We start from the raw sequence: 54,105 nt of genomic DNA, 5'->3' as shown, positions 1-54,105 counted from the left end.
TACAACCTCAAGGTTGATGGCCACGAAGACGTGCGCGTGATCTGCCGCAACGTCCAGCGCGACGTCGTGAAAGACCTTCCGACGCATCTGGACCTGATGCGCCTGCGCCGGACCACCAAAATCAACCTTTTCATTCACGTTGAGTTTGAGGGCGAAGAAGAGAGCCCCGGCCTGAAAAAAGGTGGCGTTCTGACCGTTGTCCGCCCCGAGGTCGAACTGATCGTGACCGCTGGCGATATCCCCGAAAAGCTGACCGTCGATGTGTCCGCGCTTGAAGTTGGCGATACCATCACGATTTCGGATATCGAACTTCCGAAAGGCGCCAAGCCGACGATCGACCGTGAATTCGTTATTGCGAATATCTCTGCCCCGTCCAGCCTGCGTTCCGCAGACGACGAGGAGGAGGAAGAAGAAGTCGCAGCAGACGAAGTTCCGACGACCGAGCAAAGCGAAGAAGAAGCACAAGAGGACGCAGCAGAGGAGTAATCCACTGCCCGTTCGAAAGATTGAACGCGGGGCCAACGCCCCGCGTTTTTTGTTTGCACGGCCCGTTTCGCGTTAGCATTGAACCAAATCGCGAAGGCCCATAGATTGCGGCAACCGAAACCGGACGATAACCCATGCTATTATTCGTTGGACTTGGAAACCCCGGCGCGAAATACGCGCAGAACCGACATAACGTCGGATTCATGGCGGTTGACCGGATCGCAGACGATCACGGCTTCGCCCCGTGGCGTGCGAAATTTCAGGGCCAGCTAAGCGAAGGACGCTTGGGCAGCGAGAAGATCGTTCTGCTAAAGCCTGAAACCTACATGAACCTGTCCGGCCAATCGGTTGGCGAAGCGATGCGCTTCTTCAAGCTTGAGCCGGAGCATGTCATTGTTTTCCAAGACGAACTTGACCTCGCGCCCGGCAAGGTGCGGGTGAAGCAAGGCGGCGGCCACGCGGGGCATAACGGCCTTCGGTCGCTCCATCAGCATATCGGGCCGGAATATCGCCGCGTGCGGATCGGGATAGGGCATCCGGGGCACAAAGACCTCGTGTCGCGTTACGTATTACATGATTTCGCGAAGGCGGATGAGGCGTGGCTCGACGACGTGCTGCGCGGAATCTCCGACGGCGCGGCGCATCTTGCGGAGGGTGACAGCGGCAAGTTTCTGAACGCAGTCGCGCTGCGAACACAGCCGCCGCGATCATCGACGACAGCAAAACCAACGCCTGAGAAAAAGCTCGAGCAGCCCCAGGAAGAACCCGATACCCGGTCGGCCCTTCAGCGGTTGATGGACAAATTCGGCTGAACCGCCCGCCATTGTCTGCTTGCGCCTTCAGGCCAAACTCCTAAACTGATCGTATGGAAAAAGACCCACCCATCAATGTGTTGGGAGAACCCTTGGTGCCCTGTTCAAACGATCCGATCACCGGGTTCTTTCGCGACGGCCACTGCAATACCTGCGCCGAGGATCAGGGAAGCCACACGGTCTGCGCGATCATGACGGACGAGTTTCTGGCGTTCTCGAAATACGTCGGTAACGATCTTTCAACGCCGCGGCCTGAATTTGGCTTTACTGGGCTGAAGGCTGGCGACCGCTGGTGCCTTTGCGCGAGCCGTTTTATGCAAGCCCATGACGAAGGCTGCGCACCCAAGGTCGACCTGTCCGCCAGTCATCGCAGGGCGCTGGTGATCGCCCCGCTTGAAGTTCTTGAACAATATAAGTTGGTCGAATAGCGCAGCGTCAGTCGGCGTCTTCCATGTCGAAACCAAGCGCCTTGGCGACGGTGAAGATGTCTTTGTCACCACGTCCACACATATTCATGACAAGGATGTGGTCCTTCGGAAGCTCCGGTGCGATTTTGATGACGTGGGCCAGCGCGTGCGACGGCTCAAGCGCTGGAATGATGCCTTCCTGCTCACACGCGAACTGAAACGCCTCAAGCGCTTCCTTATCGGTGATAGCGACATACTCCGCCCGTCCAATTTCATGCAGCCAAGCGTGTTCGGGGCCAATGCCGGGGTAATCAAGACCGGCCGAGATCGAAAACCCTTCGAGGATTTGCCCATCATCATCTTGCAGCAGATAGGTTCGGTTGCCGTGCAAGACACCGGGCCGCCCGCCGGTCAGGGATGCGCAATGCTCCATCTTGGCGTTGACGCCCTTGCCTCCGGCCTCAACACCGATAATCCGGACCTCCTTATCGTCGAGGAACGGAAAGAACAGCCCCATCGCGTTCGACCCGCCGCCAATGGCCGCGATCACGGTGTCGGGCAAACGCCCCTCGCCTTCCTGCTCCGCCAGTTGCCAGCGCACTTCCTTGCCTATGATCGCCTGAAAGTCCCGCACCATCGCCGGATAGGGATGTGGCCCTGCGACGGTGCCGATGCAGTAGAATGTATCGCGCACGTTCGTGACCCAGTCGCGCAGTGCGTCATTCATCGCATCCTTCAGCGTGCCGCGTCCTGATGTGACGGGCACAACTTCTGCCCCAAGCAAACGCATACGGAACACGTTGGGCGCTTGGCGTTCCACGTCATGCGCACCCATATAAACAATGCATTTCAGGCCGAATTTCGCGCAGACCGTCGCGGTCGCAACGCCATGCTGCCCCGCCCCGGTTTCCGCGATGATCCGCGTCTTGCCCATGCGGCGGGCAAGGATGATCTGACCCAGCACGTTATTGATCTTGTGCGCGCCGGTATGGTTCAGCTCATCCCGCTTCAGATAGATCTTCGCGCCACCCAGCGCATTCGTCATACGTTCCGCAAAATAAAGCGGGCTGGGGCGGCCGACATAGTGTTTCCACAGATCGTCCATCTCTGCCCAGAAACTATCGTCGGTTTTCGCGCGTTCGTATTCTTCCTCAAGGCTCAGGATCAGCGGCATCAGCGTTTCGCTGACGAACCGCCCGCCAAAGTCGCCAAAGCGCCCGTTTTCATCCGGCCCCGTCATGAAACTGTTGAAAAGGTCGTTCATCTGCTGTCTCCCCGCGCGGCGGAAATGAAATCCGATATCTTAGCTGCATCCTTTACCCCCGGCGCCGTTTCGACGCCAGTGGATACGTCGACCTGCGTCGCCCCGGTCAGCGCCACCGCCTCTGCCACGTTGCCGGCGGTCAGCCCACCAGCGAGCATCCACGGCACCGACCAGTCACGGTTGGCGATCAACCTCCAGTCAAAGGAAAGCCCGTTGCCGCCGGGCAGTTCCGCCGTTTTTGGCGGCTTCGCGTCGACCAGTATTTGATCCGCGACCTCGGCGTAGTCATCAAGCGCCGGTAGGTCAGACGCGTCCGCGACCCCGACAGCCTTCATCACCGGAAGCCCATACCGCGCCTTAATCTGCTCCACCCGCTTCGGTGTCTCGGAACCGTGAAGTTGCAGCATATCAAGCGGAACTTGGTTGGTGATCTCGTCAAGCAACGCATCATCCGCATTGACGACAAGCGCGACCTTGGCCACGCCGACCGGAACGTCGATCGCCAAGGACGCGGCCTGCGCGATCGACACGTTTCGCGGTGATTTGCCGAAGAAAACAAACCCGACGTAGCGCGCGCCGCATGACGCAGCCACGGCCACGTGCGCCGGATCGCTCAACCCGCAGATTTTCACTCTGATATCAGCCATCGCGCACGGCCCTGCCCTCAAGAAATCGATGGAGATGCCGACAAACCGCCAGCAATCCAGAAGGCGGTTCTAGCGTGTCGCGCCGCCGTCCTCAAGCAACCGCAGCACGTCATCCTCCGGCGCGCTCTTGTCTTCGCGCAGGCGAGAGACTTCGCGGCTTAGCTTCGCAGCCTCACGCTTGGCGCGGCTCGCCTCATTGCGGTGCTTCATCTCGCGGAACCATTCCCAGACGAATCCGATCAGCAGCCCGGCGACGATGCCGCCGAAGATCACGATAAACAGCGGCAGTTGGATGCCCGCATTCATCCCCAAAAGCTCTGACACTTCCTCGGGCAGCAATCGCAGTTCGACAATGCTGCGATTGGCAAGGGCCACAGTGATCAAACAAATGGCCAAAGCCGCAAGGAAGGCGTAGCGAAGGTAGCGCATGGTATTCTATTTCCCGTTCAGGCGATCGCGAAGAAGCTTCCCTGTCTTAAAGAACGGAACGTGTTTTTCTTCAACCGCAACCGACTCGCCCGTGCGAGGGTTTCGGCCAATTCGCGCATCGCGCTTTTTCACAGAGAACGCACCAAATCCGCGGAGTTCAACCCGGTGGCCGCGGGCCATGGCTTCGATGATCTCTTCAAATATCGTGTTCACAATTCGCTCCACATCGCGTTGATACAGATGTGGATTTTCGTCAGCAATTTTCTGGACAAGTTCCGAACGGATCATCCCAATTGTCCCCCTGGTTTGGACAGCGCGCAGTCGATCAGCAGCGTCGATTATTGGAACGACTATATGCAAACTCTCGGAAATAAGAAACAATTTGCCATCGCCCGTTGGCAGAAAAACGCGCGTTTTTGAGGGCCTTGCGCGATTTTTGGACTGTTGGCGGGGGTGCGTTCACCTTGAGGGCGCACCAAATCGGCCTGTCACGCGGCCCGGCGGAAAACGATTCGTAAAAAAAACGGCCCCGTCAGAAACGGGGCCGTTCTTGGCACAAATGGCCCGTGTTTTGTTATTCGTCGCCCTTAAGCGCGGCACCAAGAATATCGCCAAGAGACGCGCCAGAGTCGGACGAACCGTACTGCTGAACCGCTTCTTTCTCTTCCGCGATTTCGCGTGCTTTGATCGACAGACCCAAGCGGCGGGTCTTCGCGTCGACGTTGGTGACGCGAACGTCAACCTTGTCGCCAACACCGAAACGCTCCGGACGCTGTTCTGCGCGATCACGGCTAAGGTCAGAGCGGCGGATGAAGGATTTCATGCCTTCATATTCCACTTCGATCCCGCCATCTTCGATCTTGGTCACTTCGACAGTGATGATCGAGCCGCGCTTGACGCCATCAACGGCCTCGGCGAACGGATCGCCATCCAGCGCCTTGACGGAGAGCGAGATGCGCTCTTTCTCAACGTCCACTTCGGTCACGGCCGCTTTCACGACGTCGCCCTTGTGGTAATCGCCGATCACGTCTTCGCCACGGCCTTCCCATGTCAGGTCGGACAGGTGAACCATGCCGTCGATTTCGCCTTCAAGACCGATGAACAGACCGAATTCGGTGATGTTCTTGACTTCACCTTCAACTTCGGTGCCAACCGGGTGGGTTTCCGCAAAGACTTCCCACGGGTTGCGCATGGTCTGTTTCAGGCCAAGCGACACGCGGCGCTTGGCTTCGTCGATTTCCAGCACCATGACCTCAACCTCTTGCGAGGTGGACACGATCTTGCCCGGATGGACGTTTTTCTTGGTCCAGGACATTTCGGAGACGTGGACGAGGCCTTCAACACCCGGCTCAAGCTCAACAAACGCGCCGTAGTCGGTGATGTTGGTCACGCGGCCCGTGTGAACAGAGTCGAGCGCGTATTTCGCGGCGACTGCATCCCAAGGATCTTCCTGCAGCTGCTTCATGCCGAGGCTGATGCGGTGCGTTTCCTTGTTGATCTTGATGACCTGAACCTTGACGGTTTCGCCGATCGACAGGATTTCGGACGGGTGGTTCACACGGCGCCAAGCCATGTCGGTGACGTGTAGCAGGCCGTCAACACCGCCCAGATCGACGAACGCGCCGTATTCCGTGATGTTCTTGACGACACCGTCAACTGCGTCGCCTTCGGACAGCTTGCCGATGACTTCTGCACGCTGTTCAGCACGCGATTCTTCGAGGATTGCGCGGCGCGACACAACGATGTTGCCCCGGCGGCGATCCATTTTCAGAATTTGGAACGGCTGCTTCAGACCCATCAGCGGGCCAGCGTCACGAACCGGGCGGACATCAACTTGCGAGCCGGGAAGGAACGCAACCGCGCCACCCAGATCGACGGTGAAGCCACCTTTTACGCGGCCAAAGATTGCGCCTTCGACGCGTTCTTCGTCTGCATATGCTTTTTCGAGGCGATCCCAAGCTTCTTCGCGGCGGGCCATTTCGCGGGAAATGACTGCTTCGCCCCGCGCGTTTTCTACTTGGCGGAGGTAAACTTCGACCTCATCACCAACAGAAATTTCGGGCGCTTCGCCGGGATTTGCGAATTCTTTTAGGTCAACGCGGCCTTCCATCTTGTAGCCGACGTCGATGATGGCTTGGCCAGCTTCGACTGCGATGACTTTACCTTTGACAACGGAACCCTCGTCGGGCGTGTCAATTTCGAAGCTTTCGTTCAGAAGGGCTTCGAATTCCTCCATAGATGCGTTTTGAGCCATGTGGTCTCGGTTTCCTAATCTATCGTTTTATTCTGGCCGCGCGGTTGTCTCCGCCGGTCTTTGGGTTTCAGTTGGTCGGCGTGTTGGTCCACAAACAAGAGAGGGCCGGTAACTTACCCCGACCCTGCCTGCGTATATGTTGTCAGGCGTGGACCGCCTTTTCGACAGGAGGTCTATAGCGACGGAAGACCAATACTGCAAGGACATATCTGTGCCCGCGCCGCGCAGTCGCCGGACTTCGCCTAGGCGCTATTCGGCCTTTAGCCGCTGTTCGATAATTTCGATCGCCTGCGCAATCGCGGCATCAACGCTCAGCTCGGACGTATCAAGGATCACCGCGTCCTCTGCCGCCTTCAGCGGAGCCGAACTGCGGGCACTGTCGCGGGCATCCCGCGCCAGCAAATCCTCAAGCACTCCGGCCAGCGAGACTTCGTGCCCCTTGACGGCGAGTTCGTGGAACCGCCGCTCCGCCCGCACATCATCTGACGCGGTCACAAACAGCTTCACCTCGGCCTCGGGGCAGATCACCGTGCCGATATCTCGGCCATCGAGAACTGCGCCCCCCGCGCGCCGGGCAAACGCGCGCTGAAAATCAATCAGCGCTGAGCGGACTTCGGGCATCGCCGCGACCTTTGACGCCGCCTGCGCGATTTCCGGTGTGCGAAGGTCATCCCCATCCAGATCGTCGGCCTTTAATGCCTGTGCCGCCTCAATCGGATCATCACCCGCGAGAATGCACTTGCCAACCGCGCGATACAGCAATCCGGTATCAAGATGCGGAAAGCCAAAATGCTGCGCGACCGCCTTTGATATTGTCCCCTTGCCCGCCGCAGCCGGGCCATCTATTGCAACTGTAAGAGTCATCCGTTTCCTCTATCTGGCCTTCCGCCATAGGCCCGCAGGCGATTTCTGTCAAATCAATCGACCCATGCTTCACTTTGGCGCAGTTGACATCTTTACTGTCAGAACGACATATCGCTTGTCATGAGCCAGAAATCAGATCTTCTTTACGAAATTGCATTGCTGTCCCGCCCACTGCACCAACAGGTCGACGGTGCGGTTGCGGCGATGTTGTCCGAAACCCGCGTGACCGTGCGTATGCGCGCCGTTCTCGAAGCGCTTGATCATCTCGGCCCGGCAACCGTTCCCGGTGTCGCGCGGCATCTTGGGATACAGCGCCAATACGTTCAGGTGATGATGAACGAAGTCGAAGACGCCGGCCTCGTCTCGCGTCAGAAGAACCCGGCGCACAAACGCTCCACGCTATTTGAACTCAGCAAAGGCGGTCGTGACATCATCGCTGGCATCAAGAACGCGGAGATGAGCGTGATTTCGGCGCTCGCACGGGATTTCACGCTTGATGAGGTCGAAAAAGCCCATCACGTGACGGAACACCTGCTGCGTGGCTTTCGCAGACTTAACGAAGACCTGCGCGACGGCTGATCAGCGATTGTCGCGCCGGATTTGCGCGCCGAGTTCGGCCATCAGCGGTTCAAAAACCGGGAAAGAGGTCGCAATCGGCGCGCCGTCATCGACGGAAACAGGCTTCTGTGACGCCATGCCCAGCACCATGAACGCCATCGCAATCCGGTGGTCGAGGTGGCTCTCGCACGTCGCGCCACCCGGCACGCCACCGCGCCCCAGGCCATGAACGATCAGTGAATCTTCGTCCTCTTCGATCCGAACGCCGCACGCCTCAAGCCCCCGGGCCATTGCGTCGATGCGGTCGCATTCCTTCACCCGCAGCTCTTTGATGCCGCGCATCGTCGTCGTGCCTTCCGACAAGGCCGCGACCACCGCCAAAATCGGATATTCATCAATCATCGACGGGGCGCGGTCTGTCGGCACCTCAATCCCATTGGTCAATGATGCGCGCACCCGCAGGTCGGCGACTGGCTCGCCGCCTTCCTCCCTCGGATTCTCAAAGGTGATGTCAGCGCCCATTTCAACCAAAGTGGTATAAAGTCCGTTTCGCGTCGGGTTCTGGCTGACCCCTGGCACGGTAATTTCAGAACCTTCAACGATCAGGGCGGCGCATACCGGGAAAGCCGCCGATGACGGATCGCGCGGCACGGCGATGGCCTGCGGGGAAAGCTCCGGTTGTCCGGTCAGGGTAATCTCTCGCCCTTCGTCCGTTTCGGCAACAGATAGCTCCGCACCGAAACCCTGCAACATCCGCTCCGTATGGTCGCGGGTCGCTTCTTTCTCAATCACCACGGTTTTTCCCGGCGCGTTCAATCCTGCCAAAAGAACCGCAGATTTTACCTGAGCAGAAGGCACAGGCACCACATAGCGAACCGGAACAGGCTCCCGCGCGCCAACGATTGTCATCGGCAACCGCCCGCCGGACCGTCCGAAGGATTGCGCCCCGAACTCAGCCAGCGGATCGGTCACGCGCCCCATCGGCCGCTTGTTCAGACTCGCATCGCCGGTAAACGTTGCGGTGATCGGCTGCGTCGCCATCGCCCCCATGATCAGGCGAACGCCGGTCCCGGAATTGCCGCAGTCGATCACTTGCGACGGCTCCGCAAATCCACCGACACCGATGCCGTGAACCGACCATTCTCCATCACCAAGATCATTAACCTCAGCGCCGAATGCCCGCATCGCCTTGGCCGTATCAAGAACGTCCTCGCCCTCAAGCAACCCGGTGATCCGGGTTTCCCCAATGGCCATCGCACCGAGGATCAACGACCTATGGGAGATCGACTTATCGCCGGGCACGCGCGCCTCACCCTTCAACGGGCCGGACCGGGCAGAGGTCATCGGGATCGGGGTTCCATGGCCGGACATGCGCGCTTCCTTAATTCCTTTTCCGACCTGATAGCCGAACCCGTTTCCGGGGTCCATGCGCTGGCTTTCATCTTACCAAAAATACTCCCGCCATCGCCCGACAAGCGGGCCTATCGCTTGCGAAACGTCAGATAGTGCGGCACCCGGTCCTCGCGCAGCGCCTTCTGCTCATAGCGGGTGGACAGCCAATCGTCCCACGGGTTGCACCAGTCACCCGGCCCTTCGGCCAGCCACTCAAACCCTTGGCCGGGCACTTCCTCAAGCGTTTGGCGCACGTAATCCGGGATATCGGTCGCCACGCGGAATATAGCGCCCGGCGTCAAGACCCGCGACAGAGGCTCCAGATGTTCCGGCGTCACGAAACGCCGGCGGTGATGACGCTTCTTTGGCCACGGATCGGGGTAAAGCAGGAAGGCACGATCAATCGAACCGTCCGGCAGAACGTCGAACATATCGCGCACATCGCCCGGATGGATCGCAACATTCTCAACCCCCGCCTTTCGGATTTTGCCGAGCAGCATCGCCACGCCGTTGATATACGGCTCGCACCCGATAATCCCGACGTCGGGGTTTTGCGCGGCTTGATGAACCATGTGTTCGCCGCCACCGAACCCGATCTCAAGCCACACGGGCCGACCGCCGAACAACCCTTTCAGGTCAAGCGGCTTCCTCTCGGGATTCACATCCCAATCCACCGCCCCCGGGGACAGCGCCAGCAGGTCTTTATCAAGATATTCCTTCTGGCTGTCGCGCAGGCCCTTGCCCTTGCGACGGCCATAGAAATTGCGCCACGGCGCACCTGAGGGGGCCTTGTCGTTGGTCATCGGGGTCGGGTCAAACGGCCTTTTTCAGCGCCTCTGCCAGATCCGTCCGCTCCCAGCTAAAGCCGCCGTCTTCGTCCGGCTGACGCCCGAAGTGGCCGTAGGCCGCTGTGCGTTGATAGATCGGGCGGTTCAGCGAGAGATGCTCCCGAATGCCGCGCGGGGTCAGGTCCATACACTCTGCGACCGCCTTTTCGATCTCGGATTCATGCACTTTACCGGTGCCGTGGGTATCCGCATAGATCGACAGCGGACGGGCCACGCCAATCGCGTAGGACAGTTGCAACGTGCACCGATCCGCAAGGCCAGCAGCGACGATGTTCTTCGCCAGATAGCGCGAGGCATAGGCGGCGGAGCGGTCGACTTTCGACGGGTCCTTCCCCGAAAACGCCCCGCCCCCGTGCGGTGCCGCGCCACCGTAGGTGTCGACGATGATCTTCCGACCGGTCAGGCCTGCATCCCCGTCCGGTCCGCCAATGACGAACTTGCCGGTTGGGTTCACGTGCCATTCGGTCGCGTCGGTCAGCCATCCGCTGGGCAGAACTTCCCTGACATAAGGCTCGATAATCGCGCGGACATCGTCCGAGGTCAGCGCCTCATCCAAATGCTGCGTCGATAGAACGAGCGAGTCGACTTCAACCGGCCGACCATCCTCATAACGCACCGAAAGCTGTGCTTTCGCATCCGGGCCAAGTGCTGGTTCCTGACCGGATTTCCGCACTTCGGCCAGCCGTTTCAGGATCGCGTGGGAATATTGGATCGGGGCCGGCATCAGTGCGTCGGTTTCGTTGACCGCATAGCCGAACATGATGCCTTGGTCGCCCGCACCCTGATCTTTGTTGTCCTCACCGGTCACGCCCTGCGCGATGTGGGCGGACTGTTCATGCAGAAAGTTCAGCACATGGCAGGTGTTCCAGTGAAACTGTTCCTGTTCATAGCCGATATCCTTGATGCAATCGCGGGCGATCTGGCTGATCCGGCCCATATAGTCCTTCAGCCGTTCCTGATCGGACAGGCCGACTTCGCCGCCGATGACGACCATGCCGCTGGTCGCAAAGGTCTCACACGCAACGCGGGAGTTCGGCTCCTCTTCAAGGAACGCATCGAGGACAGCATCGGAAATGCGGTCACACAACTTGTCCGGGTGCCCCTCTGAAACGGATTCAGAGGTAAAAGTGTAGTTCTGGCGAATCATGGGAAGTGCTCCATTGGTTATAAACCCGCCACGTCAGGAAGCCGTTGTGACGGATATGCTGTGCTCCGGTTACTGTGATGCGCGCCCAGCGTCAATTGCTATTGCGGCGTGCTGCGACCATTGCGCCACAAAGAGCGAGCGCGAGAAAGGTGAATAACGCAACGTCACCCGTCCGCGAATATAGCGTTGGCGTCGCGGCGAGGGGCAGCTTGGCGTCGAGATATCCGGCCTCTCCCAGCGGAATATGATCAAGCACCCGCCCATACGGATCAACAACCGCCGTGATCCCGGTATTGGCGGCGCGCAGCAAGGGCAAGCCCTGCTCAACCGCGCGGAACCGCGCTTGGGCGAGGTGCTGATACGGTCCGGAATAGGTGCCGAACCACGCGTCGTTGGTGATCTGCAACAGCCAGTCCGGGCGGGATGGCGCACCGCCAACATCTTGCGGGAATATCGCCTCGTAGCAGATGAGTGGCAGCGCCTTGCCCAACCCGCCAAAGTCCAGCAACGCCGGCCCTGGGCCGGGGGTATAGCCGAAGCCGGATTGCGCCGCGAACCCGCGTATCCCCAAACGCTCGGCAACCGCACCGCCGGGGACGTATTCGCCAAACGGCACGAGGTGGTGTTTGTCATAGACACGCGACGCCTCTCCGCCGTCGTCCAGAACCGCGAGGCTGTTGTAAAACCCCGCCGCCCCGCTGCGCTGGATACCGATGGCGACCATCGCGCCATTCGCCGCCTCTGATATCGTGCGGAGCGTTTGATCGGCATTTTCCAGCAGCGCGGGGACAGACGTTTCAGGCCACACGACCAGATCGGGGCTACCCTCGAACCCAGAGAAATCAAGTTGCCGCTGGAAGAACACAGGGATCATATCCTCACGCCATTTAAGTTGCTGCGCGGCGTTCGGTTGCAGCAGGCGCACGGTTGGTCGGTCAGCGGGAGTATCGACGGTCGGCGGCATCGCAAAGATGGATGCACCGACGATCCCCGCCCAGATCAAACCGCCCGTCAAAACGGCTTTCGCCCGTGGCAAAGTCGTGACGGCGTATGTTCCGAATGTCAGAAGCAGGGTCAGCAGCGTCAAACCATGCGGCCCGACCCAAGCGGCAAGCTGCATCGGTGGCAAACCGGCCCAGATATAGGCGAGCATCCCCCACGGAAAGCCGGTCAGCAGGTAGGAACGCAGCAGTTCCGCAGCCGTCAGCGTTGCGATCAGCATCAGCGGCGCGTGCCGCGCTCCGCCCAGCGCCGGCGCCAAGCCAAAGCCAAGCGCCCAGAAAAGCGCCATACCGCCCGCGATGCCGATCAGGGCGAACGGGGCCATCCAGCCGTGTCGCGCAACATCGACAAGGAAAGGTTCAACAATCCAAGAAAGAACCAACCCGAAATAGCCGACGCCAGCCGCCCAGCCAATCCACGCGCCCTGCCGCCAGTCGCGCGACGTGTCAAACAGGATCGCCAGAACCGCGAGCGCGGCGAGGGTCAGCCACCACAACCCCCACGGCGCTTGGCCAAGGCCCGACAGCACACCAAGCCCGACCGCGCACAGCATCTTTATGCGTGTCGATGCCAGCGCCAGCCGCGCGACGGTGTCAGCCATTGCTTTGATCGGCCAGATGCACCCTAAGCCGTTTGATCCGACGCGGGTCGGCATCGACGACTTCAAAGTCGGGGCCGCTGGGGTGGCGGATCATCTCTCCGCGTGCGGGAACGCGGCCCGTCAGGACAACGACCAGACCGCCGAGCGTATCTATTTCCTCGTCATCGACGCCTTCGGTCAGGCTTTGCCCGATCTCCGCCTCGAAATCTTCGAGAGGGGCGCGCGCTTCGGCAAGGTAGTTGCCGCTTTTCTCACGGCTCCAGAACTGGCCTTCGTCAAGGTCGTGTTCATCTTCAATCTCACCGATCACCTGTTCGATCAGGTCTTCGATGGTCACGAGACCATCGACCCCGCCATATTCATCAATCACCAGCGCCATATGGATCCGTTCGGTCTGCATCTTTTGCAGCAGAACACCGATCGGCATGGAGGGCGGCGCGTAAAGAAGAGGGCGGATCAGCTTTGACAGCGAATACCGGCCACCCTTGCTTGACCCGTTGAACCCGTGCCGCAGGGCAAGGTCTTTGACGTGGACAAGGCCAATCGGCGTATCAAGCGTGCCGGAATAGACCGGCAGGCGCGACAGCCCGCTGTCGCGAAATACCTCGACCAGTTCCTCCTTGCGGATGTCATCGGGAACCGCAACGATCTCGACCTTCGGAATGGCGACGTCTTCGACCCGCATCCGGCGCAGGTTCAACATTCCGCGCGGTTGCGCGGATGCCGGGCTGCTGTCCTGTTTTTCAGGCGCTGCCGTGCCATTCATCTCGTTAGGGGAAAGTGCACCGATAATTCGGCCAAAAAAGCCGCGGTGTTGTTCAGTGTCATCTTCTTGCGCGCCTTGCGCTGCGCTAGAAGATCCTTCGTCGGTATCGCCCATCATTCCTTCCAAATTAGCGGCATATCTGTTTGCCTAGGCCCCATATGGGTCCGCGACCCCCAGTTTGCCAAGTATCTCTGTTTCGAGCGCTTCCATCAAGGCCGCATCTTTATCGTCAATGTGATCGTAACCCAACAGGTGCAGAACCGCATGAACGACAAGGTGCGTCACATGATCGGTCGGCGCGATAGAGGCTTCCTCAGCCTCTCGCATACAAGTCTCATAGGCGATGGCGATATCGCCGAGTTCTGTTGGGTCGTCGCCATCATTCGGCACTGGCAGCACCGGCGCTTCGCCCGGTGCATCCGCGCCTCGTTCCTCCGACGGCCATGACAGCACATTTGTCGCGGTCGTCTTGTCGCGAAACGACGTATTCAGCGCGGCAATCCGGGCGTCATCGCAGCCCATCAAGACGATTTCAAACTGTTCCGGTGCCAGCCCTAGATGGGCAAGCGTCGCTGTCGCAGCCCGGTTGGCAAGCGTCGGCAGGCCGAACGCGTCCCACTCCGAATACTCCAGAACCGTATCGACGGGTTCAGCCGTCATCTTTGTCGTAGGCTTCGATAATCCGGGCGACCAGCGGGTGACGCACGACGTCTTTCGCCGTGAAGTAGTTGAACGCAATGCTGTCGATATCTTTCAACAACCGCTCTGCATCATGCAGGCCCGACATGACGCCGCGCGGCAGGTCGACCTGACTGCGGTCGCCGGTAATAACCATCCGCGATCCTTCGCCAAGGCGGGTCAGGAACATTTTCATCTGCATGGTCGTGGCATTCTGCGCCTCATCCAACACGACAAACGCATTGCTGAGGGTCCGACCGCGCATAAACGCCAGCGGGGCGATTTCGATGCGCTTGTCTTCGATCAGCTTCGCAACCTGTTTGCCCGGCAGAAAATCCGCGAGCGCGTCATAAAGCGGCTGCATGAAAGGATCGACCTTGTCTTTCATATCGCCGGGCAGAAAGCCCAACCGTTCTCCCGCCTCAACAGCGGGGCGCGACAGGATGATGCGATCAACATGGCCTTCGATGAACATCGACACGCCAACGGCGACGGCAAGATAGGTTTTACCCGTCCCAGCGGGGCCGATCCCGAAGGCCAGTTCATTTTGGAACAGCGACTGAACATAGGCTTTCTGCGCCTCTGTCCGTGGCTCAATCGTCTTTTTCCGGGTCTTGATCTCAACCCGACCACCTTGAAACATCTCAAGCTGGTCACCATCGCGCGTGCCGGTCCCGGTGTCGGAACCACCCATGCGAATCTCAGCCTCGATGTCGCCGGCTTCGACGTCGCGGCCCCCTTCCAGTCGGATATAGAGCGATTGCAGAACCTCTGCCGCCTTGTCGCGGGCATCCGCCTCACCCAATACGGCAAGCTGATTGCCGCGCCGGACGATCTGAACGCCAAGCGTACTTTCGATCTGGGTCAGGTTCTTGTCAAACTCACCACAAAGGTCGATCAACAGGCGATTGTCGGGAAATTCGAGAAGTGTTTCCGGCGTTTCTGCCGAATCTGGCGATTGAGATAGCGCGCTGGTACCCAATAAAGTCTCCCGAGAGTTGAGCTTGATCCGATGGTGCCAAGTCCTGCCACATGGCGCAAGCATGCATTGCAAATCTTCACGAAATTGCAACACAGATTGATGGGGGCGGTGCTTTTCCGATCAGCCGCCAACGACCTCTCCGCCGAGGGAGTTTGGTTCGCTTTTGGTGATCCGAACCGGTCGAATATCGCCGCGCGACACGTTGGCACCCGTGACGTGAACGGCGTGCAGGTGGCTTGATTTGCCGCCCATCTGCCCCTCAAGGCGGCCCGGCTTTTCAAATAGGACATCGACGGTTTTGCCGATCATCTCGTCCTGAATCTCACGCTGCTGGCGGGTCAAAAGCGCTTGCATCACCTGCAAACGCTCAGATGCCACATCAGGATCAACCTGCTCCCGCTCTGCCGCTGGCGTGCCGGGGCGGGTGGAATATTTGAACGAATACGCCTGCCCGTAGCGGACCTCCTCGATCAACGCCATCGTGTCGGCAAAATCCGCATCGGTTTCTTCCGGGAAACCGACGATGAAGTCCCCAGACAGCAGAATATCAGGCCGCGCTGCGCGAATCCGTTCGATCAGCCGCAGATAACTTTCTGCCGTATGGTTGCGGTTCATCCGCTTCAGAATGCGGTCAGAGCCGGACTGCACAGGCAAATGCAGATACGGCATCAGCTTTTCGCATTCGCCGTGGGCGGCGATCAGCGCATCATCCATGTCGTTGGGATGGCTCGTCGTAAACCGGATGCGGGCCAGCCCGTCGATATCGTTCAATGCCCATATCAACTTGGCGAGCGTGTATTCCCCGTCAACGCCCGCGCCGTGATAGGCATTGACGTTCTGACCCAGCAGGGTGATTTCCCGCACGCCGCGTTCGACCAAGTCCCGCGCTTCGGTCAGGATGCGATCGACCGGGCGGCTGACCTCAGCCCCGCGGGTATAAGGCACCACGCAGAATGCGCAGAACTTGTCGCACCCTTCCTGAACCGTCAGAAACGCCGTCGGGCCGCGATCCGCCTTCGGTCGCGTCGTCAGGTGGTCGAATTTGTCTTCCTCGGGAAAATCGGTGTCGAGCGCCTTTTGCCCAGCCTCGACCTTCTCCATCAAATCGGGAAGGCGGTGATAGGTCTGCGGCCCCACCACCAGGTCGACCATCGGCTGACGGCGCATGATCTCCTCGCCCTCAGCCTGCGCGACACAGCCCGCGACACCAATTTTCAGGTCAGGGTTTTCGGCCTTCAGCCCTTTGAATCGCCCAAGTTCGGAATAGATCTTCTCCGCCGCCTTTTCCCGGATATGGCAGGTGTTCAGCAGGATCATATCGGCGTCTTCCACAGCGTCGGTTTGCGTATAGCCACCCGCGCCCAGCGACTCCGCCATACGTTCACTGTCATAGACGTTCATCTGACAGCCATAGGTCTTGATAAATAGCTTTTTCGTATCCGCCATCGGGATTGGCCTTCCGGGTTGTAGAGGCCGCTTTCCTACAGGCTTCGGCCACGCGCTGCAACGCTTGCAATGCAGGTGAATTTCACCGACTTTCAGCAGCAGCACAATGCGGAGGCGAGCGTGACTTACAAAGACCTCAACGATTTTCTGAGGCAAAGCGGCGATGCCCTGTCAAAAGGGCCGATCGCCCTGATCTTTGTCGAAGATGAGATCGAGGTTGAAAGCACGATCCGCCATCATGTGAAACTCGGCTTTAAAACCGTGCTGGTCTTCGCCCCCGCCGGGTTCGCGCTGGCGGAGCCGCCGAACGACACTATCCACGTCATTCCCTTTGACATACACACCGACGGGGCGACACAAGCCGCTGTAAATCGGGTGATTTCGGCGACCCCCGGCAACTGGGTCTATTACTGCTACAACGCGGAATACCTGTTCTTCCCCTTCTGCGAGCACCGCACCGTTGGGGAAATGCTGACCCACACCGCCGAAGAACGCCGAGAGGCAGTGCTTTGCTATGTCGTTGACCTTTACGCGGGCGACCTTCGCGAAAATCCGTCAGCGGTGTCGCTGGACGACGCATTCCTCGATAATCGCGGCTACTACGCCCTCGCCCGAAAAAACCCTGAGCAGAACTATGAGCCGAAAGAACGCCAGCTTGATTTCTTCGGCGGTCTGCGGTGGCGGTTTGAAGAACACGTGCCGTATGAACGGCGCAAAATCGACCGCATCGCGTTGTTCAAGGCAAAACCCGGCTTGAAGCTGCTTGAAAATCACACTCTGACGGACGAGGAGATGAACACCTATTCCTGCCCGTGGCACCATAACATGACGGCGGCGATCTGTTCGTTCCGCACGGCGAAGGCGTTGAAATCGAATCCGGGGTCACGGTTTGAAATTGATACCTTCCGCTGGCGAAATTCCACACAGTTCGATTGGAATTCACAACAATTGCTTGATTTGGGATTGATCGAACCGGGTCAGTGGTTCTGATAGCAACTAGCTTTTCGGGCGCAGCCGGATAACCACATCGACCTTCGCAACTTCGGCCCCTTCGGGCGCATCCGGCAATTCCGCGATGACCAGTTGATCGGCAGGTGCATCCGTTAGCTCTGCCGTATCTTCCCAGAAGAAATGTGGATGGTCCGTTGTGTTGGTGTCGAAATAGCTTTTCGCGCCATCAACCGTCACTTCGCGCATCAGCCCTGCATCGCAGAACGCACGCAGCGTGTTGTAGACTGTGGCAAGCGCAACCCGTTCGCCCGTTGCGACCGACGCGGCGTAAAGGCTTTCCGCCGTGACATGCCGATCATGACCGTCACCGACCAACAGCGCAGCCAGCGATACACGCTGCCGCGTGGGGCGCAATCCGGCCTCGGAAAGCCACTCCGTTCCTCTGTCAATCGCCTGCGGCGTCATCTGCTGCCATCTCTTGGTTGCAATCAGCCTATATATAAAGGCTATCACCACGGAATTTCAAATGATTTTCAGTCGCAACTGCGTCTGGCTTCCCTAACGTCGCCCACTTGCCACTCCGGTTTGGGCGGTGTTACACGGAGAAAACTGATTTTCGCAAACGAAGGACAGGGCTATATGGCCGATTATCCGACCAGCTTTGACAGGGATGCGCTCTTGAAATGTGCGCGGGGTGAACTTTTTGGCCCCGGAAACGCGCAACTACCGGAACCACCGATGCTGATGATGGACCGTATCACTGATATCAGCGGTGATCGCGGCGAACACGGCAAGGGCCATGTCGTTGCGGAATTCGACATCAAACCGGACCTGTGGTTCTTTGACTGTCACTTTCCGGGCAATCCGATCATGCCGGGATGCCTTGGCCTGGATGGGCTATGGCAGTTGACCGGATTCAACCTTGGCTGGCGCGGATGGCAAGGGCGCGGCTATGCGCTTGGCGTGGGCGAGGTCAAGCTGACGGGCATGGTGCGCCCTGACCGGAAGATGCTGACCTACTACGTTGACTTCACCAAGGCCGTGCAGACCCGCCGCCTGACGATGGGCGTTGCCGATGGCCGTGTCGAAGCCGACGGTGAGGTCATATATATGGTCAAGGATATGAAGGTCGCACTGTCGGAAAGCTGACACAGACGAAAAAAGGAGTGCGGATATGCGCCGCGTAGTGATTACCGGGATGGGGGTCGTCTCATCCATCGGCAACGATGTCGAAGAAGTCACAAAAAGCCTTCGCGAAAGCCGTTCCGGCATCGTGACGGCACCGGAATACGTCGAAAACGGATTCCGCAGCCAGATCCACGGTATGCCGCAGATCGACGTGGCAGAGCATGTGGACAAACGGCAGCTTCGCTTCATGGGGCCGGGTGCCGCCTATAACTACATCGCGATGGAACAGGCGATTGCCGATAGCGGACTTGAGGAAAACGAAGTCTCCAACGAACGCACTGGCCTTGTGATGGGGTCCGGTGGTCCGTCCACCTCAAACTTCTTCCAAGCGCATAATATCGTGAAGGAAAAAGGCTCCCCCAAACGCATGGGACCGTTCATGGTGACGCGCTGCATGTCGTCGACCAATTCCGCCTGCCTTGCGACACCGTTCAAGATCAAGGGCGTGAACTATTCGATCACGTCGGCCTGCACCACATCGCTGCATTGCATCGGCAATGGAGTTGAACAAATCCAGTTCGGCAAACAGGATATCGTATTCGCTGGCGGCGGCGAAGAACTCGACTGGACGCTGTCCTGCCTGTTCGACGCAATGGGCGCGATGTCCTCGAAATATAACGACACGCCAGAAAAGGCGTCCCGCGCATTCGACGCAGACCGGGACGGGTTTGTGATTTCCGGCGGCGGCGGTGTTGTGGTTCTTGAAGAGCTCGACCACGCCCTTGCCCGCGGCGCGAAGATTTATGCCGAAGTCACCGGCTACGGCGCGACATCTGACGGGCACGATATGGTCGCACCCTCGGGTGAAGGCGCGGAACGGTCGATGAAGCTGGCATTGTCCACCGTTGGCGACCGCAAGGTTGGCTATATCAACGCCCACGGCACCTCGACCCCCGCTGGCGACGTGACCGAGGTCGAAGCCGTGCGCCGCGTCTTTGGCGAAGGCAACGTGCCGCCGATCACCTCAACAAAATCGCTGACCGGTCACTGTCTTGGCGGCGCTGGCGTGCACGAGGCGATCTATAGCCTCATCATGCTGAACGGTGACTTTATCGCCCCGTCGGCAAATATCGAAAATCTCGATCCCGGCATCCGCCCGGAAGAGATTGCAACTGAGTTCGTCGAAAACGCCGGGCTTGATACCGTGATGTCCAACAGCTTTGGCTTTGGTGGCACCAACGGCACGATCGCAATGAGCAAATATCACGGATGACAACAAATGCCTGATCTGATGAAGGGAAAACGCGGCCTCATCATGGGGGTCGCGAACGAACGCTCTATCGCGTGGGGTATCGCAACCGCGATGGCGGCTGAGGGGGCGGAGCTTGCCTTCACCTATCAGGGCGACGCGTTCGGCAAGCGTGTTGAACCGCTCGCGGCGAGCCTCGGGTCCGAGATTCTCGTCGATGCGGATGTCAACGACGATGACAAGATGGACGCGGCGTTTGAGAAGATTGAAAGCACGTGGGGCAGTCTCGATTTCGTGGTCCACGCTATCGCCTATTCCGACAAGAACGAACTGGCCGGGCGTTTTACTAATACCACGCGAGAGAATTTCAAGAATTCGCTGACGATTTCCTGCTATTCGTTCATCGACGTCGCGCGCCGCGCGTCAGCCATGATGCCGAATGGCGGCACGCTGCTGACCCTGACCTATCAGGGGTCAAACCGCGTGACGCCATTCTACAATGTCATGGGTGTGGCGAAAGCTGCGCTGGAAAGCTCCGTGCGCTACCTTGCCAACGATCTTGGCCCTGACGGCATCCGCGTCAACGCGATTTCGCCGGGTCCGATGAAAACCCTCGCCGGTGCGGCCATTGGCGGTGCGCGCAGAACCTTCCGCCAGACCGCCGAAAACGCCCCCCTGCGCGCGAATGCAACGCTTGAGGCGATCGGCGGAACGGCGGTTTACCTCGCGTCCGATTACGGCGCCTGCACCAGCGGAGAGATCATAACCGTCGACGGCGGCTACCACGTGCTTGGCATGCCGCAGCCGGAAAATCTCTGATCAGGCGACCTCGACCAGTTCGATGTCGAAGGTCAGATCCTTGCCCGCCAACGGGTGGTTCGCGTCAAGCGTCACTTCGCTTTCGGTCACTTCCGCGACTGTGACGGTCACAGCCTGACCCTGCGGCGTCTGGACCTGCAATTGCGTGCCAAGGTCAAGCGGGATGTCGGCAGGGATGTCGGCACGCGGCACGGCCTGACGCGCGGCGGGATCGGCCTGGCCATAGGCCTGGTCAGCGGGGACGTTGACGGTTTTCTTTTCGCCGACTTCCATGCCCGGCATGGCGGCGTCGAGTCCGGAAATGATCTGACCCGACCCGACTGCAAATTCCAAGGGATCGCGCCCCTCGGAGCTATCGAAGGTCGTGCCGTCAGCCAGCGTTCCGGTATAGTGAATACGGACGGTATCGCCCGACTTGACTTGCGTCATGGGTAAATCTCTCTGATTTTGGGGATGGCTTGCGGAGGCCGCGTATCTGCGCGGGTGTCTCCGGATGAGCCCTTAACCTTGGGGCTATGGCCCAAAATGTAAACCCCGCCGGGTCAGGTTTCCCTGTCGTCTATCTGCTTTCCCTGTCTCGGTGGCTGTGCCACTCTCCGACCGAAAAGGATCAGGGAATGCCGATAACCACCTACATTTTTGATGCGTATGGCACGCTGTTCGACGTCGCAGCCGCCGCCCGCCAAGCGGCGGAGGAGCCGGGAAACGAAGCGCTTGCAGACACTTGGCAGGCGCTTGCCCGCGATTGGCGGTTGAAACAGTTGCAATATACGTGGCTGCGCGCGATTGCAGACGCGCATGACGATTTCTGGCGTGTGACGCAAGACGGGCTTGATTGGGCGATGGAAGCCAATGGCCTTGATGATGCCCGGCTTAGGGAACGACTGCTCGCCCTTTATTGGGAGCTTTCGGCCTACCCCGAGGTTCCTGCAATGCTCGCGACCCTGAAACAAGCGGGCAAAACGACAGCCATCCTGTCAAACGGATCACCCGACATGCTGAACGGCGCGGTGAGTTCGGCGGAGATCTCCGACCACCTGGATGCGGTTTTGTCGGTCGAGGATGTTGGCGTCTACAAACCCCATCGCAAGGTCTACGACATGGTCGGCGCGCATTTCGGAACGTCACCAGCAGACGTGCTGTTCGTATCCTCAAACGGTTGGGACGCGGCAGGTGCTGCCGGCTATGGATTTCAAACCGTATGGGTCAACCGCGCGGAGGAGCCAGTCGATCGCCTGCCTTGGACCCCGCAGCATATCCTAAGCAACCTCACCACACTTCCGACACTTGCCGAAGGGCTTGACGCATGAAGCATTTTACGACCTCGGACGGGATCAACCTCGCCTATCGCGACGAAGGCGACGGGCTACCCCTGCTCTGCCTCGCAGGGCTGACGCGGAATTCTACGGATTTCGACTATGTCGCGCCGCATCTGAGGGGCGTCCACCTGATCCGCCTTGATTATCGCGGACGGGGTGCATCCGAACACGCGGATCATGAAACCTACACCGTGCCCATCGAAGCACGGGACGTTGTGGAGTTGCTGGATCACCTCAACCTCAAACGCTGCGCGATCCTCGGAACCTCTCGCGGTGGGCTGATCGCGATGGTGCTGGCCGCGACAGCCAAGGATCGGCTGACCGGCGTTTGCCTGAATGATATCGGACCAGAGGTTGCGCCAGAGGGGTTAAAGCACATCATGACCTATCTGGGTCGCCGCCCGCCGCAGAAAACCTATGCTGACGCTGCTGCAGCCCGTGCCGAATTTATGGAGGGCTTCGACAACGTCCCAATGAGCCGTTGGATGCATGAAGTGCAGCGCCACCATGTCGAAACCGAAAAGGGGCTTGGCATCAACTACGACCCCAAACTGCGCCGCGCGGTCGAAATCGCGGGTGCGCAGCCGACGCCCGATCTGTGGCCACTGTTTGATGCGTTTGACGGGATACCGCTCGCCCTGATCCGTGGGCAGAACTCCAACCTGTTAGCGGAAGCGACGGCGGTTGAGATGCGCAACAGGCGGCCCGACATGCTGTTCGCTGATGTCCCCGGACGCGGCCACGTTCCGTTTCTGGATGAACCTGAGAGCCTGTCGGTCCTGCACGCATTTATCGAAAACGTCAGGCAGCACACAACGGAGCACGCGGATTGACCGACATCGCAATGATCCGCGCCGCGGCCGGGCGGCTGGACGGCCACGCGCGGCGGACGCCGCTGCTTAGCTCTCCGTTTCTTGATGAAATCGCTGGGCGGCGGGTGTTTGTGAAGGCGGAATGCCTGCAACACACCGGATCGTTCAAATTCCGGGGCGCATGGTCTGCCGTTTCGGCGATGGAGGACGACGAACGCACGAAGGGCGTTATCGCGTTTTCCAGCGGCAATCACGCGCAAGGTGTGGCGCTGGCCGCCCGAGAACATGGCGCCCCCGCCGTCATCATCATGCCCGAAGACGCGCCCCGCATGAAAATCGAAAACACCCGCGCGTTGGGGGCCGAAGTCGTTCTTTACGACCGCGCGACTGAGGATCGCGATGAAATCGGCGACCGATTGTCGAAAGAACGTGGCCTGACGCTGATCAAGCCATTTGACGAACCTCTGGTGGTCGCAGGCCAAGGCACGACGGGCCTTGAAATCGCGGAGCAGGCTAAAGCGGAAGGCATCGACAACGCCGATGTCATCGTTTGCTGCGGGGGTGGCGGACTGATCTCTGGCATTGCGCTCGCGCTGGATGATACCGCGCCCGGCTTGCGCGCCCGTCCGGCGGAACCGGAAGGGTTTGATGATGTCCGCCGATCCTTGGCATCTGGCGGGATCGAACGGAACAATAGCGCCTTCGGGTCGATCTGCGACGCCATCCTGACGCCCGCGCCGGGCAAGATCACCTTTCCGATCATGCAACGCCTGTGTGGTCCCGGCCTCGTGGTGACGGACGACGAATGCCTGAAAGCCATGGCGCTTGCCTTCGCCCGCCTGAAGATCGTGCTTGAACCCGGCGGCGCGGCGGCACTTGCGGCGGCCTTGTTCCACCCGGATGAGATCGAAGGAGAGTCCGTGATTTGCGTCGCGACCGGTGGTAACGTCGATACCAAGATGTTCCTGAGCGCCCTTACAAAGTTTGGACCCAGCCAATGACCCGTTTCACAATCGCGAGTTTCAACGTCAAAAACCTGATCGGCGCGGATCAGGAATACTACGAATTTCAGACCTACACCCCCGAAGAATACGCCTGGAAACAGGATTGGATGGCGGACCAGCTTTTGACGATGAACGCCGACATCGTGTGTTTTCAGGAAATTTTTGAGGAAAGCGCCCTGCGCGACGTGATCGCCGAAACGGATGAGCGCGGCATCGCCGCGAACGAGGCGACGATCCCCAACAAATCAAAGCGCTACCATAAAAAGGCAATTTTCCGAAAACTCGCCTACACGCCCTATACCGGTGCGGCCCTCGCCTTTGCGCCGAACGCCAATGATGGAGAGCCTGGCCATCGTCGTCCGGGGCTTGCAGTCCTGTCACGGCACGGGTTTGCGGAAAAACCTGAGGTGATTCAGGTTCTGGGCGAACCCGTGAATGTGCCGCTGCAAGAACTCGGTGGGGCGGATGCGGGGCATTACACGGTTTCAAAACTGTCGCGCCCAATCCTCAAGGTGCGCATCCCGATTGGGAACCAAGTCGTTACGGTCTTTAACTGCCACCTTAAATCGAAGCTCGGCGAACATATCCGCCCGGACGGTGCGGAATACGCACCTGAACAGGATTTGACCCGCTACGATCCGTCAGGTCGCGCGATGGGCAGCCTGCGTGCCGCGCTTCGCCGGATGGCCGAAGCGTGGGTTCTGCGCAACGAAATCCTTGATGAATTGAACCGAGGTCATCCTGTAATGGTCATGGGTGATTTCAACGACGGCGAACATGCGGTCAGCTCTGAGATTATCTCGGGCGAGGTGCCGTTCAAGAACTATAGCTGGATGCTGCGGCACGACGCGAAAAGCTACAATGACCGCTACACCAAGGAAGAACACGAACAGATCACCGAAGCGGTTGAACGTGTGCGCCTGCATTCTGCCGAAAAGCTGTTCGTCCGCAAAAGCCTGCGGGACATGGTTTATACCTCGGCGTTTGGCGGCATCTTTGAATCGATCGATCAAATTTATTTGTCGCGCCATTTCCACCCGGATTACGACCGCCGGATTGGAGAGATGGAGTATTTCAGCGTTCTTAACGACCACCTGACCGACGGATCGCACCCGGAAGCCCCGTATAACAAGCTCGCTTCCGACCACGGGCAGATCATGGCGCATATGCAGTTGAACCATCAGGACTAACCGAACTGCCGCATTCCGACCGCTGATGTCGCGCACAAGGCTTGCACCGTGGGCGGGTTCGACGCAGGCTTTGCAAAACTGCTGATCGAGGGATCGCCCATGACAAAAATCCGCGCCGCCGTCGCGCATTCCTTTGGCGCTCCGCTCTCAATCGAAACCGTTGATTTGAGGGCTCCCGAGGCGGGCGAGGTCGAGGTTACCCTAGACGCCTGCGCAATCTGCCATTCCGACATTTCCTATATCGACGGGGGTTGGGGCGGCACCCTACCCGCGATTTATGGGCATGAGGCGGCAGGCCGCGTCAGCGCGGTTGGCGAGGGCGTTCAGACCTATGCGGTCGGCGACACGGTGATTGTCACCCTCATACGATCCTGCGGAGCTTGCGCGCCCTGCGCCACCGGCGCACCGGTTGCCTGCGCGGGCGACAATGCGATGGACGGACCCATCACGCTAGAGGATGGATCGGCCGTCGAACAGGCCATGTATTGCGGCGCGTTTGCGGAACGGGTCGTCGTCCGGCCCAGCCAGCTTGCACCCATTCCTGCCGACATGCCGATGGACGTGGCAAGCCTGCTGTCCTGCGGCGTCATCACTGGCGTCGGGGCGGTCGTGAACTCTGCCAAAATGCGCCCCGGCCAAACGGCAGTGGTGATCGGCGCGGGCGGGGTCGGGTTAAACGCGATCCAAGGGGCATACTTGGCAGGCGCGTCCAAGATCATCGCCGTTGACATGACGGATGACAAACTTGACGCCGCGCTTGATTTTGGCGCGACGCATGGTGTGCTCGCGACCCGTGACGCGCCTTGGACCGAGGTGAAAAAGATAACGGGGCCAGGCATGGCCGACGCCGTGTTCGTGACGGTCGGCGCGATTCCGGCCTATCAAACCGCCCCGCGATATGTCGGACCGAAAGGCAAAGTCGTCATGGTCGGGATGCCCCACACGGGGGCAGAAGCGACGTATGAGCCTGTGATGATCGCCGCCCTTGGGCAACAAATGATCGGCTCAAAAATGGGGGATACGGTGATCAGCCGTGACATTCCGTGGCTGATTGATCTCTACCAACAGGGCCGCCTGAAACTGGATGAGCTTATCTCGGGCCGGTGGCGCCTTGATGAAATCAACGAGGCCATCGCGGATACTAAAACCGGTGCGGCGCGGCGCAATGTGGTGATGTTCTGATGAAGTTGAAAGACCTTGAAATCTTCGTCGTCGGCCCCCCGCCACCCGGCTGGGGCGGGCGATATTGGCTGTTCGTCAAGCTGACGACGGATAACGGGATCGTCGGATACGGCGAATGCTACGCGTCCTCCGTCGGCCCAATAGCGATGGAGGCGGTGATTGAGGATGTCTTCGCCCGCTACATGCAGGGCGAAAACCCCGAAAATATCGAGTTGATGTTCCGCCGGGCCTATTCTTCTGGCTTCACCCAGCGGCCCGATCTGACGGTCATGGGCGCGTTTTCGGGGTTGGAGATTGCGTGCTGGGATATCCTCGGCAAAGCCCATGATCGCCCGGTTCACGCCTTGCTGGGTGGGCGGATGAATGACCGCATCCGGTCCTACACCTACCTCTACCCGTTGCCAAAACATGAGATGTCGGAGTTCTGGACCTCACCGCAAATGGCCGCCGAATGTGCCGCCGAAATGGTGCGCATCGGCTTTACGGCGGTGAAATTCGACCCCGCCGGGCCTTACACCCTGCGCGGTGGCCATATGCCCGCGATGCGCGACATCAGCCAGTCCGCCGCGTTCTGCAAAGCGATCCGCGACGCGGTGGGCGACCGCGCCGACCTGCTGTTCGGCACGCACGGGCAGTTCAGCACCGGCGGCGCTATTCGCCTTGCGAAAGCGCTGGAACCCTACGATCCCCTGTGGTTCGAGGAACCGATCCCGCCCGATAACATCCCCGAAATGGCCAAAGTCGCGCGGGCGACTTCTATCCCCGTGGCGACAGGCGAACGCCTGACAACCAAGGCCGAGTTCGCCGAGGTGCTACGCCAAGGGGCGGCGACGATCCTTCAGCCCGCACTTGGCCGATCCGGCGGCATCCTCGAAACCAAGAAAATCGCGGCAATTGCCGAAGCGCACAACGCCCAAATCGCCCCACATCTTTATGCCGGGCCGGTCGAATGGGCTGCAAATATCCAGTTGGCTGCGAATATTCCGAACATCCTGATGGTCGAAACCATCGGCACTGGCGGGGATTTTCACCTGCCGCTCATCAAACATTCGATCACTTGGGAGGGCGGATATGTTCTGCCCCCAACCGCCCCTGGTCTGGGCATTGAATTTGACGAAGACCTCGCCCGCGCGCACCCCTATACCGGCAACGGACTGCACCTTGAAATGCAGGAAGACCCCTGCAACTACACCGACGGCAACGCGTTTGAGGGCGGCGCACCGGCGCGTAAATCGTAACGATTGTGCGCGGATCGAAGAGCCTCTGTGCGCCTGAAAATCTTGCGTCCGCCCAATTGCTGATGCACTAAACGCCAAGATTTAACGAAAGGTGCCCCATGTCTGATCTCTCACTCCTCGTGATCTCCGGCTCGCTGCGAAAGGGGTCGTTCAATCGCAAGCTGATGCACGAAGCGGCGCGGCTTTTCGGCGCCGATCCTGTGGTCGCAGACCTCGACGTGCCGCTTTACAATGGCGATGTGGAGGAGGCCGACGGCATCCCGCCGAAGGTGCAGACCTTGGCCGATCAGATCGCCGCGGCGGATGCGGTGGTGATTTCTTGCCCCGAATATAACTCCGGCCTGTCGGGGGTGATGAAAAACGCCCTTGATTGGGTCAGCCGGACAGAGGGCAATCCGTGGGCCGATAAACCCGTCGCGATCATGTCGGCGGCGGCGGGCCGTGCGGGGGGCGCACGGTCGCAAAACGCGCTGCGCCTGGCGATGACACCGTTTTCGCCCTGCCTGCTGACCGGGCCGGAAATCTTGATCGCCGGGGCGGCGAATGAATTTGACGATGACGACCGGCTGACCAATGAACGCTACATCGCATCGCTCTCTAAGCTGATGGACAAACTCCGGGCGGAGGTCGCGCACTGATCCATGCACGAAGCTGTTGGACGCACCGAAACGATCCACTGCCAGCTTGATCCGGCGCGGGCGGTCGCGATGCACGCGATCCTTGGTCTGGAGTCGGCGCCACCCCAAGCGGGCGATCCGCTGCCGCCGTTTTGGCACCAGATCTATTTCTGGGAACCCCTGCCCGCCGAGAAGCTTGGTCGGGACGGGCATATTCGCATCGGCGGCTTCATCCCCGACCTTGGCCTGCCCCGCCGCATGTGGGCCGCCGGGCAGATCGACTTTCACGCGCCGGTCGAGATCGGCACCCCGGCAACAAAAGTGACAACGATTGAACGTGTGGCGCGTAAGACCGGGCGCACCGGACCGCTGGCGATCACCAGCCTGCGGCATGACATTCGGCAGAACGATGCTCTGTGCATCTCGGAACGGCAAGACCTCGTTTACCTGCCGGATCGCGAACCGGGTGCTGAGCAGATCGCCCCACCCATCGCCCGAACGGATGAGGAGGAGCGCGAAACCCACAGCTTCGATACCACACTTCTGTTCCGATACTCGGCGGTTACAATGAACGGCCACCGGATTCACTACGACCTCGACTACGCGAAAGGGGTCGAAGAATACGCCGGCCTCGTCGTGCATGGTCCGCTGCTGGCCCAGCGTCTGATCGTGATGGCGGAGCGTGAGCTTGGTGCTGTGCGGCGCTTTACCTTCCGTGCGACCGCGCCGCTGTTTCACGATGAGGTCGCGACGTTCTGCAACTCCGGTGCGGATTTCTGGGTGCGCGGGCCGGATGGGCGGCAATGTATGGTCGCGACCGCCGAGTAGCGTCAGCGCAGATTGGCCTCCACCTGAAACTCCGCCGGGATGTCATCAATATTGTCAAGAACGAGGTCAGCCATGACCTGCCCCACCTTCGGGGCCATGCCAAAACCGATCTTAAACCCGCCATTCGCAATGAAATGTCCGACGCGACCGGGATACGCACCCAGCATCGGGGCCCGCGTTCGGGCGCGGGGCCGGACCCCTGCCCATCGTTCAATAGTGCGGGCGTGCCGCAAGACGGGAAACACATCCTCCGCCCGGCGCAGCACGTCGTCCAGTTGATCGTCGGTCGTGTCGGGGCGATCAAAGTCGCGTTCACTCGTTGACCCGACGGCGACCGTGCCATCCTCATGCGGGACCACATGCAATCCGTCCGCGAAAAGCTGCGGCATCTCACGTGCGTCAAGCGCCAGCAGCGCGGATTGCCCCTTTACGCCGCTGCCCACGGGCTGCCCGAACTCGTCCGATAACGCGGCCAATCCCTCATACCCCGTCGCCCAGATCACCATTCCATCGGCTGAGTGCGTTTCCGTCGTGACCTCCGCACCCTTCGCCTTCGCTGCGGCGACGAGGCTGGCAACTGCGCCGCGCGGATTGATCCGGGCCGACAGGGTGTCGTGGATTAACAGGCCGGTCGGCGTTTCGGGGGCCCAGTCGCCCACCTCCGCAGCCTCAACAACGGACCAGTCCGCCTTTCTCTGCCACAGATCGCGCGCACCTTCCACCCGCTGTCTCGCAAGCGCTAACGCTCGATCATCTGCGATGGGTTGCAACCGGCCAACCCGGCCATAGCCCGACGACACGCCGGACGCGCCATCGACCTCTGCCCAGAACGACTCCGCCGCGATAAGGCTGTCGAACTGAAATGCCTTTTTCTCGTTCCAGTTTTCCGGCGTATGGGGGGCCAACGCACCGACAAGGCCGCCGCTTGATCCGGCTCCCGGACGATACGGATCGACAACCCGGACCCGCGCGCCTTTCCTGACGCAGCACCAAGCGATCGACAGGCCGAAAATCCCTGCCCCCATCACCGTGACATCGACCATTGCCAATCCTTTCGACGTTGCCCATTGTCCGCCCGTTATCGCGTTCTAGGGGATCATCCGATGGCTGACCAGACGGCAGAGCTGGATTGGAAAGATGGCACCACGCCCGTTTCGCGCCGGTTTGATGATCCGTATTTCTCGGTCGTCGATGGGCTTGCCGAAACCCGCCATGTGTTTCTGGCCGGAAATGGGTTGCCGGGGCGGTTTACGTCGGGCTTCCAGATTGCGGAGCTTGGATTTGGCAGCGGGCTCAACCTGTTCGCCACACTGATCGACTGGCGCGCGGCCAAGATCGACGGCCCCTTGCGATTCACGTCGTTCGAAGCATTCCCGATGGATGCGGCGGATATGGACAAAGCTCTGTCCGCCTTCCCCGAGGCGCGGGCGGTTGCCGGTCCGTTTCTCACGCAATGGGCCGCCGGGCAGCGGCGTATCGAAACCGACGACCTGATCGCCGACATCCGCATCGGCGACGCCCGCAAGACGCTGGCCGATTGGAACGGCGCGGCGGATGCGTGGTTTCTTGACGGGTTCGCCCCGACGAAAAACCCCGAACTGTGGCAGGCCGACCTGATGCAAACGGTCGCCGAGCACACCAAGCCCGGCGGCACCTGCGCGACCTACACCGCCGCCGGGGCCGTGCGCCGGGCACTCTCTGACGCGGGGTTCGCTGTTACCAGAACCCAAGGATTTGGCCGCAAGCGCCACATGACAACCGCGAAACTGGCCACTCCTTATGAGTGAAAACAACACCCGCCTCGGCATCTTTCTTATGGTTGCTGCGACTCTTGTTTTCGCAGTGCAGGACGGAATTTCAAGTCACCTCGCCTCAACCTACAACGTCTTTATGGTGGTGATGATCCGCTATTGGTTCTTGGCAACCTTCGTGATCGCGGTTGCCGCGCGAAAAGGCGGCGGGTTGCGGCGAACGGCAGCGACTCGGCAGCCGATCCTGCAAATCATCCGGGGCCTGCTTCTAGCTGCGGAAATCTGCGTGATGATCGCTGCCTTCACCTACCTCGGTTTGGTCGAAAGCCACGCAGTCTTTACCAGCTACCCGCTGCTGATCGCCGCCCTGTCTGGCCCGATCCTTGGCGAAAAGGTCGGCTGGCGTCGGTGGGGCGCGATTGGGATCGGCTTTGTCGGTATCCTTGTCATCCTACGGCCCGGTGTCGCGGTTTTCTCGCCCTACGCAGCGATCCCGCTGGCCGCCGCCTTCCTGTTCGCGCTTTATGGCCTGCTGACCCGCTACGCCGCCCGCAAAGACACCGCCGCGACCAGCTTTTTCTGGACCGGCATCGTCGGCGCGGTCGTCATGACCGCAATCGGCGCGTTCCACTGGGAAAACATGACAAATCCCGACTGGGTCTGGATGGGCATCCTTTGCGTCACCGGCGCATTGGGCCATTGGCTGCTGATAAAATGCTACGAAGCGGCTGAGGCGAGCGCCGTTCAGCCCTTTGCCTATCTGCAACTGATCTTCTCATCAGCCATCGGCCTGATCTTCCTCGGAGAGATGCTTAGGCTAAACGTCGCCATCGGCGCCGTAATCGTGGTGTCCGCTGGCCTGTTCACCCTCTGGCGGACGCATCAGGTCAAAAGCTAACTGGGGGAGCGGCGCAGTTCTTTTGACAGGCGCAGCGGAGCGGTCTCTCCGGTCAGCCGAGCACGATAGACGGGGATAGATTCCATTACCCGCATCACGTAGTTCCGGGTTTCGCTGAACGGAATATGCTCAATCCAATCGACGACATCGACGCCCGCGCTGCGCGGATCACCGAACCGCTGAATCCAGCGGCGGGGCCGCGACGGCCCGGCATTATATCCCGCCGCGACCAGCACGTAGGACGGCCCGAATTCATCGATCAGCCCCTCCAGATAAGAGCTGCCGAGTCTGACGTTATATTTCCAGTCGTTCAGCAGGCGGTTGCCGTCATAGGCGAGCTCAAGCTCTCTCGCGACATCCTTCGCGGTGCCCGGCATCACCTGCATCATGCCGCGTGCGCCAGCGGGGCTGACCACAACGAAATCAAACTCGCTCTCGCGCCGGGCGATTGACAGCACAAGCTCTGTCGGCACCGGTAGGTCCTCATCGACCAACGGATGCAGCGGATAGTAGGCGCGGGGCAAGGCATAGCCCTGCTGCGCTGCCTGTTTCGCGATCATCAGGGCCAGATGCGGTTCGTCCAGCGACAGCGCCAGATCCCCCATCAGGCGCAGGGATCGTTCGTCCTGCGTTTCTGCCAGATGCACCATGAAGCGTTCGGCCAGATTGCGCTCTCCGGCTTCGTGGAACATCAGCGCGGCCTGCATCACGCTCGACTGCATGAAGTCCGCCTCGCGCCAATCCTCGACCAGCCCATCACCGGTCAGGTCCATATCCATCGGCAGCCCGCCCCGTTCCGCGGCGAGCAATCCGTAAAAGCTGGTCTGGTATTCCGCGCCGAACGCATAGGCCGCACGCGCGCCTTCGTCATTGCCCAGCGCCTCCTGCGCGCGGCCTTCCCAATATCCGGCACGGCCAAGGCTGATCGGCGTGAAGACCGCCGCGCGGAACCGCCTGAAGTGCTGCAACGCGGTTTCGGGGTCATCCAGCTTTCGCAGGGCGATATAGCCTGACAGCCATTCCAGATCCGCGTGGTTGCGCCCCTCGGCGATGTGGTGGGACGACGCGAGGCGGTAAGCCCGCGCAGCCTCTCCGTCGCGCATCAGCTGGCGGGCAAAGACGCGCCGCCATCCGCCCCAAAGGTTCGGCTCTCCCAAATCCTCAGCACTGCCGCTGCGCGCTTCCATCATCTCAAGGGCCGACCCCTCGAACCCCTTGCGCAAGCGCCACAGGAACCGTTCATAGGCAAGCCCCGGATTATCGCGCAGCGATGGCGGAACCGCTGCGATCAGATCGTCAACGCCCCCCTTGCTTTGCCTCAGCGCAATCCGCGCGGCGGCCAGCTTGCGCCATCCTTCGCTGACCCGCGGCAGCATCGCTGTCGCCTCATCCGTCAACCCGCGCCACAGCAGCATATCAAGCCGCGCCTGATGATGCGGTTGCAGCAGGCTTCCGTAAGCCTCAAGAAAATTCGCGCGCGCGTTGCGCCCAATCGACAGCGTTCGCCAGGATTTGACAGCCTCTGCCATCGCGTCACCTTCCAGCCCGGTCTGGCGAAACGCCCGGACCCGCTGATATGCCCCGTCGCCGGTCTGTGGCGGCTGTTCGGCGAAATATTCCAAAACCTCGGTTGCGGAGACAGCACCGGTGATCGACCCCTCGCCGCGCTTGCGCAGCGCCTTCAACCCCGGCCAATCGCCATTACGCGCCAGAAACGCCTGATAATCGCTGAACTGCCCGATCCCGGCCCGCAGACGACGCCACTCGACGACGTCCAGCGCAACCTGCCCCGCCGGACGGGCAGCAGCGATCGCCGCCGACCATTCATCCGCGCGGACATGCTTCATCGCGCGGGCGAGTGGCGTGTCCTGCGCGGCAGACGCGCTCGCCGCCAGCGACAAAAGCAGCAATACAATGGAAAGCACGCGCATATTTCGGTGACCTTTCGCCAAAACAGGGGATTCTGGGCCGAATGTAGACAATACCCTCTTTCCATCAACTCACAAACTTGGCAATTGACGCGAAGGCGGCTAGGTTCCGCCGCACTCAAACCGGGCCGACTCGGCCCCTCCAATAAGGATGCGTATCATGCTCAAAGGGTCTCTCCCTGCTCTGGTCACGCCGTTCAGCAACGGCAAGCTGGACCTTGATGCGCTGAAAAAGCTGGTGGAATGGCACATCGCCGAAGGCACGCATGGGCTGGTCCCGGTGGGCACCACTGGCGAAAGCCCGACCCTCAGCCACATCGAACATGAAACCGTCGTGTCCGAGGTTGTGCGCGCCGCCGCCGGGCGCATCCCGATTGTTGCCGGTGCGGGGTCAAACAACACATCTGAAAGCGAACGTTTCCTGCAACACGCCGAAAGCGTCGGCGCGGATGCGGCGCTTGTCGTAACACCCTACTATAATAAACCGACCCAGCGCGGACTGATCGCGCATTACACGGCGCTGCATGATTGCTGCAACCTGCCGATCATCATCTACAACATTCCGGGCCGTTCGGTCGTCGATATGACCCCGGAAACGATGGGAGAGCTCGCGAAGCTTCCGCGCATCATCGGCGTGAAAGACGCAACCGGCGATATCGCCCGCGTGTCGCAACAGCGGATGTCCTGCGGTGCGGACTTCATCCAGTTATCCGGCGAAGACGCGACTGCCCTCGGCTTCAACGCTCATGGCGGCACGGGCTGCATCTCTGTCACCGCGAATGTCGCGCCCCGCCTGTGTGCCGAATTCCAAGAGGCCACGCTCGCCGGCGACTACGCCAAGGCATTGACACTTCAGGACCGGCTTATGCCGCTGCATGAGGCAATCTTTATCGAACCCGGCCTGATCGGAGCAAAATACGGCCTGTCCAAACTCGGCCTGTGTTCGGAAGAGGTCCGCTCCCCCCATACCGGCCTGCTCGACAGCACCAAAGGTAAAATCGATGCGGCCATGCGGCACGCCGGGCTGATCAACTAACACCGGGCTTCATCTTGCCAAAAATACTCTCGCCGAAGGCTCCCTAAGCCTCCGGCGTGGGCGAGGCATGGACACCCCGCACACAGCGCGATAGGCAATATGGCCATGGCCAAGAAGAACGAAAACCCGAACTATAAGGTGATCGCCGAAAATCGGCGGGCGCGGTATGACTATGCGATCGAGGATGACCTTGAATGCGGCATTCAGCTTATGGGGTCGGAAGTCAAATCCCTCCGCACCGGTCAGGTCAATATCGCCGACAGTTACGCCGCGGTTGAGGAAGGCGAGCTGTGGCTGGTGAACGGCTATATCTCACCCTATGAACAGGCGAAGACCTGGGGCCACGAAGAACGCCGCAAACGCAAGCTCTTGGTTTCAAAGCGCGAACTGTCGCGGCTGTGGCAGGCAACGTCTCGGCAGGGCATGACGCTGGTTCCGATTGTCATGTATTTCAACCACAAGGGGATTGCGAAGCTGAAGATAGGTGTCGCAAAGGGTAAAAAGGTCCACGACAAACGCGCGAACGAGGCGAAACGCGACTGGAATCGCCAGAAACAGCGTCTTTTGCGCAACGGGTAAAGCCCGACGTTATTTCCCCTTCTGTCCAATTCTAGCCACCTGATACGCTCCGCCCAAGCCAAGGTCTGGGCATTCCATTGGCGTGTATTTTTGCGGCCCAAAGGAAAGGGAAATAGGGATGGAACTTCTCATTAGTCTGATTTCAGGCGCGGTTGGCGGGAACGTCGCCGGTAGTGCGATCAAGAATCTTAATCAAGGTACGCTGATCAACTCGATCTCGGGGATCGTCGGCGGCGGTATCGGTGGCCAGATCATCGGCGCGATGACGGGCGGGGCTGTGGATGCCGCGTCAAGCGGTCTGGACGTCGGTTCGATCATCGGACAGGTCGCCTCGGGCGGCGTTGGCGGCGGCGTGTTGCTGGCGATTGTCGGCGTTGTTCGCAATATGATGAGCAAATAATAGCGCTTCGCGGGGTGCGCGACCACGATATGCGCGCCCCGCCTCTTGTTTCCGATGGCCCCTCTGGGTAGGCAAGGTCAACCGAGTCTAACAAGGGTTGCCCGATGTCTGAAGATGATCCCAAAACTTTGGTCTCAACCGACTGGCTGGCCCAGCATCTGAACGACCCCGATCTGCGCATTCTCGACGCAAGCTGGTATCTGCCCGATATGGGTCGCGATGCCCGCGCGGAATACGATGCGGCGCATATACCTGGCGCGCGGTTTTTCGATATCGACGACATCAGCGACCAACGGTCGGACCTGCCGCATATGGCGCCCCCGCCCGAGAAATTCGTGTCGCGTCTGCGGGCGATGGGCGTGGGTGACGGTCATCAGGTCGTTGTCTATGACGGCGCTGGCTTGTTTTCCGCCGCACGCGTCTGGTGGCTGTTCCGGTTGATGGGCAAAACAGATGTTGCCGTGCTCGACGGTGGCTTTGCCAAATGGCAGGCCGAGGATCGCCCGGTCGAAGACCTTCCCCCGATGGTCCGAGACCGCCACATGACGGTTCAACGTCAGGCAAATCTGGTAAAGGACGTCACGCAAGTCGCCGCCTCGACGAAACTGGGTGATGCAACGATCATCGACGCCCGCGGCGCCCCCCGGTTTCGCGGTGAAGAAGACGAACCCCGCCCCGGCCTGCGCGCCGGGCATATCCCCACATCCGTCAACGTGCCCTACAAAAGCGTTCTGAACGACGATGGCACAATGAAATCGCCCGACGCCTTGACCAAGGTGTTCGAAGACGCGGGCGTGGACCTGTCGAAACCCGCAATTACAACCTGCGGGTCCGGCGTCACGGCAGCGATCCTTAGCCTTGCGCTGGAACGGACCGGCCATCGGCGCCACGCGCTTTATGACGGATCATGGGCCGAATGGGGCATGTTCAACGACCTTAACGTAGAAACAGGCGAATAAAATGCTGACCAATCTCAAACCGCAGCCAGCCGACAAGATCCTGCAATTGATGCAGATGTTCAAGGACGACCCGCGCGACGACAAGATCGACCTTGGCGTCGGGGTCTACAAGGACGCGAGCGGCAACACGCCCGTGATGCGGGCCATCAAGGCCGCCGAGAAGCAGCTATGGGAGGCCGAGACGACCAAGGCCTATACGGGCCTCGCCGGCGATCCGGCCTATGCCGATGCAATGGTCGCGCTGGTTCTTGGCACGTCCGTCGAACGCGATCAGGTGGCCGCGGCAGCAACGCCCGGCGGCACCGGCGCGATCCGGCAGGGGTTGGAGCTGATCCGGATGGCCGCCCCCGACGCAACGATCTGGCTGTCGAACCCGACATGGCCCAACCACCCGTCGATCATCAAATACCTTGGCATTCCCATGCAGGAATACCGCTATTTCGACAATGAAACGGGCGGCGTCGATTTCGACGGGATGCTCGAAGACCTCGGCAAGGCGAAAGCGGGTGACATCGTCCTGCTGCACGGCTGCTGTCATAACCCGACCGGCGCGAACCTGACCCTGCCGCAATGGGCTGAAGTGATCGCGTTGATGCAGGACATGGGCCTCACCCCCTTCGTCGACATCGCCTATCAGGGCTTTGGCGACGGGCTGGAAGACGACGCCGCAGGCGTGCGTATGGTCGCGTCAGAGATGCCGGAAACCATTATCGCCGCAAGCTGTTCAAAGAACTTCGGAATCTACCGTGAACGAACCGGCATCCTGATGGCGGTCGGGCAGGACAAGGCGCTTCACAAGGTGACGCAGGCCAATCTGGCGTTCCTCAACCGCCAGAACTATTCGTTCCCGCCCGATCACGGCGCGCGGCTGGTGTCGATGATCCTGACCGATGACGCGCTGCGCGCCGACTGGCAGGCGGAACTGGAAGAAGTCCGGCTTGGCATGCTCGACCTGCGCAAAAACCTCGCGTCGGAATTGCAGCGCCTTTCGGGCTCGGATCGCTTCGGTTTTCTGGGGCAGCACCGGGGCATGTTCTCCCGCCTCGGTGCGACGCCCGAACAGGTGGAAACCCTGCGCCGCGATCACGGTATCTACATGATCGGCGATTCCCGGATGAACATCGCCGGGTTGAACGCCAAGACCGTGCCGATTCTTGCGGATGCGATTATCAAATCCGGCATCTGACAAAAAAGGCCCGGGCGCAAAGCCCGGGCCAGTTTCTCTCGGCTGAAAGGAAGGACATCAGCCAGCAGAGAACTCAGGGTAGGCCTCCATCCCAAGTTCCGCCATGTCGAGGCCGTTGATCTCAGTTTCCTCGTCAACGCGCAGCCCGGCGATAGCCTTGATTGAAAGCCAGATCACACCCGACGTAATCACGACGAACGCGCCCACGGTAATGATCGAGATCAATTGCGTGCCGAAATTCGCCGCCGGGTTCGTCAGCGGCACGGCAAGCGTGCCCCAGATGCCCGCGATCAGGTGAACCGGGATCGCACCGACCACGTCATCGATTTTCATCCGATCAAGGAACGGAACCGCGAAGACCACGATGACACCGCCGACCGCACCGATCAGCGTCGCACCGCCAAGCGTCGGCGTCAGGGGTTCGGCTGTGATCGACACAAGCCCGGCAAGCGCACCGTTCAGCACCATTGTCAGATCCGGCTTTTTGTAAAGCAACTGGGTCAGGATCAGGGCCGCTATTGCACCCCCAGCAGCGGCCGTATTGGTGTTGGAAAAGATGCGGCTGATATCCGCGACACTCCCGGCCGTGTCCATGTAAAGCTGCGATCCGCCGTTGAAGCCAAACCAACCCAGCCACAGGATGAATGTGCCAAGCGTCGCCAGCGTCAGGTTTGACCCCGGCATCGGCACGGTCCGCCCGTCCTTGTATTTGCCCAGCCGCGGCCCGAGGATCAGCGCGCCGGTCAGCGCCGCCCAGCCGCCGACGGAATGCACGACGGTCGAGCCTGCGAAATCCTGAAAGCCCATGCCATCAAGGAACCCGCCGCCCCACTTCCAACTTGCCTGAATCGGGTAGATCAGCGCGGTCAGCACGATCACGAAAATCAGGAACGGCCACAGCTTGATCCGCTCGGCCAAGGTGCCCGACACGATGGAGGCCGTCGTCGCACAGAACATCAACTGAAAGAAGAAGTCCGACCCGACGGAGGCATAGGTCAGGTCCGGCTCTGCGCCTTCGAGACCCACAGGCTCAAGCCCCGCGGCACCGAAGGCGCCGATAATACCGTCGATTGTCCAACCATCGCCCGGATACATCAGGTTGTAGCCGATCAGGTAGTAGAAGATCGCCGCCAACGAAAACAGCGCGATGTTCTTCGTCAATTGCATCGTGACGTTCTTGCCGCGCACAAGGCCGGCCTCCAACATCGCGAACCCGGCGGCCATCCAGAAGACGAGGAACCCCGCAACGAGGAACATGAAGCTGGTGAAGATAAACCCGATATCACCGTTGGGTGGCGTCATATCCGCCCCTTGTGCGAGGCCGAGGGTTGGCAGCGCCGCAACAAGCGCGGCAAGTGTGAGTAGTCTGAGTATCATTGATCCATTCCCTTTCTGGCGCCGTGTTACAGCGCGTCGTGATCTGTCTCTCCGGTGCGCACCCGAACCGCGCGCTCGACGGGGAGGACGAAAATCTTGCCGTCGCCGATCTTGTCGGTGTGGGCAGTTGTCTTGATGGTTTCGATCACGTCATCGGCCATCGCGGCCGTCACAACGAGCTCAAGGCGCACTTTCGGGACGAAATTGACCGTGTATTCCGCCCCCCGGTAAATCTCCGTATGGCCGGATTGCGCGCCGAACCCCTTGACCTCTGTCACCATCATGCCGCGCACGCCAAGATCGGTCAGCGCGCTGCGCACCTCCTCAAGCTTGAACGGCTTTATGGTCGCTATGATCAGTTTCACGTCATACCCCTTCTTCCGCTGAATTCTTCGCACTTGCAGAATGCGCGGGGCCAATAGGGGGAGTTCAAGCAAAGTTGAGTTGATTTCGGGCCGAAAAATGCTGCAAGTGCGAAAAGCCTAGAATTTGGGCGGCGCTGCCCAAGAACTAAGCAGGTGAAAAACGTCTAAATCCACGCAATCGGCTCCACATTGCTGGATGATGTGTGTAGATTGCCGAAAAAATTGCAGGTGTTAGATGAGCGGAACAGGCAAAAAAAAGCCCCCCTTGGTTGCGGAGCGGCGATATCCGGCGGGCAAATCCGGTCCGGCGAAGAAGAAGCCCGCGCCGCGCAAACCTGCGGCCAAGAAGAAACCCGTGCGCCGCAAACCCGCACGCAAGAACAACTCGCTTGTCGCGAAACTGCTTCAGCCGTTCCGCTGGCTGTTGCGCGTGATCTGGGGTGTCGCGTGGCGTGGTGCCCTCGTCCTGGGGCTGATCGTGGCGGTGGCAACCGGTTACATCTACACCACGCTGCCGGACATGACGACGCTTGTCGATCAACGCGCGCGCGGCTCTGTCACGCTGCTGGACCGCGAGGGGCGTGTTTTTGCATGGCGCGGCGATCAGTTCGGCGGGATGATTACCGCTAACACCGTGTCGCCTTACTTGCGCGATGCGGTTGTCGCCACCGAAGACAAACGGTTTTACCGCCATTTCGGGATCAGCCCGCGGGGCGTTGCCTCTGCCGTTCGGATCAACCTGCGCGAAGGGCGCGGCCCGCTTTCGGGTCATGGCGGATCGACCATCACCCAGCAAACTGCCAAGCTGCTGTGTCTTGGTGAGCCTTACGATCCGACCAGCGGCTTGTCCGAAGCCCAGTATGAGGCCGACTGCCGCCGCGGTTCCCTGTGGCGGAAGATGAAAGAGGCTGTCTATGCCCTCGCCCTAGAAGCCAAGTTCACCAAGGACGAAGTCCTGACGATCTACCTTAACCGCGCCTTCCTTGGTGCCGGTGCCCGTGGGTTTGAGGCGGCGAGCCAGCGCTACTTTGGCAAATCCGCGAACGAAGTGAACCCGTCAGAAGCCGCGATGCTGGCCGGTCTTCTGGTCGCGCCGTCACGATTTGCGCCGACGAACAACATCGAACGCTCTCGCGCGCGGGCCGAAACGGTGCTGAAGCTGATGCGCGAACAGGGCTATCTGACGAACGCCGAACACACCAACGCCGTTCAGAACCCAGCGTCGCTGTCCGAAGCCGCCGCCGCCCGCGCGGGCGGATACTTTGCCGATTGGGTGATGCGCAGCGGGCCGGATTTCCTGACCCGCGACACGACCGAAGACGTGATTCTGCGCACGACGCTTGACCAGCGCATTCAACGCGCCACCGAAGAAGCGATGAAGCATATCTTTGACACCAAGGTCAAAGAAGGCTCAGAAGCGCAGGCGGCGATTGTTGTGATGTCGGCAGACGGGGCCGTGCGCGCAATGGTGGGCGGGCGCGACACGCAAGTCTCAGGCGCGTTCAACCGGGCGAGTCAAGCGTTGCGCCAGACCGGATCAGCCTTCAAGCCGTTCGTTTACGCCGCCGCTCTCGACCTCGGCTATACCTACAACGACTATGTCGAGGACGCGCCGTTGACGATCACTGAGCCCGGCGCGCCGCCCTACAGCCCGGAAAACTATACGCGGCGCTACTACGGCACCGTGACGCTAACCGAAGCGCTGCAAAACTCGCTGAACACCGCAGCCGTGCGGGTGTCAGAGGCCGTAGGCCGCGATAACGTCCGCGCCATCGCCTCCGGGTTCGGCATTGAAAGCGACCTTGCCGCCGGGGCGGCGCTTGCGCTTGGTGCGTCGGAATCCACCCTGATCGAGATGACGGGCGCTTATGCCGGTATCCTGAACGGCGGCAGTTCCGTCACGCCCTACGGCCTGATCGAATTGCGCTTGCAGGGTGAAGACACTCCGTTGATGGAGCAGGAAGGCGGCATCGGCGAACGCGTCATCACAGAAAGCGCAGCGCGGCAGCTGACCTATATGATGAGCCGTGTGATTGAGGCCGGATCAGGCGGGCGCGCGAAACTTCCGGGCCGTCAGGCTGCGGGCAAGACCGGCACTACCCAAGCCGCACGGGATGCGTGGTTCATCGGCTTCACCGCTGATTACGTGACGGGCGTTTGGATGGGTTACGACGATAACACCCCCCTTAGCGGAACGACGGGCGGCGGACTTCCTGCCGAAATCTGGCACGAAACCATGGTGCGTGTGCATGATGGGTTGGAGGCAAAGCCGCTGCCAATGATCACGCCAGAACCACCCCGGCCGCTGCAGCCCGTACCGCAACAGCAGCCACGACGCCGGAACCGGGGCGCGGAAAACGCGATTGAGAACTTGCTTCGGGATATCTTTGGCGGTGGGCGGCGGAATTAGGGGTGCTGCGGCCTACTCAGCCGTTTCGGAGTCCACTGCGCTGTCGACAACGTCGCCTTCGGTGCAGCGGTCGTATTTGAACGCAAAGCCGTTCCAGACCATGATCAACCCGTCATCGGCGGCGTGCATGAACAGTGCGCGGGCGATCCAAGTCGTGCCCTCGCCCGAACATTCCATGTCGTAAAGCACGGCGTCCATGTCCCGCACATCGGTCGGGTTTGCCATGTTGCATTGGCTTTCGACACCGAAGAACACATCGTCTTCGATCTTTAACGCGCCGCCGTCCTGCCCAATCAACGTGCAGTCGGACTCGGCCGTTTGTCTGAAAATGCCGTCGAACGCGCCTGCTTGTGCAATGCCCGCGCTGAAAACCGTTGCGGCGATCAGGGCGGGCAAGCTGCGCACCATCTTATCCGGCGCGCTGCAGGTCGGCGATCAACTGGTCGATATTGCCGCCACGTCGGTCGAGCATTGCGCCAACTTCTTCGCGTTCCACACGGGTCAGGCTGACGCCTTCGATCGAGAGGTCGAAGAACAGGTTGCGACCACCCGCTTCTTTCACCAGAAAATCGACCCGAAACGGCGCTTGGCCGCGCAGGGTGACGGTGGCTTGTACCTCAAACCAGCTTTTCACCGGGCGGGCGTTGATGACGGCAATCTGGCCGCCAATGAATTCGCGGAACCGGCGACCATATTTGCGGGCGATATAGCCTTCGAAGGCTGCGACATAGTTGCGAAGCTGCGCCTGACTGGCCGACCGCGCGTCTGACCCGAGCACACGAAGCGCGATCACCTGCGTATTGCCATAGCGTTCAAAGATCCCTTCGAACTGCGACAGCATCCGCGATTCCGACGCGCCTGAGTTGATGACGTTCTGAATGTCACCCACAACCCGGGTAATCAGTGCCTGTGCCTCTCCGGTTGTCAGCGCCAATGCTGCACTAGGCAAAGCGACCGTTGCCATCAGGCCCGCGCCAGCAGCGCCCATGAAGTTTCGTCTGTTCATCTTACTCACCGTACAAATCCTCAAACAATGCGTCGATCTCGTCCGCTTCGGCCTCTGTCACCTCGGCCCCCAGTTTGAACCGACGGTTCTGAAGGTAGAGCGACCGCGCCTGCGCGTAGCTGTCTTCGCTTTCATATAGGACCGAGTCGACCGTAGCAGAATAGTCGTAGCGATCCCCAACTCTTGAAAGGGTATTGGCCCCGACCACGACATAGCTTTCCGGAGCGTCAATCGCGTAGGATAGCGGATTGGTGAACAGATCGACGACTCGCCCGACCATATGCCGTTCGGTCGAGGGTCCAAGCACCGGCAGTTCGACATAATTGCCCTCAGGCACACCCCAAACATATAGCGTTTCGCCAAAGTCGGTATCGACCTTGGTCAACCCCGCCTCGGTCGCGGGGTCAAGCACGCCGGCCAGCCCGATGGTCGAATTGAAGGCAAAGCGGAACGTGTTCTGGAACGCGCCTTCGATATCAAGCTGAAGCAGGTTGTTCACGACCTTGCTCGGCAGGCCGAGGTTCGATGCGAAATTACCGACACCCTGACGAACCGGCTGCGGCAGCCCGCCGCCATAGGCGTTCGCCGTCGGGCGCAGCAGTACCCGGTCGATGTCGCGGTTGGCGGCATGAACGCGGCGATTCTGCTCTTCATGCGGGTCTTGAATACCGCCAGCCGGTTGCTGGGCGCAGGCCGTGACCAGCATCAGCGCGCCAATGACAAACAGTGTCGATACTCTGAATCTTCGGGAATGGGCAGCTTCGGGCACAGATAATCCTTGCGTCGCGTTCAATCTCCAAGCCCGGTAGATCGTGAATCCGGGCCGATGTCCAAACCGATCGGGGCGTTCACGGCAGATCATGTGGCCGATCGGTGACAATCATTAATAAGCGGATAATGCCTGAGCGTCCATGTATGGAAACCCGGACCAGCGAATTGATGAACAAAACGCTGGATTGCGCGGCATTGCAGGTCTTTTTGGTTTTCAGCCCTGTGCATCCCCGATAGCGTCCAGCCAACAGGTTCAGGAGGATGATATGACCGGATTGATCGAAACACGACTGGAAGAGCTCGGGGTCAGCCTGCCGGATGCGCCCGCCCCTGCCGCGAACTACGTGCCGTGGGTGAAGGTCGGAGAGATGGTTTATGTCTCGGGGCAAATCTCCAACGGGCCGGATGGGCTGATTACCGGGAAACTCGGCGATACCATGACGACCGAAGAGGGTGCTGCCGCCGCGAAAGTCTGTGCCCTTGCCCTGTTGGCGCAGGTCAAGGCGGCGTGTGATGGCGATCTTGATCGGTTGGTCCGGGTCGTGAAGCTGACCGGTTTTGTCAATTCGACGCCGGATTTCACCGACCAGCCCAAGGTCATCAACGGCGCGTCCGACCTGCTTGGCGAAGCGTTGGGTGAGGCCGGGCGTCACGCCCGCGCCGCGGTCAGCACGCCATCCCTGCCGCTGGGGGTTGCGGTTGAAATCGACGGTGTATTCCAAATCAAATGATCCCTTTGCCCGATAGTTTCCTGACAATCCCGATCGCGCATCGCGGTTTGCACGACCATGCGGCGGGTCGGCCAGAAAACTCCCGCGCCGCGTTCTGGGCCGCGATTGATGCGGGCTATGGGATTGAAATGGATATCCAACCCAGCCGCGACGGCGTGCCAATGGTGTTTCACGACTACGGTCTGGCGCGCCTGACCGGGCAAAGCGGCCCGATCCAGCAACGAACGGCTGAGGAGCTGTCGCGCCTGTCCCTTCTTGGCACGGACGAAACGATACCGACCCTTGCGGATGTCCTGACCCTGACGGCAGGTCGGGTGCCGTTGCTGATCGAACTGAAGGATCAGGACGGGGCGTTGGGGCCGAATGTCGGCTCGCTGGAACGCGCAGTGGCCGATGTGCTCGCGGGTTATGACGGCCCGGCGGCGGTTATGTCGTTCAACCCACATTCCGTCGCGGCGCTTGCCGAAGCAGCACCGAACCTGCCGCGCGGCCTCGTGACCGAGGCATATGCCGACAGCGACACACAGATGGTCCCGCCGGAACGTCGCGATGCGCTGCGCAAAATCCCCGATGTCGACCGCGTCGGCGCGGGCTTCATCAGCCACCAGGCCAGCGACCTGTCCCGCCCGCGCGTGCAGGAGTTGAAAGAAAGCGGCCTGCCGATCCTTTGCTGGACAATCCGCAGCCCCGAACAAGAGGCCGAGGCCCGCAAAACCGCCGACAACATCACGTTTGAAGGCTATGCCGCCGCGCATCCCGGCGCTTGACGTGCCCCGCCGCACCCCCAATCTATACCGGATGAGCGGACCGGGCAGATGAGCGACCAGCAAATCGAAATCAGCGTGTTGGGCAGCCTCGCCGGGATCGACGCCGCCGAGTGGGATGCCTGCGCCTGCCCCGAGGCGGCGGATAGTGGCCGCCCGATTGATCCGTTCACCACCTATCGGTTCCTGATGGCGCTGGAACGCTCGGCCTCTGTCGGGGCGGGCACGGGCTGGACACCACGCTATGTCATTGCGCGGATTGAGGGTGAAGTGATCGCCGTCGCGCCGCTTTATGCGAAGGGGCACAGTCAGGGCGAATACATCTTCGATCACAACTGGGCACACGCGTACGAACAGGCGGGTGGGCACTACTATCCGAAACTGCAACTGGCTGTTCCATTCACCCCTGTTACGGGGCGCAGGTTCCTGACCCGCCCCGGATTTGAAACCACCGGGCTATCGGCACTTGTGCAAGGCGCGGTGCAGCTTGCCGCGGAAAACGAGCTGTCTTCGGTCCACGTCACATTCTGCACCAAGGATGAAGCGGACGCGGGCGAGCAAATCGGGCTTTTGCACCGAACGGGCCAGCAGTTTCACTGGAAAAACGCCGAATACACCAATTTTGACGCGTTCCTCGGCAGCTTGTCGTCCCGCAAGCGCAAGAACATCCGCAAGGAACGCGCAACGGCCCATGATTTTGGCGGCAATATACACCAACTGACCGGCGATGACATTCGTATGGAACATTGGAACGCCTTCTGGCGTTTCTACCAGGACACCGGCGCGCGAAAGTGGGGCACCCCCTATTTGACGCGCGCTTTCTTTGACATCGCGCAGGACACCTTGCGCGATGATATTTTGCTTGTGATGGCGGAAAGGGACGGCACCTGGGTGGCTGGCGCGATGAACATGATCGGACGTGATACGCTTTATGGCCGCTACTGGGGTTGCGTCGAAGATCACCCCTGCCTGCATTTCGAGCTTTGTTACTACCAAGCCATCGACCACGCGATCAAACACGATTTGCTAACGGTCGAGGCCGGAGCGCAAGGCGATCACAAGCTGGCGCGGGGCTATATGCCCGTCACCACACACTCCCTTCATTGGTTCGCGGATGCCCGGTTCCGCGATGCGGTCAGCCGATACCTCGACGCAGAACGGGACGCTGTTGAACACGAGATCGAGGTGCTGACGAGCTATGGCCCTTTCCGCAATCCCGACGTGGAGGAAAAGCAATGAGCGAACCGAAACTGACCGAGGAAGAGCGGCGAGAGGAACTCTCCCCCCTTCTTGAAAACGGTTGGGCGCTGGACGGCGACCGCGATGCAATTTGCAAGGCGTTCACGTTCAAGAACTTCATCGAAGCGTTTGGCTGGATGACCCGCGTCGCGATCTGGTCCGAGAAGTGGCGCCACCACCCGGAATGGTCGAACACCTACAACCAGGTCGAAGTGACGCTGACCACCCATGACTCAGACGGCCTGACCGCGCTCGACACGAAACTTGCAAGAAAAATGGATGCACTGGCAGAATGAACGACTTTATGAATACCGAGATTTTCAACGGCACAACCATCGGGGACATAATCTCTGTCGAATGGTTGGCAGGCATTGCGGGGAACGTCCTCGCGGCAATCCTGATCCTCATCGTGACCCTTATCGTCGCCGGATGGGCCAAGCGGCGCGTAATCGGCGTCGGAGAGCGTCACGAACATCTGGACGATACGCTTTTTTCGTTTCTTGGGAACATCACCTACTACGCGATTCTGGTGTTCGGGCTGGTCTTTATCCTGAACCGGTTTGGCGTTCAGACCGCGTCGATCATCGCTGTTATCGGTGCGATGGGTCTGGCCGTTGGCCTTGCCCTGCAAGGCACATTGTCGAACTTTGCTGCCGGCGTAATGATTATCGCGTTCCGCCCGTTCAAACTGGGTGATTTCGTCGTGATCGGCGGCGAAATGGGCACGGTGAAGGATATTGCGATCTTCACCACGGAACTCGCCACCACTGACAACGTCAAGATCGTGATGCCAAACGCCGAGATCTGGGGCGCGCCGATCACTAACTATTCGGTTTATCCGACGCGCAGGCTCGACCTGACATTTGGCGTGTCCTACGACACCGATCTAAAAAAGGCCGAAGAGGCGATCCGCGACGTGATCGGGCGCGATGATCGGATTCATCAGGAGCCGGAACCACTGGTGAAAGTCGCCAACCTCGGCGATAGCTCAGTCGATTTTGAGGTTCGCGTCTGGTGCGACAGCGCCGATTACCTGACGCTGAAATTCGACCTGACGCGCGCGGCGAAAGAAGCGTTTGATGCGGGCGGGATCGACATTCCGTTCCCGACACGCACGCTGGTTCAGGCCGCGGAATGATAAAGAAAGACCGGGGGCGGTTTCTCCGCCTCCGGCCCAGTCAATTTACATATCGGCCAGCAAAGCCTCGCCCGCCGAAATTTCACACTCGCCGGGGCTGTCTTCGACGTTGAGGATCTTGACCTCGCCATCCTCCGCCAGCATTGCGTAGCGTTTTGAGCGACCAAGCAATCCTGCGGGCGGCGCGTCGAAATCCATGCCGATGGCCTTGGTCATTTCGCTTTCGGGATCGGCCAGCATCGTGATGCCAGACCCGGCAGCACCTGTCGCATCGCCCCACGCCTTGACCACGAACGGGTCATTGACGGCGACGCAGATCACCTCTTCCACGCCTTTTTCGTCGAACTGACCCTTGGTGCGCATGAAGCTTGGCACGTGGGCCGAATGGCAGGTCGGGGTATAGGCGCCCGGCACGGCAAAGATCACGACCTTGCGACCCTTGACCTTATCGCCCAGCGCGACGGCTTCCGGTCCTTCCTCTCCGATTTGCATCAAGTTCACGTCCGGCAGTTTGTCTCCGACAGAAATAGCCATGATTACGTCCTTTGCATGATTGCGTTTTCTACATGCACAGATATAGGCTTTCGCCTTGCAACTGACCACAGCAGAGGACGCATTGAATGAAGCATATCGTCGTGATCGGCGCCGGGCAGGCCGGGTCTTCGTTGGTGGTGAAGTTGCGCAATCTGGGGTTCGACGGCCAGATCACCCTGATCGGCGAAGAACCCCTGCCGCCCTATCAACGCCCGCCGCTGTCAAAGGCTTATTTGCTTGGCGAAATGACGTTGGAGCGGCTGTTTCTGCGGCCAGAAAAGATGTATGCGGATGAAAACATCACGCTGAAGCTGGGTGAACCGGTCACCGCAATTGATGCGGATGCACGGACCGTGACGGTCGGCGATGAAACGCTTGCCTATGATGCCCTGGCATTGACGACCGGGTCGACCCCACGCCGCCTGCCGGAATCGATCGGCGGTGCCCTGACGGGCGTTCACGTCGTACGAACGCTCGAAGATGTCGACCACATGGCCGACGATATCGTGCCCGGTCAGAAAGCGCTGATCGTCGGCGGCGGATATATCGGGCTTGAGGCGGCGGCAGTCGCCGCGAAGCTTGGGCTTCATGTCACGATGGTCGAGATGGCGGACCGCATCCTGCAGCGTGTCGCTGCGCCCGAAACCTCGGACTATTTCCGGGCCCTGCACCGGTCACACGGCGTCGATATTCGCGAGGGCGTCGGCCTCGATACCCTGCTTGGGGATGAGCGCGTCCGCTCCGCGCGGCTGACCGACGGGACGGAGCTTCCTCTGGACGTCGTGGTGGTGGGCGTTGGCATCACACCTGCGACGGGGTTGGCGGAAGCTGCCGGGTTGGCAGTCGATAATGGGATAAAGGTCGATGCACAGGGGCGCACGTCAAACCCGGCAATCTGGGCCGCGGGCGACTGCGCGTCGTTCCCCTACAAAGGCGAACGCATCCGGCTTGAAAGCGTGCAGAACGCGATTGATCAGGCGGAGTGCGTGGCCGAAAACATCCTCGGCGACGGGAAGGATTACGTGCCGCAGCCTTGGTTCTGGTCAGATCAATACGACGTAAAATTGCAGATTGCGGGACTGAACACCGGCTATGACCGGGTCGTCACCCGCCCCGGCGAGGCAGATGGCGCGCAGTCCCATTGGTATTATGCCGGTGACAAGTTGCTTGCCGTCGACGCAATGAACGATCCCCGTGCCTATATGGTCGGCAAGCGGCTGATCGAGGCGGGCAAATCCCCTGCGCCAGATATCGTGGCGAACCCCGCAACCGACCTGAAGACCCTGCTGAAAGCGTGAGGATCATCGCCGGCACCCATCGCGGCCTTGCGCTGACTTCGGTTGGTAAGGGCGATGCGGGCGCGCATCTGCGACCCACGACCGACCGGGTGCGGGAAAGCCTGTTCAACGTGCTGATGGGCGGGCGGTATGACGATCCGATCTCCGACGCCCGCGTTCTCGACCTATTCGCCGGAACCGGAGCACTCGGGCTTGAGGCGCTTAGCCGCGGTGCGGTGCATGTGACCTTCGTCGATGATGGCCGCGCGGCGCAGCGGTTGGTGAAGGACAATATCGCGCTGTGTCGGCGGCAGGCGGACACCGCGCTGATGCGCCGCGACGCCACGCGGCTGCCCGCGAATACCGGCGAACCTTGTGATTTGCTTTTTCTCGACCCGCCCTATGGGAAAGGGTTGGGGCATAAGGCGCTTTCCGCCGCACAAACCGGCGGTTGGATCGCTTCCGGTGCGTTAATCGTCTGGGAGGAAAGCAGCCCGCAAGACGCGCCCGAGGGGTTCCACCCCCTCGACCACCGCAAATACGGCGATACGCATGTGACGTTCCTAAGGGCAGATTAAGCCGAATAGGTCGGGTGAAACTTGCCTGCAGGCGACAGCGTGAAAATCTCTGCCCCATCCGCCGTTACACCCACCGAATGTTCAAACTGCGCGGACAGAGATTTATCGCGGGTCACGGCAGTCCAGTCATCGGCGAGCACTTTGGTTTCGGGGCGACCCAGATTCACCATTGGTTCAATCGTGAAGAACATGCCTTCCTCAAGCACCGCACCCGTCCCGGCGCGTCCATAGTGGAGCACGTTCGGCGGCGCGTGAAACACACGGCCCAGCCCGTGCCCGCAGAAATCACGCACAACTGACATCCGGTTGCTTTCGACGTATTTTTGAATCGCATGGCCTATGTCGCCAAAGGTGTTGCCGGGCTTCACCGCCTCGATCCCCACCATCAGCGCGTCATGGGTGATCTGGATCAACCGCTCCGCCTTGCGGCTGAGCTTGCCTGCGACATACATCCGGCTTGTGTCGCCGAACCATCCATCGACGATGACCGTCACATCGACGTTCAGGATATCGCCATCCTTCAGCGTCTTGTCGCCGGGGATGCCGTGGCACACGACATGGTTCACGCTGATGCACGATGCGTGCTGATAACCCTTGTAGCCGATCGTTGCCGATTTCGCGCCCGCCTGTTCCACCCGCTCGGTGATGAAACGGTCGATGTCGCCGGTCGTGCGACCGGGTTCGACGAGGGTTGCGACCTCATCAAGGATCTCTGCCGCGAGCTTGCCAGCCGCGTGCATCCCGGCAAAATCGCCGGGCTCATAAATGCGGATGCCGTCTTTGGTTATCCGGCCTCGGGTATCGTCCAAGGGTCTCTCCGTATGTTCGCTTTGGGTCTAGATAATGCAGGTCGCCGCAATGTGCCAGAGGGGGCGAATGTCCTAATCCGGATCAAAAAACGGCAAGGGTTTGCCCAGCCATACCCCGTCGGGAGAGATTTTGGTGTCATAGCACATGACTTCGACCCCCGCGGCGCGGGCGGTGGCGAACCCGGCGGCATAGGTCGGATCTATGTCGGCGGCCAGCGTGACGCGGCTGCAATCCGTGCGCTGGACGAGGTAGAACATGATCGCCCGGTGGCCGGTTCGCACCATCTCCGTCAGTTCCACCAGATGCTTCGCGCCGCGTGCGGTCACGCTGTCGGGAAACTCCCCCAACCCCGCCTCGCGGCTGAGGGTCACGCACTTCACCTCAAGGTAACAATCGCGCCGCCCTTCCCCGGTCAGAAGGAAATCGATGCGGCTGTTGGTGCCATACTTCACCTCAGCCCGGACATTTTCATAATCCGCGACCTCTGGCACTTCGCCCGCTTCGAACGCCACGCGCAGTGCGCGGTTCGGGACGGACGTGTCGACCCCGGTGAAATGCCCGTTTTCGTGATCGACCAAGCGCCAGCCGTATTTCAGCTTTTTCTTAGGATCGTCATTCGGCTCCAGCCAAACCTTCATCCCCGGCTCTTTCAGCCCCAGCATCGACCCCGGATTGGCGCAGTGGGCGGTGACTTCGGTTCCGTCCGCCAGCCGCACATCCGCCAGAAAGCGTTTGTAGCGTTGGATGAGCACACCGGGGATCAAGGGGGTTTGAAACCGCATTCCTGCGGCCTATACCAGACCTAACCGCCAGACAAGGAGCCGCCAATGCCGAACCCCACTGCCGCAATGCTGGTCATCGGTGATGAGATCCTCTCCGGTCGAACGCGCGATGCGAATATGCACCATCTGGCGGGTGCGCTGACAAAGCACGGGATCGATCTGGAAGAGGTGCGCGTGGTGTCGGACGACCGCGCGGCGATCATAGCGGCGACGCGGGCGCTGGCGGCAGGGTTTGACCATCTGTTCACCTCTGGCGGGATCGGCCCGACGCATGACGACATAACGGCAGAGTGCATCGCGGCGGCATTCGACACGCCGATCAGCATTCGCGACGACGCCCGCGCGATCCTGCAAGCACATTACGATGAATCGGGGCGAGAGTTGAACGACGCCCGCCTGCGCATGGCCCGTATCCCAGATGGTGCGACGTTGATCGAAAACCCGGTATCGGCCGCGCCCGGCTTCACGATTGAGAACGTGCATGTCATGGCCGGTGTGCCGCAAGTGTTTGAGGCGATGCTGGCCAGCATCCTGCCCCATCTGACCGGTGGCAGCCCCCTTCTATCCCAAACCATGCGGCTGATGCGGGGGGAAGGCAACGTGGCCGAGCCACTTGGCAAGTTGGCGAATGATTTCCCCGACCTTTCTATCGGGTCATACCCGTTCGTGAAGGATGGCGTTTACGGCACCAATATCGTGGTTCGGGGCACCAGCGGCGCCGACATCGATGCGGCCATGACCCGGCTTGCCCATCTGTTTGCCGACGACACCTGATGGCGCAGCCCGACGCAGAAATACTCTACGCCGTGTGTGAGGCGACATGGCCCCCCGCCGAAACCACCGTGCAAGACGGCTGGACGATCCGCAACGGCGCCGGTGGGGGCAAGCGGGTGTCTGCGGCCACCGCCGAAGTCACCGGGCAACTCCCCGACATCGCCAAGGCCGAAGCTGCGATGATCGCGCTTGGCGAAACGCCCCTGTTCATGCTGCGCGAAGGCGAAGGGGCGCTGGACGCCGCCCTTGCCGAACGCGGCTACGATCTGATCGACCCGGTGACACTTTATATTTCCCCGACCAAGACACTCACCCAAAACGAGGCACCGCGCCTGACCGCGTTCACCTTATTCCCGCCCCTCCAGATCATGGAGGAGTTGTGGGCCGAGGGTGGTATCGGCCCCGCGCGTCTGGCCGTGATGGATCGCGCGAAAGGGCCAAAGACCGCAATTTTGGGCCGCCAGAACGACCGCGCCGCCGGGGTCGCCTATGTCGCGATCTACGAAAACACCGCAATGCTGCACGCGCTTGAAGTCACAAAAACACAACGCCGCCAAGGGGTTGCGATCAACATCATGCGCGCCGCAGCCCGCTGGGCAGACGATAACGGGGCCGACTGGTTCTCTGTCATTGTCACGGATCAAAACGCAGCGGCAAACGCGCTGTATTCTTCCCTACAAATGCAACGAGTTGGACGTTACCATTACAGAATACGGGGCAAATAACTGCGCCCGAACAGGCAGGACTATGACAAAAGAACAAGTGACCGCATTAGACCTTCCGATGGTCGATCCCCTTCCCGAAGCCACGCAGAAGTATTTTGACATCTGTCAGGAAAAACTGGGCCTGATCCCCAATGTGCTGAAGGCTTACGCGTTCGACATCGACAAGCTGAACAGCTTTGCCGCGATGTATAACGACCTGATGCTGGCCGATAGCAAACTGACCAAGCTGGAACGCGAGATGATCGCCGTTGTCGTGTCGTCGATCAACAAATGCTACTACTGCCTTGTCGCCCATGGCGCGGCGGTGCGCGAACTGTCCGGCACGCCGGAACTTGGCGAAACGCTGGTGATGAACTATCGCGTTGCGAACCTTGATCCGCGCCAGCGCGCGATGCTCGATTTCGCGGCGAAGATGACCGAAGGCAGCGCGAGGATCGAGGAACCCGACCGCCAAGCGCTGCGCGATGTCGGCTTCAGCGACCGGGACATCTGGGATATCGCGTCGGTCACGGGGTTCTTTAACATGACGAACCGCGTCGCCTCGGCCACCGACATGCGCCCCAATGCGGAGTATCATAGCGCCCACAGATGAGGATCAAGACGCTCATACACGCGGCCATCGTCGCGGCCTGTCCGGCTGCGGGTGTTGCCATGACGCTGGAATTCCCGGTGAACTCCGTCCGTGTGTTGGACGAAACAGAGACGCTCGGCAGCTATCAACTGCCGCTTGGCGGATGGGAGGATGACCAGATCGACGCCCTCACCGCTGAGGGTGAAGTGATCCGGCAGGTCTGGCGGATACCATCGACCAACCTCACCACGCTTCAGATCCTCGGTCCGCTGCGCGAACAACTGATCGAAGACGGGTATGAGGTCGTGTTCGAATGTAAGGACTGGGACTGCGGCGGGTTCGATTTCCGGTATGGGATCGATGTTGCTCCCGAACCGCAGATGCACGTCGACCTTGGCAATTACCGCTTCCTCTCCGCCCGGATGGAAGGCGACGACAAGGACGAGGTGCTAAGCCTTCTGGTAAGCCGCCGCAGCGATACCGCGTTCGTGCAGGTCACGATTGTCGGGCCATCCGGCGCGCCGCGCCCAAACTTGACGCCGTCAACCAAGACGCAACCGACGATTTCACCCGCCGGGCTAAGCTTTGATCCAACC

The 54,105-nt window shown here is 60.3% G+C and carries 61 protein-coding genes and 1 riboswitch (2 of these 62 cut by a window edge); of the genes, 35 read left to right on the top strand and 26 right to left on the bottom strand.

The features are described from left to right. The 3 genes from ACEWPJ_RS02130 to ACEWPJ_RS02120 form a co-directional block, all read left to right on the top strand. Positions 1–486: the 3' portion of a 50S ribosomal protein L25/general stress protein Ctc gene (locus ACEWPJ_RS02130; RefSeq protein WP_416510532.1), read on the top strand. It extends 192 nt beyond the left edge of the window; only the last 486 of its 678 coding nucleotides appear in the window; the start codon falls outside the window, past its left edge; it ends in the stop codon at positions 484–486. 134 nt (positions 487–620) lie between these two features. Next, a complete protein-coding gene (pth, locus tag ACEWPJ_RS02125; protein ID WP_416510531.1) occupies positions 621–1,298 on the top strand; it encodes an aminoacyl-tRNA hydrolase in 678 nt (225 codons plus the stop codon). A 53-nt stretch (positions 1,299–1,351) separates the two neighbouring features. Further along, the gene (locus ACEWPJ_RS02120) at positions 1,352–1,726 is read left to right on the top strand and encodes a DUF2237 family protein (protein ID WP_416510530.1); all 375 of its coding nucleotides are present in this window, start codon (positions 1,352–1,354) and stop codon (positions 1,724–1,726) included. A gap of 7 nt (positions 1,727–1,733) precedes the next feature. Here ACEWPJ_RS02120 and trpB read toward each other — a convergent pair whose 3' ends face one another. The 6 genes from trpB to ACEWPJ_RS02090 all read right to left on the bottom strand — a co-directional run bounded on the left by trpB (position 1,734) and on the right by ACEWPJ_RS02090 (position 7,163). Further along, a complete protein-coding gene (trpB, locus tag ACEWPJ_RS02115; RefSeq protein ID WP_416510528.1) occupies positions 1,734–2,969 on the bottom strand; it encodes a tryptophan synthase subunit beta in 1,236 nt (411 codons plus the stop codon). Further along, the gene (locus ACEWPJ_RS02110) at positions 2,966–3,616 is read right to left on the bottom strand and encodes a phosphoribosylanthranilate isomerase (protein WP_416510527.1); all 651 of its coding nucleotides are present in this window, start codon (positions 3,614–3,616) and stop codon (positions 2,966–2,968) included. The genes trpB and ACEWPJ_RS02110 overlap by 4 nt, the downstream gene beginning before the upstream one ends. Positions 3,617–3,685: 69 nt before the next feature. Beyond that, positions 3,686–4,045 carry a LapA family protein gene (locus ACEWPJ_RS02105; protein WP_416510526.1) on the bottom strand — a complete coding sequence of 120 codons (360 nt, stop codon included), beginning with the start codon at positions 4,043–4,045 and terminating at the stop codon, positions 3,686–3,688. Between the two features lie 6 nt (positions 4,046–4,051). Further along, positions 4,052–4,333, bottom strand: coding sequence for an integration host factor subunit beta (ihfB, locus tag ACEWPJ_RS02100; RefSeq protein ID WP_416510524.1), 282 nt, complete (start codon positions 4,331–4,333; stop codon positions 4,052–4,054). Positions 4,334–4,619: 286 nt separating this feature from the next. After that, positions 4,620–6,299 carry a 30S ribosomal protein S1 gene (gene rpsA / locus ACEWPJ_RS02095; RefSeq protein WP_416510522.1) on the bottom strand — a complete coding sequence of 560 codons (1,680 nt, stop codon included), beginning with the start codon at positions 6,297–6,299 and terminating at the stop codon, positions 4,620–4,622. A gap of 249 nt (positions 6,300–6,548) precedes the next feature. After that, complete coding sequence (locus tag ACEWPJ_RS02090; RefSeq protein ID WP_416510521.1) at positions 6,549–7,163, bottom strand: (d)CMP kinase; 615 nt, start codon at positions 7,161–7,163, stop codon at positions 6,549–6,551. A 120-nt stretch (positions 7,164–7,283) separates the two neighbouring features. Here ACEWPJ_RS02090 and ACEWPJ_RS02085 point away from each other — a divergent pair, with 120 nt between their 5' ends. Beyond that, a complete protein-coding gene (locus ACEWPJ_RS02085) occupies positions 7,284–7,742 on the top strand; it encodes a MarR family winged helix-turn-helix transcriptional regulator (protein ID WP_416510520.1) in 459 nt (152 codons plus the stop codon). On the opposite strand, the gene aroA is transcribed toward ACEWPJ_RS02085, so the two are convergent. The 8 genes from aroA to miaB form a co-directional block, all read right to left on the bottom strand. Next, positions 7,743–9,092 (bottom strand): 3-phosphoshikimate 1-carboxyvinyltransferase, encoded by a 1,350-nt coding sequence (aroA, locus tag ACEWPJ_RS02080; protein ID WP_416510519.1) that lies wholly within the window; start codon positions 9,090–9,092, stop codon positions 7,743–7,745. A 110-nt stretch (positions 9,093–9,202) separates the two neighbouring features. Beyond that, a complete protein-coding gene (gene trmB, locus ACEWPJ_RS02075) occupies positions 9,203–9,916 on the bottom strand; it encodes a tRNA (guanine(46)-N(7))-methyltransferase TrmB (RefSeq protein ID WP_416510518.1) in 714 nt (237 codons plus the stop codon). 10 nt (positions 9,917–9,926) lie between these two features. After that, positions 9,927–11,108 (bottom strand): methionine adenosyltransferase, encoded by a 1,182-nt coding sequence (metK, locus tag ACEWPJ_RS02070; RefSeq protein WP_416510516.1) that lies wholly within the window; start codon positions 11,106–11,108, stop codon positions 9,927–9,929. 6 nt (positions 11,109–11,114) lie between these two features. Next, positions 11,115–11,164: riboswitch (SAM-SAH riboswitch) on the bottom strand. Between the two features lie 35 nt (positions 11,165–11,199). Next, positions 11,200–12,711: an apolipoprotein N-acyltransferase gene (gene lnt, locus ACEWPJ_RS02065; RefSeq protein ID WP_416510515.1), complete on the bottom strand. Its 1,512-nt coding sequence runs from the start codon at positions 12,709–12,711 to the stop codon at positions 11,200–11,202. Then, positions 12,704–13,591, bottom strand: coding sequence for a hemolysin family protein (locus ACEWPJ_RS02060; RefSeq protein ID WP_416510513.1), 888 nt, complete (start codon positions 13,589–13,591; stop codon positions 12,704–12,706). The genes lnt and ACEWPJ_RS02060 overlap by 8 nt, the downstream gene beginning before the upstream one ends. A gap of 33 nt (positions 13,592–13,624) precedes the next feature. Continuing rightward, positions 13,625–14,137, bottom strand: a complete 513-nt coding sequence (gene ybeY, locus ACEWPJ_RS02055) for an rRNA maturation RNase YbeY (RefSeq protein ID WP_416510511.1) — start codon at positions 14,135–14,137, stop codon at positions 13,625–13,627. After that, the gene (locus ACEWPJ_RS02050; RefSeq protein ID WP_416510510.1) at positions 14,127–15,200 is read right to left on the bottom strand and encodes a PhoH family protein; all 1,074 of its coding nucleotides are present in this window, start codon (positions 15,198–15,200) and stop codon (positions 14,127–14,129) included. The genes ybeY and ACEWPJ_RS02050 overlap by 11 nt, the downstream gene beginning before the upstream one ends. Before the next feature lie 57 nt (positions 15,201–15,257). Then, a complete protein-coding gene (miaB, locus tag ACEWPJ_RS02045; RefSeq protein ID WP_416510508.1) occupies positions 15,258–16,583 on the bottom strand; it encodes a tRNA (N6-isopentenyl adenosine(37)-C2)-methylthiotransferase MiaB in 1,326 nt (441 codons plus the stop codon). 120 nt (positions 16,584–16,703) lie between these two features. On the opposite strand from miaB, the gene ACEWPJ_RS02040 reads away from it, so the two are divergent. Then, a complete protein-coding gene (locus ACEWPJ_RS02040) occupies positions 16,704–17,573 on the top strand; it encodes a hypothetical protein (protein ID WP_416512985.1) in 870 nt (289 codons plus the stop codon). 6 nt (positions 17,574–17,579) lie between these two features. Here the strand turns inward: ACEWPJ_RS02040 and irrA are convergent, their stop codons facing one another. Beyond that, on the bottom strand, positions 17,580–17,999 hold the full coding sequence (gene irrA, locus ACEWPJ_RS02035; RefSeq protein WP_416510506.1) for an iron response transcriptional regulator IrrA: 420 nt from the start codon (positions 17,997–17,999) through the stop codon (positions 17,580–17,582). Between the two features lie 174 nt (positions 18,000–18,173). Between irrA and fabA the strand changes: the two genes are divergently transcribed. Genes fabA through ACEWPJ_RS02020 form a run of 3 tightly spaced genes read left to right on the top strand, consistent with a single transcriptional unit; the run spans position 18,174 to position 20,730 of the window. Continuing rightward, the gene (gene fabA / locus ACEWPJ_RS02030) at positions 18,174–18,683 is read left to right on the top strand and encodes a bifunctional 3-hydroxydecanoyl-ACP dehydratase/trans-2-decenoyl-ACP isomerase (protein ID WP_416510504.1); all 510 of its coding nucleotides are present in this window, start codon (positions 18,174–18,176) and stop codon (positions 18,681–18,683) included. A gap of 25 nt (positions 18,684–18,708) precedes the next feature. Continuing rightward, positions 18,709–19,935: a beta-ketoacyl-ACP synthase I gene (gene fabB / locus ACEWPJ_RS02025; protein WP_416510502.1), complete on the top strand. Its 1,227-nt coding sequence runs from the start codon at positions 18,709–18,711 to the stop codon at positions 19,933–19,935. Positions 19,936–19,941: 6 nt separating this feature from the next. Continuing rightward, on the top strand, positions 19,942–20,730 hold the full coding sequence (locus tag ACEWPJ_RS02020; RefSeq protein WP_416510501.1) for an enoyl-ACP reductase FabI: 789 nt from the start codon (positions 19,942–19,944) through the stop codon (positions 20,728–20,730). Here the strand turns inward: ACEWPJ_RS02020 and ACEWPJ_RS02015 are convergent, their stop codons facing one another. Further along, entirely contained in the window at positions 20,731–21,159 is a 429-nt protein-coding gene (locus tag ACEWPJ_RS02015; RefSeq protein WP_416510499.1) for an FKBP-type peptidyl-prolyl cis-trans isomerase, read from the bottom strand. A 188-nt stretch (positions 21,160–21,347) separates the two neighbouring features. On the opposite strand from ACEWPJ_RS02015, the gene ACEWPJ_RS02010 reads away from it, so the two are divergent. The 8 genes from ACEWPJ_RS02010 (at position 21,348) to ACEWPJ_RS01975 (ending at position 28,920) form a co-directional block, all read left to right on the top strand. Then, positions 21,348–22,040 carry a haloacid dehalogenase type II gene (locus ACEWPJ_RS02010; RefSeq protein WP_416510497.1) on the top strand — a complete coding sequence of 231 codons (693 nt, stop codon included), beginning with the start codon at positions 21,348–21,350 and terminating at the stop codon, positions 22,038–22,040. Then, complete coding sequence (locus tag ACEWPJ_RS02005; protein ID WP_416510496.1) at positions 22,037–22,882, top strand: alpha/beta fold hydrolase; 846 nt, start codon at positions 22,037–22,039, stop codon at positions 22,880–22,882. Before ACEWPJ_RS02010 ends, ACEWPJ_RS02005 begins: the two co-directional genes overlap by 4 nt. Beyond that, positions 22,879–23,862, top strand: coding sequence for a threonine ammonia-lyase (locus ACEWPJ_RS02000; RefSeq protein WP_416510494.1), 984 nt, complete (start codon positions 22,879–22,881; stop codon positions 23,860–23,862). Before ACEWPJ_RS02005 ends, ACEWPJ_RS02000 begins: the two co-directional genes overlap by 4 nt. Further along, a complete protein-coding gene (locus ACEWPJ_RS01995; RefSeq protein WP_416510493.1) occupies positions 23,859–25,055 on the top strand; it encodes an endonuclease/exonuclease/phosphatase family protein in 1,197 nt (398 codons plus the stop codon). Before ACEWPJ_RS02000 ends, ACEWPJ_RS01995 begins: the two co-directional genes overlap by 4 nt. A gap of 99 nt (positions 25,056–25,154) precedes the next feature. Continuing rightward, positions 25,155–26,237 (top strand): Zn-dependent alcohol dehydrogenase, encoded by a 1,083-nt coding sequence (locus tag ACEWPJ_RS01990; protein ID WP_416510491.1) that lies wholly within the window; start codon positions 25,155–25,157, stop codon positions 26,235–26,237. Further along, positions 26,237–27,475, top strand: coding sequence for a mandelate racemase/muconate lactonizing enzyme family protein (locus ACEWPJ_RS01985; RefSeq protein ID WP_416510489.1), 1,239 nt, complete (start codon positions 26,237–26,239; stop codon positions 27,473–27,475). The genes ACEWPJ_RS01990 and ACEWPJ_RS01985 overlap by 1 nt, the downstream gene beginning before the upstream one ends. A 98-nt stretch (positions 27,476–27,573) precedes the next feature. Continuing rightward, positions 27,574–28,113: an NADPH-dependent FMN reductase gene (locus tag ACEWPJ_RS01980; RefSeq protein WP_416510487.1), complete on the top strand. Its 540-nt coding sequence runs from the start codon at positions 27,574–27,576 to the stop codon at positions 28,111–28,113. Between the two features lie 3 nt (positions 28,114–28,116). After that, on the top strand, positions 28,117–28,920 hold the full coding sequence (locus ACEWPJ_RS01975; protein ID WP_416510486.1) for an acyl dehydratase: 804 nt from the start codon (positions 28,117–28,119) through the stop codon (positions 28,918–28,920). A gap of 2 nt (positions 28,921–28,922) precedes the next feature. Here the strand turns inward: ACEWPJ_RS01975 and ACEWPJ_RS01970 are convergent, their stop codons facing one another. Further along, positions 28,923–29,963: an NAD(P)/FAD-dependent oxidoreductase gene (locus tag ACEWPJ_RS01970; RefSeq protein WP_416510485.1), complete on the bottom strand. Its 1,041-nt coding sequence runs from the start codon at positions 29,961–29,963 to the stop codon at positions 28,923–28,925. A 60-nt stretch (positions 29,964–30,023) separates the two neighbouring features. Here ACEWPJ_RS01970 and mnmD point away from each other — a divergent pair, with 60 nt between their 5' ends. Continuing rightward, positions 30,024–30,707, top strand: coding sequence for a tRNA (5-methylaminomethyl-2-thiouridine)(34)-methyltransferase MnmD (mnmD, locus tag ACEWPJ_RS01965; RefSeq protein WP_416510484.1), 684 nt, complete (start codon positions 30,024–30,026; stop codon positions 30,705–30,707). After that, positions 30,700–31,569 (top strand): DMT family transporter, encoded by an 870-nt coding sequence (locus tag ACEWPJ_RS01960; RefSeq protein ID WP_416510483.1) that lies wholly within the window; start codon positions 30,700–30,702, stop codon positions 31,567–31,569. Before mnmD ends, ACEWPJ_RS01960 begins: the two co-directional genes overlap by 8 nt. Here the strand turns inward: ACEWPJ_RS01960 and ACEWPJ_RS01955 are convergent. Then, entirely contained in the window at positions 31,566–33,500 is a 1,935-nt protein-coding gene (locus ACEWPJ_RS01955; protein WP_416510482.1) for a lytic transglycosylase domain-containing protein, read from the bottom strand. The two genes, ACEWPJ_RS01960 and ACEWPJ_RS01955, sit on opposite strands and share 4 nt — an antisense overlap. A 157-nt stretch (positions 33,501–33,657) precedes the next feature. On the opposite strand from ACEWPJ_RS01955, the gene dapA reads away from it, so the two are divergent. The 5 genes from dapA to ACEWPJ_RS01930 all read left to right on the top strand — a co-directional run bounded on the left by dapA (position 33,658) and on the right by ACEWPJ_RS01930 (position 37,657). Beyond that, on the top strand, positions 33,658–34,533 hold the full coding sequence (gene dapA, locus ACEWPJ_RS01950; protein WP_416510481.1) for a 4-hydroxy-tetrahydrodipicolinate synthase: 876 nt from the start codon (positions 33,658–33,660) through the stop codon (positions 34,531–34,533). A gap of 105 nt (positions 34,534–34,638) precedes the next feature. After that, the gene (smpB, locus tag ACEWPJ_RS01945) at positions 34,639–35,112 is read left to right on the top strand and encodes an SsrA-binding protein SmpB (protein ID WP_416510480.1); all 474 of its coding nucleotides are present in this window, start codon (positions 34,639–34,641) and stop codon (positions 35,110–35,112) included. A 118-nt stretch (positions 35,113–35,230) separates the two neighbouring features. Then, positions 35,231–35,512 (top strand): hypothetical protein, encoded by a 282-nt coding sequence (locus ACEWPJ_RS01940; protein ID WP_416510479.1) that lies wholly within the window; start codon positions 35,231–35,233, stop codon positions 35,510–35,512. 104 nt (positions 35,513–35,616) lie between these two features. Next, positions 35,617–36,471 carry a 3-mercaptopyruvate sulfurtransferase gene (gene sseA, locus ACEWPJ_RS01935; RefSeq protein ID WP_416510477.1) on the top strand — a complete coding sequence of 285 codons (855 nt, stop codon included), beginning with the start codon at positions 35,617–35,619 and terminating at the stop codon, positions 36,469–36,471. 1 nt (position 36,472) lies between these two features. Then, on the top strand, positions 36,473–37,657 hold the full coding sequence (locus tag ACEWPJ_RS01930) for an aromatic amino acid transaminase (RefSeq protein WP_416510476.1): 1,185 nt from the start codon (positions 36,473–36,475) through the stop codon (positions 37,655–37,657). 57 nt (positions 37,658–37,714) lie between these two features. On the opposite strand, the gene ACEWPJ_RS01925 is transcribed toward ACEWPJ_RS01930, so the two are convergent. Beyond that, a complete protein-coding gene (locus ACEWPJ_RS01925) occupies positions 37,715–39,034 on the bottom strand; it encodes an ammonium transporter (protein ID WP_416510475.1) in 1,320 nt (439 codons plus the stop codon). A gap of 26 nt (positions 39,035–39,060) precedes the next feature. Further along, positions 39,061–39,399: a P-II family nitrogen regulator gene (locus tag ACEWPJ_RS01920; RefSeq protein WP_416510473.1), complete on the bottom strand. Its 339-nt coding sequence runs from the start codon at positions 39,397–39,399 to the stop codon at positions 39,061–39,063. A gap of 235 nt (positions 39,400–39,634) precedes the next feature. On the opposite strand from ACEWPJ_RS01920, the gene ACEWPJ_RS01915 reads away from it, so the two are divergent. Then, positions 39,635–41,809, top strand: a complete 2,175-nt coding sequence (locus ACEWPJ_RS01915) for a PBP1A family penicillin-binding protein (protein WP_416510471.1) — start codon at positions 39,635–39,637, stop codon at positions 41,807–41,809. A 12-nt stretch (positions 41,810–41,821) separates the two neighbouring features. On the opposite strand, the gene ACEWPJ_RS01910 is transcribed toward ACEWPJ_RS01915, so the two are convergent. From ACEWPJ_RS01910 to ACEWPJ_RS01900, 3 genes are read right to left on the bottom strand one after another with little or no spacing between them, the layout of a single operon-like run. After that, positions 41,822–42,217 (bottom strand): hypothetical protein, encoded by a 396-nt coding sequence (locus tag ACEWPJ_RS01910; RefSeq protein ID WP_416510469.1) that lies wholly within the window; start codon positions 42,215–42,217, stop codon positions 41,822–41,824. A gap of 1 nt (position 42,218) precedes the next feature. Then, positions 42,219–42,815 carry an MlaC/ttg2D family ABC transporter substrate-binding protein gene (locus tag ACEWPJ_RS01905; RefSeq protein ID WP_416510467.1) on the bottom strand — a complete coding sequence of 199 codons (597 nt, stop codon included), beginning with the start codon at positions 42,813–42,815 and terminating at the stop codon, positions 42,219–42,221. A gap of 1 nt (position 42,816) precedes the next feature. Then, entirely contained in the window at positions 42,817–43,584 is a 768-nt protein-coding gene (locus ACEWPJ_RS01900; RefSeq protein ID WP_416510465.1) for a VacJ family lipoprotein, read from the bottom strand. A gap of 268 nt (positions 43,585–43,852) precedes the next feature. Between ACEWPJ_RS01900 and ACEWPJ_RS01895 the strand changes: the two genes are divergently transcribed. From ACEWPJ_RS01895 to ACEWPJ_RS01875, 5 genes are read left to right on the top strand one after another with little or no spacing between them, the layout of a single operon-like run. Next, a complete protein-coding gene (locus ACEWPJ_RS01895) occupies positions 43,853–44,317 on the top strand; it encodes a RidA family protein (protein ID WP_416510464.1) in 465 nt (154 codons plus the stop codon). Then, positions 44,314–45,084 carry a glycerophosphodiester phosphodiesterase family protein gene (locus ACEWPJ_RS01890; protein WP_416510462.1) on the top strand — a complete coding sequence of 257 codons (771 nt, stop codon included), beginning with the start codon at positions 44,314–44,316 and terminating at the stop codon, positions 45,082–45,084. Before ACEWPJ_RS01895 ends, ACEWPJ_RS01890 begins: the two co-directional genes overlap by 4 nt. A 48-nt stretch (positions 45,085–45,132) precedes the next feature. Next, entirely contained in the window at positions 45,133–46,320 is a 1,188-nt protein-coding gene (locus ACEWPJ_RS01885; protein WP_416510461.1) for a GNAT family N-acetyltransferase, read from the top strand. Continuing rightward, positions 46,317–46,616, top strand: coding sequence for a 4a-hydroxytetrahydrobiopterin dehydratase (locus tag ACEWPJ_RS01880; protein ID WP_416510460.1), 300 nt, complete (start codon positions 46,317–46,319; stop codon positions 46,614–46,616). The genes ACEWPJ_RS01885 and ACEWPJ_RS01880 overlap by 4 nt, the downstream gene beginning before the upstream one ends. After that, positions 46,613–47,458, top strand: a complete 846-nt coding sequence (locus ACEWPJ_RS01875; RefSeq protein WP_416510459.1) for a mechanosensitive ion channel family protein — start codon at positions 46,613–46,615, stop codon at positions 47,456–47,458. The genes ACEWPJ_RS01880 and ACEWPJ_RS01875 overlap by 4 nt, the downstream gene beginning before the upstream one ends. A gap of 45 nt (positions 47,459–47,503) precedes the next feature. On the opposite strand, the gene ACEWPJ_RS01870 is transcribed toward ACEWPJ_RS01875, so the two are convergent. Next, the gene (locus ACEWPJ_RS01870; protein WP_416510458.1) at positions 47,504–47,992 is read right to left on the bottom strand and encodes a peroxiredoxin; all 489 of its coding nucleotides are present in this window, start codon (positions 47,990–47,992) and stop codon (positions 47,504–47,506) included. An 86-nt stretch (positions 47,993–48,078) separates the two neighbouring features. Here ACEWPJ_RS01870 and ACEWPJ_RS01865 point away from each other — a divergent pair, with 86 nt between their 5' ends. Next, positions 48,079–49,290: an NAD(P)/FAD-dependent oxidoreductase gene (locus ACEWPJ_RS01865; RefSeq protein ID WP_416510457.1), complete on the top strand. Its 1,212-nt coding sequence runs from the start codon at positions 48,079–48,081 to the stop codon at positions 49,288–49,290. Beyond that, on the top strand, positions 49,287–49,847 hold the full coding sequence (gene rsmD / locus ACEWPJ_RS01860; RefSeq protein WP_416510456.1) for a 16S rRNA (guanine(966)-N(2))-methyltransferase RsmD: 561 nt from the start codon (positions 49,287–49,289) through the stop codon (positions 49,845–49,847). Before ACEWPJ_RS01865 ends, rsmD begins: the two co-directional genes overlap by 4 nt. Here rsmD and map read toward each other — a convergent pair. Together map and sfsA are read right to left on the bottom strand one after the other, a co-directional pair. Further along, positions 49,844–50,656, bottom strand: a complete 813-nt coding sequence (gene map / locus ACEWPJ_RS01855; RefSeq protein ID WP_416510455.1) for a type I methionyl aminopeptidase — start codon at positions 50,654–50,656, stop codon at positions 49,844–49,846. The two genes, rsmD and map, sit on opposite strands and share 4 nt — an antisense overlap. A gap of 72 nt (positions 50,657–50,728) precedes the next feature. Then, positions 50,729–51,439: a DNA/RNA nuclease SfsA gene (gene sfsA / locus ACEWPJ_RS01850; RefSeq protein WP_416510454.1), complete on the bottom strand. Its 711-nt coding sequence runs from the start codon at positions 51,437–51,439 to the stop codon at positions 50,729–50,731. A gap of 45 nt (positions 51,440–51,484) precedes the next feature. On the opposite strand from sfsA, the gene ACEWPJ_RS01845 reads away from it, so the two are divergent. The 4 genes in view from ACEWPJ_RS01845 to ACEWPJ_RS01830 are tightly spaced (at most 22 nt apart) and all read left to right on the top strand, a layout consistent with a single transcriptional unit that may run on beyond the window. After that, complete coding sequence (locus tag ACEWPJ_RS01845) at positions 51,485–52,213, top strand: competence/damage-inducible protein A (RefSeq protein WP_416510453.1); 729 nt, start codon at positions 51,485–51,487, stop codon at positions 52,211–52,213. After that, complete coding sequence (locus ACEWPJ_RS01840) at positions 52,213–52,938, top strand: GNAT family N-acetyltransferase (protein ID WP_416510452.1); 726 nt, start codon at positions 52,213–52,215, stop codon at positions 52,936–52,938. Before ACEWPJ_RS01845 ends, ACEWPJ_RS01840 begins: the two co-directional genes overlap by 1 nt. Before the next feature lie 22 nt (positions 52,939–52,960). Next, the gene (locus ACEWPJ_RS01835; RefSeq protein WP_416510451.1) at positions 52,961–53,530 is read left to right on the top strand and encodes a peroxidase-related enzyme; all 570 of its coding nucleotides are present in this window, start codon (positions 52,961–52,963) and stop codon (positions 53,528–53,530) included. After that, a protein-coding gene (locus ACEWPJ_RS01830; RefSeq protein WP_416510450.1) for an OmpA family protein crosses the window boundary here: on the top strand, positions 53,527–54,105 show its 5' portion. It continues 381 nt past the right edge of the window; 579 of the gene's 960 nt are visible here — the first part of the coding sequence; it begins with the start codon at positions 53,527–53,529; its stop codon lies beyond the right edge, outside the window. Before ACEWPJ_RS01835 ends, ACEWPJ_RS01830 begins: the two co-directional genes overlap by 4 nt.

Origin of the sequence: Aliiroseovarius sp. YM-037 (genome assembly GCF_048060095.1) — a bacterium.
Classification (GTDB): domain Bacteria; phylum Pseudomonadota; class Alphaproteobacteria; order Rhodobacterales; family Rhodobacteraceae; genus JBLUOA01.
The sequence above is the reverse complement of the archived record's forward strand: the minus strand, read 5'-3'. Positions and strand labels throughout refer to the sequence as shown.

Bases quoted from the DNA above. Each gene is read 5' to 3' on its own strand.
- pth (WP_416510531.1), top strand. From the start codon at position 621: ATGCTATTATTCGTTGGACTTGGAAACCCCGGCGCGAAATACGCGCAG.
- ACEWPJ_RS02120 (WP_416510530.1), top strand. From the start codon at position 1,352: ATGGAAAAAGACCCACCCATCAATGTGTTGGGAGAACCCTTGGTGCCC.
- trpB (WP_416510528.1), bottom strand. From the start codon at position 2,969: ATGAACGACCTTTTCAACAGTTTCATGACGGGGCCGGATGAAAACGGG.
- ACEWPJ_RS02110 (WP_416510527.1), bottom strand. From the start codon at position 3,616: ATGGCTGATATCAGAGTGAAAATCTGCGGGTTGAGCGATCCGGCGCAC.
- ACEWPJ_RS02105 (WP_416510526.1), bottom strand. From the start codon at position 4,045: ATGCGCTACCTTCGCTACGCCTTCCTTGCGGCTTTGGCCATTTGTTTG.
- ihfB (WP_416510524.1), bottom strand. From the start codon at position 4,333: ATGATCCGTTCGGAACTTGTCCAGAAAATTGCTGACGAAAATCCACAT.
- rpsA (WP_416510522.1), bottom strand. From the start codon at position 6,299: ATGGCTCAAAACGCATCTATGGAGGAATTCGAAGCCCTTCTGAACGAA.
- ACEWPJ_RS02090 (WP_416510521.1), bottom strand. From the start codon at position 7,163: ATGACTCTTACAGTTGCAATAGATGGCCCGGCTGCGGCGGGCAAGGGG.
- ACEWPJ_RS02085 (WP_416510520.1), top strand. From the start codon at position 7,284: ATGAGCCAGAAATCAGATCTTCTTTACGAAATTGCATTGCTGTCCCGC.
- aroA (WP_416510519.1), bottom strand. From the start codon at position 9,092: ATGTCCGGCCATGGAACCCCGATCCCGATGACCTCTGCCCGGTCCGGC.
- trmB (WP_416510518.1), bottom strand. From the start codon at position 9,916: ATGACCAACGACAAGGCCCCCTCAGGTGCGCCGTGGCGCAATTTCTAT.
- metK (WP_416510516.1), bottom strand. From the start codon at position 11,108: ATGATTCGCCAGAACTACACTTTTACCTCTGAATCCGTTTCAGAGGGG.
- lnt (WP_416510515.1), bottom strand. From the start codon at position 12,711: ATGGCTGACACCGTCGCGCGGCTGGCGCTGGCATCGACACGCATAAAG.
- ACEWPJ_RS02060 (WP_416510513.1), bottom strand. From the start codon at position 13,591: ATGGGCGATACCGACGAAGGATCTTCTAGCGCAGCGCAAGGCGCGCAA.
- ybeY (WP_416510511.1), bottom strand. From the start codon at position 14,137: ATGACGGCTGAACCCGTCGATACGGTTCTGGAGTATTCGGAGTGGGAC.
- ACEWPJ_RS02050 (WP_416510510.1), bottom strand. From the start codon at position 15,200: ATGCTTGCGCCATGTGGCAGGACTTGGCACCATCGGATCAAGCTCAAC.
- miaB (WP_416510508.1), bottom strand. From the start codon at position 16,583: ATGGCGGATACGAAAAAGCTATTTATCAAGACCTATGGCTGTCAGATG.
- irrA (WP_416510506.1), bottom strand. From the start codon at position 17,999: ATGACGCCGCAGGCGATTGACAGAGGAACGGAGTGGCTTTCCGAGGCC.
- fabA (WP_416510504.1), top strand. From the start codon at position 18,174: ATGGCCGATTATCCGACCAGCTTTGACAGGGATGCGCTCTTGAAATGT.
- fabB (WP_416510502.1), top strand. From the start codon at position 18,709: ATGCGCCGCGTAGTGATTACCGGGATGGGGGTCGTCTCATCCATCGGC.
- ACEWPJ_RS02020 (WP_416510501.1), top strand. From the start codon at position 19,942: ATGCCTGATCTGATGAAGGGAAAACGCGGCCTCATCATGGGGGTCGCG.
- ACEWPJ_RS02015 (WP_416510499.1), bottom strand. From the start codon at position 21,159: ATGACGCAAGTCAAGTCGGGCGATACCGTCCGTATTCACTATACCGGA.
- ACEWPJ_RS02010 (WP_416510497.1), top strand. From the start codon at position 21,348: ATGCCGATAACCACCTACATTTTTGATGCGTATGGCACGCTGTTCGAC.
- ACEWPJ_RS02005 (WP_416510496.1), top strand. From the start codon at position 22,037: ATGAAGCATTTTACGACCTCGGACGGGATCAACCTCGCCTATCGCGAC.
- ACEWPJ_RS01995 (WP_416510493.1), top strand. From the start codon at position 23,859: ATGACCCGTTTCACAATCGCGAGTTTCAACGTCAAAAACCTGATCGGC.
- ACEWPJ_RS01990 (WP_416510491.1), top strand. From the start codon at position 25,155: ATGACAAAAATCCGCGCCGCCGTCGCGCATTCCTTTGGCGCTCCGCTC.
- ACEWPJ_RS01985 (WP_416510489.1), top strand. From the start codon at position 26,237: ATGAAGTTGAAAGACCTTGAAATCTTCGTCGTCGGCCCCCCGCCACCC.
- ACEWPJ_RS01980 (WP_416510487.1), top strand. From the start codon at position 27,574: ATGTCTGATCTCTCACTCCTCGTGATCTCCGGCTCGCTGCGAAAGGGG.
- ACEWPJ_RS01975 (WP_416510486.1), top strand. From the start codon at position 28,117: ATGCACGAAGCTGTTGGACGCACCGAAACGATCCACTGCCAGCTTGAT.
- ACEWPJ_RS01970 (WP_416510485.1), bottom strand. From the start codon at position 29,963: ATGGTCGATGTCACGGTGATGGGGGCAGGGATTTTCGGCCTGTCGATC.
- mnmD (WP_416510484.1), top strand. From the start codon at position 30,024: ATGGCTGACCAGACGGCAGAGCTGGATTGGAAAGATGGCACCACGCCC.
- ACEWPJ_RS01960 (WP_416510483.1), top strand. From the start codon at position 30,700: ATGAGTGAAAACAACACCCGCCTCGGCATCTTTCTTATGGTTGCTGCG.
- ACEWPJ_RS01955 (WP_416510482.1), bottom strand. From the start codon at position 33,500: ATGCGCGTGCTTTCCATTGTATTGCTGCTTTTGTCGCTGGCGGCGAGC.
- dapA (WP_416510481.1), top strand. From the start codon at position 33,658: ATGCTCAAAGGGTCTCTCCCTGCTCTGGTCACGCCGTTCAGCAACGGC.
- smpB (WP_416510480.1), top strand. From the start codon at position 34,639: ATGGCCAAGAAGAACGAAAACCCGAACTATAAGGTGATCGCCGAAAAT.
- ACEWPJ_RS01940 (WP_416510479.1), top strand. From the start codon at position 35,231: ATGGAACTTCTCATTAGTCTGATTTCAGGCGCGGTTGGCGGGAACGTC.
- sseA (WP_416510477.1), top strand. From the start codon at position 35,617: ATGTCTGAAGATGATCCCAAAACTTTGGTCTCAACCGACTGGCTGGCC.
- ACEWPJ_RS01930 (WP_416510476.1), top strand. From the start codon at position 36,473: ATGCTGACCAATCTCAAACCGCAGCCAGCCGACAAGATCCTGCAATTG.
- ACEWPJ_RS01925 (WP_416510475.1), bottom strand. From the start codon at position 39,034: ATGATACTCAGACTACTCACACTTGCCGCGCTTGTTGCGGCGCTGCCA.
- ACEWPJ_RS01915 (WP_416510471.1), top strand. From the start codon at position 39,635: ATGAGCGGAACAGGCAAAAAAAAGCCCCCCTTGGTTGCGGAGCGGCGA.
- ACEWPJ_RS01910 (WP_416510469.1), bottom strand. From the start codon at position 42,217: ATGGTGCGCAGCTTGCCCGCCCTGATCGCCGCAACGGTTTTCAGCGCG.
- ACEWPJ_RS01905 (WP_416510467.1), bottom strand. From the start codon at position 42,815: ATGAACAGACGAAACTTCATGGGCGCTGCTGGCGCGGGCCTGATGGCA.
- ACEWPJ_RS01895 (WP_416510464.1), top strand. From the start codon at position 43,853: ATGACCGGATTGATCGAAACACGACTGGAAGAGCTCGGGGTCAGCCTG.
- ACEWPJ_RS01890 (WP_416510462.1), top strand. From the start codon at position 44,314: ATGATCCCTTTGCCCGATAGTTTCCTGACAATCCCGATCGCGCATCGC.
- ACEWPJ_RS01885 (WP_416510461.1), top strand. From the start codon at position 45,133: ATGAGCGACCAGCAAATCGAAATCAGCGTGTTGGGCAGCCTCGCCGGG.
- ACEWPJ_RS01880 (WP_416510460.1), top strand. From the start codon at position 46,317: ATGAGCGAACCGAAACTGACCGAGGAAGAGCGGCGAGAGGAACTCTCC.
- ACEWPJ_RS01875 (WP_416510459.1), top strand. From the start codon at position 46,613: ATGAACGACTTTATGAATACCGAGATTTTCAACGGCACAACCATCGGG.
- ACEWPJ_RS01870 (WP_416510458.1), bottom strand. From the start codon at position 47,992: ATGGCTATTTCTGTCGGAGACAAACTGCCGGACGTGAACTTGATGCAA.
- ACEWPJ_RS01865 (WP_416510457.1), top strand. From the start codon at position 48,079: ATGAAGCATATCGTCGTGATCGGCGCCGGGCAGGCCGGGTCTTCGTTG.
- sfsA (WP_416510454.1), bottom strand. From the start codon at position 51,439: ATGCGGTTTCAAACCCCCTTGATCCCCGGTGTGCTCATCCAACGCTAC.
- ACEWPJ_RS01845 (WP_416510453.1), top strand. From the start codon at position 51,485: ATGCCGAACCCCACTGCCGCAATGCTGGTCATCGGTGATGAGATCCTC.
- ACEWPJ_RS01840 (WP_416510452.1), top strand. From the start codon at position 52,213: ATGGCGCAGCCCGACGCAGAAATACTCTACGCCGTGTGTGAGGCGACA.
- ACEWPJ_RS01835 (WP_416510451.1), top strand. From the start codon at position 52,961: ATGACAAAAGAACAAGTGACCGCATTAGACCTTCCGATGGTCGATCCC.